General features: G+C 38.5%; 48 protein-coding genes, 1 tRNA gene, 1 other RNA gene and 1 pseudogene (1 of these 51 running past the window's edge). 31 read left to right on the top strand and 20 right to left on the bottom strand.

The window, feature by feature from the left end:
* The 4 genes in view from ruvC to PKC55_RS11605 are tightly spaced (at most 36 nt apart) and all read left to right on the top strand, a layout consistent with a single transcriptional unit that may run on beyond the window.
* On the top strand, positions 1-523 hold the 3' portion of the coding sequence (gene ruvC, locus PKC55_RS11620) for a crossover junction endodeoxyribonuclease RuvC (protein ID WP_283686901.1). 38 nt of this gene lie to the left of the window's left edge; the window shows 523 of its 561 coding nt (coding positions 39-561); the start codon falls outside the window, past its left edge; it ends in the stop codon at positions 521-523.
* 13 nt (positions 524-536) lie between these two features.
* A complete protein-coding gene (lipB, locus tag PKC55_RS11615) occupies positions 537-1199 on the top strand; it encodes a lipoyl(octanoyl) transferase LipB (RefSeq protein ID WP_291126051.1) in 663 nt (220 codons plus the stop codon).
* Between the two features lie 11 nt (positions 1200-1210).
* Positions 1211-1966 (top strand): SDR family NAD(P)-dependent oxidoreductase, encoded by a 756-nt coding sequence (locus PKC55_RS11610; protein WP_135103456.1) that lies wholly within the window; start codon positions 1211-1213, stop codon positions 1964-1966.
* Positions 1967-2002: 36 nt separating this feature from the next.
* Complete coding sequence (locus tag PKC55_RS11605; RefSeq protein WP_324373115.1) at positions 2003-3226, top strand: C45 family peptidase; 1224 nt, start codon at positions 2003-2005, stop codon at positions 3224-3226.
* Here the strand turns inward: PKC55_RS11605 and PKC55_RS11600 are convergent.
* Positions 3177-4343, bottom strand: coding sequence for a PepSY-associated TM helix domain-containing protein (locus PKC55_RS11600; protein ID WP_291126055.1), 1167 nt, complete (start codon positions 4341-4343; stop codon positions 3177-3179). The two genes, PKC55_RS11605 and PKC55_RS11600, sit on opposite strands and share 50 nt — an antisense overlap.
* Positions 4344-4436: 93 nt before the next feature.
* Positions 4437-6836 carry a TonB-dependent receptor gene (locus PKC55_RS11595; RefSeq protein ID WP_291126057.1) on the bottom strand — a complete coding sequence of 800 codons (2400 nt, stop codon included), beginning with the start codon at positions 6834-6836 and terminating at the stop codon, positions 4437-4439.
* Positions 6837-7493: 657 nt separating this feature from the next.
* Here PKC55_RS11595 and lpdA point away from each other — a divergent pair.
* A complete protein-coding gene (lpdA, locus tag PKC55_RS11590; RefSeq protein WP_291126059.1) occupies positions 7494-8849 on the top strand; it encodes a dihydrolipoyl dehydrogenase in 1356 nt (451 codons plus the stop codon).
* 15 nt (positions 8850-8864) lie between these two features.
* Here the strand turns inward: lpdA and PKC55_RS11585 are convergent, their stop codons facing one another.
* Positions 8865-9734 carry an NAD kinase gene (locus PKC55_RS11585; protein WP_283686909.1) on the bottom strand — a complete coding sequence of 290 codons (870 nt, stop codon included), beginning with the start codon at positions 9732-9734 and terminating at the stop codon, positions 8865-8867.
* Positions 9735-9937: 203 nt separating this feature from the next.
* On the opposite strand from PKC55_RS11585, the gene PKC55_RS11580 reads away from it, so the two are divergent.
* The 6 genes from PKC55_RS11580 (at position 9938) to rnpB (ending at position 14688) form a co-directional block, all read left to right on the top strand.
* Entirely contained in the window at positions 9938-10669 is a 732-nt protein-coding gene (locus tag PKC55_RS11580) for a pyridoxine 5'-phosphate synthase (RefSeq protein ID WP_135103447.1), read from the top strand.
* 2 nt (positions 10670-10671) lie between these two features.
* Entirely contained in the window at positions 10672-11535 is an 864-nt protein-coding gene (locus PKC55_RS11575; protein WP_135103446.1) for an energy transducer TonB family protein, read from the top strand.
* A 6-nt stretch (positions 11536-11541) separates the two neighbouring features.
* A complete protein-coding gene (locus PKC55_RS11570; protein WP_291028946.1) occupies positions 11542-12084 on the top strand; it encodes a DJ-1 family glyoxalase III in 543 nt (180 codons plus the stop codon).
* 79 nt (positions 12085-12163) lie between these two features.
* Positions 12164-12856 carry a DedA family protein gene (locus tag PKC55_RS11565; protein WP_135103443.1) on the top strand — a complete coding sequence of 231 codons (693 nt, stop codon included), beginning with the start codon at positions 12164-12166 and terminating at the stop codon, positions 12854-12856.
* A 97-nt stretch (positions 12857-12953) separates the two neighbouring features.
* Entirely contained in the window at positions 12954-14270 is a 1317-nt protein-coding gene (locus PKC55_RS11560; RefSeq protein ID WP_291126063.1) for an NAD(P)/FAD-dependent oxidoreductase, read from the top strand.
* A gap of 59 nt (positions 14271-14329) precedes the next feature.
* Positions 14330-14688: RNase P RNA component class A (gene rnpB, locus PKC55_RS11555), an RNA gene on the top strand.
* A 149-nt stretch (positions 14689-14837) separates the two neighbouring features.
* On the opposite strand, the gene PKC55_RS11550 is transcribed toward rnpB, so the two are convergent.
* The 3 genes from PKC55_RS11550 to PKC55_RS11540 form a co-directional block, all read right to left on the bottom strand.
* On the bottom strand, positions 14838-16160 hold the full coding sequence (locus PKC55_RS11550; RefSeq protein WP_291126065.1) for an ABC transporter permease: 1323 nt from the start codon (positions 16158-16160) through the stop codon (positions 14838-14840).
* Positions 16157-17068 (bottom strand): ABC transporter ATP-binding protein, encoded by a 912-nt coding sequence (locus PKC55_RS11545; protein WP_291028949.1) that lies wholly within the window; start codon positions 17066-17068, stop codon positions 16157-16159. Before PKC55_RS11545 ends, PKC55_RS11550 begins: the two co-directional genes overlap by 4 nt.
* Before the next feature lie 82 nt (positions 17069-17150).
* A complete protein-coding gene (locus PKC55_RS11540; protein ID WP_291126071.1) occupies positions 17151-18830 on the bottom strand; it encodes a PNGase F N-terminal domain-containing protein in 1680 nt (559 codons plus the stop codon).
* Positions 18831-19051: 221 nt separating this feature from the next.
* Between PKC55_RS11540 and miaB the strand changes: the two genes are divergently transcribed.
* From miaB to PKC55_RS11500, 8 genes are all read left to right on the top strand, one after another.
* Positions 19052-20422 carry a tRNA (N6-isopentenyl adenosine(37)-C2)-methylthiotransferase MiaB gene (gene miaB / locus PKC55_RS11535; RefSeq protein ID WP_135103435.1) on the top strand — a complete coding sequence of 457 codons (1371 nt, stop codon included), beginning with the start codon at positions 19052-19054 and terminating at the stop codon, positions 20420-20422.
* 221 nt (positions 20423-20643) lie between these two features.
* Entirely contained in the window at positions 20644-20847 is a 204-nt protein-coding gene (locus PKC55_RS11530) for a hypothetical protein (protein WP_006844524.1), read from the top strand.
* Complete coding sequence (locus PKC55_RS11525) at positions 20837-21217, top strand: phage holin family protein (RefSeq protein ID WP_135103434.1); 381 nt, start codon at positions 20837-20839, stop codon at positions 21215-21217. The genes PKC55_RS11530 and PKC55_RS11525 overlap by 11 nt, the downstream gene beginning before the upstream one ends.
* Positions 21204-21572: a hypothetical protein gene (locus PKC55_RS11520; RefSeq protein WP_324373103.1), complete on the top strand. Its 369-nt coding sequence runs from the start codon at positions 21204-21206 to the stop codon at positions 21570-21572. The genes PKC55_RS11525 and PKC55_RS11520 overlap by 14 nt, the downstream gene beginning before the upstream one ends.
* Before the next feature lie 114 nt (positions 21573-21686).
* On the top strand, positions 21687-22838 hold the full coding sequence (locus tag PKC55_RS11515; protein WP_291126073.1) for a DUF362 domain-containing protein: 1152 nt from the start codon (positions 21687-21689) through the stop codon (positions 22836-22838).
* Positions 22839-23591 carry a DUF6599 family protein gene (locus PKC55_RS11510; RefSeq protein ID WP_291126075.1) on the top strand — a complete coding sequence of 251 codons (753 nt, stop codon included), beginning with the start codon at positions 22839-22841 and terminating at the stop codon, positions 23589-23591. It begins immediately after the preceding gene.
* Between the two features lie 124 nt (positions 23592-23715).
* Positions 23716-24693 (top strand): aminodeoxychorismate synthase component I, encoded by a 978-nt coding sequence (locus PKC55_RS11505; protein ID WP_291126077.1) that lies wholly within the window; start codon positions 23716-23718, stop codon positions 24691-24693.
* A complete protein-coding gene (locus PKC55_RS11500) occupies positions 24690-25298 on the top strand; it encodes an aminotransferase class IV (RefSeq protein ID WP_291126079.1) in 609 nt (202 codons plus the stop codon). The genes PKC55_RS11505 and PKC55_RS11500 overlap by 4 nt, the downstream gene beginning before the upstream one ends.
* 1 nt (position 25299) lies before the next feature.
* On the opposite strand, the gene PKC55_RS11495 is transcribed toward PKC55_RS11500, so the two are convergent.
* The 3 genes and pseudogenes from PKC55_RS11495 to PKC55_RS11485 all read right to left on the bottom strand — a co-directional run bounded on the left by PKC55_RS11495 (position 25300) and on the right by PKC55_RS11485 (position 28307).
* A complete protein-coding gene (locus PKC55_RS11495; protein WP_283686918.1) occupies positions 25300-25575 on the bottom strand; it encodes a DUF4884 domain-containing protein in 276 nt (91 codons plus the stop codon).
* Between the two features lie 44 nt (positions 25576-25619).
* A pseudogene (locus tag PKC55_RS11490) lies at positions 25620-26732 on the bottom strand (THUMP domain-containing protein); the annotation flags it as partial.
* A 24-nt stretch (positions 26733-26756) separates the two neighbouring features.
* Complete coding sequence (locus tag PKC55_RS11485) at positions 26757-28307, bottom strand: glycoside hydrolase family 10-like protein (RefSeq protein WP_291126081.1); 1551 nt, start codon at positions 28305-28307, stop codon at positions 26757-26759.
* 88 nt (positions 28308-28395) lie between these two features.
* On the opposite strand from PKC55_RS11485, the gene PKC55_RS11480 reads away from it, so the two are divergent.
* Both PKC55_RS11480 and rnhB read left to right on the top strand, forming a co-directional pair.
* Entirely contained in the window at positions 28396-29637 is a 1242-nt protein-coding gene (locus PKC55_RS11480; protein WP_324373099.1) for a metallophosphoesterase family protein, read from the top strand.
* Between the two features lie 2 nt (positions 29638-29639).
* Positions 29640-30239, top strand: coding sequence for a ribonuclease HII (gene rnhB, locus PKC55_RS11475; RefSeq protein ID WP_283686922.1), 600 nt, complete (start codon positions 29640-29642; stop codon positions 30237-30239).
* Positions 30240-30242: 3 nt separating this feature from the next.
* On the opposite strand, the gene gldH is transcribed toward rnhB, so the two are convergent.
* The 7 genes from gldH to PKC55_RS11440 all read right to left on the bottom strand — a co-directional run bounded on the left by gldH (position 30243) and on the right by PKC55_RS11440 (position 37976).
* Positions 30243-30743: a gliding motility lipoprotein GldH gene (gene gldH / locus PKC55_RS11470; RefSeq protein WP_291126083.1), complete on the bottom strand. Its 501-nt coding sequence runs from the start codon at positions 30741-30743 to the stop codon at positions 30243-30245.
* Positions 30709-32256, bottom strand: a complete 1548-nt coding sequence (locus PKC55_RS11465) for a PSP1 domain-containing protein (RefSeq protein ID WP_291126085.1) — start codon at positions 32254-32256, stop codon at positions 30709-30711. Before PKC55_RS11465 ends, gldH begins: the two co-directional genes overlap by 35 nt.
* Before the next feature lie 58 nt (positions 32257-32314).
* Entirely contained in the window at positions 32315-33442 is a 1128-nt protein-coding gene (gene holB, locus PKC55_RS11460) for a DNA polymerase III subunit delta' (protein WP_324373096.1), read from the bottom strand.
* A 172-nt stretch (positions 33443-33614) separates the two neighbouring features.
* Positions 33615-34565, bottom strand: coding sequence for a methylenetetrahydrofolate reductase (locus PKC55_RS11455; protein ID WP_291126087.1), 951 nt, complete (start codon positions 34563-34565; stop codon positions 33615-33617).
* A 5-nt stretch (positions 34566-34570) separates the two neighbouring features.
* Positions 34571-35908 (bottom strand): RIP metalloprotease RseP, encoded by a 1338-nt coding sequence (gene rseP / locus PKC55_RS11450; protein ID WP_135103413.1) that lies wholly within the window; start codon positions 35906-35908, stop codon positions 34571-34573.
* A 17-nt stretch (positions 35909-35925) separates the two neighbouring features.
* Positions 35926-37074: a 1-deoxy-D-xylulose-5-phosphate reductoisomerase gene (locus PKC55_RS11445; protein ID WP_291126090.1), complete on the bottom strand. Its 1149-nt coding sequence runs from the start codon at positions 37072-37074 to the stop codon at positions 35926-35928.
* A 29-nt stretch (positions 37075-37103) separates the two neighbouring features.
* Positions 37104-37976, bottom strand: coding sequence for a murein hydrolase activator EnvC family protein (locus PKC55_RS11440; RefSeq protein ID WP_135103411.1), 873 nt, complete (start codon positions 37974-37976; stop codon positions 37104-37106).
* Between the two features lie 270 nt (positions 37977-38246).
* Between PKC55_RS11440 and spt the strand changes: the two genes are divergently transcribed.
* The 3 genes from spt to PKC55_RS11425 all read left to right on the top strand — a co-directional run bounded on the left by spt (position 38247) and on the right by PKC55_RS11425 (position 42089).
* Positions 38247-39452 (top strand): serine palmitoyltransferase, encoded by a 1206-nt coding sequence (gene spt / locus PKC55_RS11435; RefSeq protein ID WP_252638314.1) that lies wholly within the window; start codon positions 38247-38249, stop codon positions 39450-39452.
* Between the two features lie 96 nt (positions 39453-39548).
* On the top strand, positions 39549-40853 hold the full coding sequence (locus tag PKC55_RS11430) for a T9SS type B sorting domain-containing protein (RefSeq protein ID WP_291126092.1): 1305 nt from the start codon (positions 39549-39551) through the stop codon (positions 40851-40853).
* A gap of 417 nt (positions 40854-41270) precedes the next feature.
* Complete coding sequence (locus PKC55_RS11425) at positions 41271-42089, top strand: alpha/beta hydrolase (protein WP_291126094.1); 819 nt, start codon at positions 41271-41273, stop codon at positions 42087-42089.
* Positions 42090-42237: 148 nt separating this feature from the next.
* On the opposite strand, the gene PKC55_RS11420 is transcribed toward PKC55_RS11425, so the two are convergent.
* Positions 42238-44679, bottom strand: coding sequence for a glycoside hydrolase family 95 protein (locus PKC55_RS11420; RefSeq protein ID WP_291126096.1), 2442 nt, complete (start codon positions 44677-44679; stop codon positions 42238-42240).
* A gap of 422 nt (positions 44680-45101) precedes the next feature.
* Here PKC55_RS11420 and PKC55_RS11415 point away from each other — a divergent pair, with 422 nt between their 5' ends.
* From PKC55_RS11415 to bsh, 5 genes are all read left to right on the top strand, one after another.
* The gene (locus tag PKC55_RS11415) at positions 45102-47363 is read left to right on the top strand and encodes a GH92 family glycosyl hydrolase (RefSeq protein WP_291126098.1); all 2262 of its coding nucleotides are present in this window, start codon (positions 45102-45104) and stop codon (positions 47361-47363) included.
* Between the two features lie 70 nt (positions 47364-47433).
* Positions 47434-49797 (top strand): glycoside hydrolase family 31 protein, encoded by a 2364-nt coding sequence (locus tag PKC55_RS11410; RefSeq protein ID WP_291126100.1) that lies wholly within the window; start codon positions 47434-47436, stop codon positions 49795-49797.
* 73 nt (positions 49798-49870) lie between these two features.
* Positions 49871-51265: a GDSL-type esterase/lipase family protein gene (locus tag PKC55_RS11405; protein WP_291126102.1), complete on the top strand. Its 1395-nt coding sequence runs from the start codon at positions 49871-49873 to the stop codon at positions 51263-51265.
* Positions 51266-51298: 33 nt separating this feature from the next.
* A complete protein-coding gene (locus PKC55_RS11400; RefSeq protein WP_291126104.1) occupies positions 51299-52252 on the top strand; it encodes a family 43 glycosylhydrolase in 954 nt (317 codons plus the stop codon).
* A gap of 179 nt (positions 52253-52431) precedes the next feature.
* The gene (gene bsh / locus PKC55_RS11395; protein ID WP_291126106.1) at positions 52432-53514 is read left to right on the top strand and encodes a bile salt hydrolase; all 1083 of its coding nucleotides are present in this window, start codon (positions 52432-52434) and stop codon (positions 53512-53514) included.
* A gap of 238 nt (positions 53515-53752) precedes the next feature.
* Here bsh and PKC55_RS11390 read toward each other — a convergent pair.
* From PKC55_RS11390 to purD, 3 genes are all read right to left on the bottom strand, one after another.
* Positions 53753-53826, bottom strand: a tRNA-Ile gene (locus PKC55_RS11390).
* A gap of 179 nt (positions 53827-54005) precedes the next feature.
* Positions 54006-54929 carry a hypothetical protein gene (locus tag PKC55_RS11385; protein WP_291126108.1) on the bottom strand — a complete coding sequence of 308 codons (924 nt, stop codon included), beginning with the start codon at positions 54927-54929 and terminating at the stop codon, positions 54006-54008.
* A gap of 85 nt (positions 54930-55014) precedes the next feature.
* A complete protein-coding gene (gene purD, locus PKC55_RS11380; RefSeq protein ID WP_324373083.1) occupies positions 55015-56286 on the bottom strand; it encodes a phosphoribosylamine--glycine ligase in 1272 nt (423 codons plus the stop codon).
* 170 nt (positions 56287-56456) lie between these two features.
* Between purD and PKC55_RS11375 the strand changes: the two genes are divergently transcribed.
* Positions 56457-57236, top strand: a complete 780-nt coding sequence (locus PKC55_RS11375) for a tRNA threonylcarbamoyladenosine dehydratase (protein ID WP_291126112.1) — start codon at positions 56457-56459, stop codon at positions 57234-57236.
* Between the two features lie 68 nt (positions 57237-57304).
* Positions 57305-57671 (top strand): hypothetical protein (locus PKC55_RS11370; protein WP_324373080.1); only part of this gene is annotated, 367 nt, incomplete at its 3' end.

The raw sequence follows: 57671 nt of genomic DNA, 5'->3' as shown, positions 1-57671 counted from the left end.
CGGCACACAAGTAATGGGATACGGTATCTTGCGTGTAGTGAATAACAAGCCCGAACTATTAGCAATGGGGGTACTACAACTCAGTAAGTATGACGACCATTATCTGAAACTCCGACGGATTTTTGAACGGATAATTGGGCTGATTGATGAATTCCTACCCGATGAACTAGCCATCGAAGCTCCTTTTTTTGGAAAGAATGTGCAAAGTATGCTCAAGCTGGGTAGAGCTCAGGGGGTAGCTATGGCTGCTGCATTATCGCGGGACATTCCCATTTTTGAATACGCCCCATTGAAAATAAAAATGTCAATTACCGGAAATGGACGTGCAGCTAAAGAACAAGTTGCCTATATGTTACAACATTTCCTCCATATACCCGACAGTAATATGCCAACTCAGATGGATGCTACTGATGGTTTAGCCGCTGCAGTTTGCCATTATTTCCAAACAAACAACCCTACACAAGAAAAGAAATTTACAAGTTGGAAAGATTTTATAAATAAAAATCCGGGAAAAGTTAAATAAATAAGTAAATACAATGATATACAAAGATCTAGAAAATATAGAATACGGGCATGCATGGAAATACCAGCAAGAGTTATTCGCAGAAGCCCTATCCCTTAAGGAGAAAGGGGAACAGCCCGAAAACTACCTCTTGTTTTGCGAGCACCCACATGTTATAACAATTGGCAAACATGGTAAACATGAAAACCTTCTGTTTCAGGAAAATTTTCTAAAAGAAAAAGGAGTATCACTTTTCCAAATAGATCGTGGAGGAGATATTACATATCACGGCCCGGGACAACTTGTAGGTTATCCTATCTTCGATTTAGAATCATACGACATCGGACTGAGACAATACATCTTTAACCTAGAAGAAATTATAATTCGTTTTTTGGCGTCTTACAATATCAAAGCTGAAAGACTCGAAGGTGCAGCAGGTGTATGGATAGATACAACAGTCTCTGCTCGCACACGAAAGATTGCGGCGATAGGTGTGCGTAGTAGCCGCTTTGTGACAATGCACGGATTTGCATTCAACATAAATACAGATTTATCTTATTTCTCACTTATCAATCCTTGTGGCTTTGTTGACAAAGGCGTAACATCGCTTGAAAAAGAGCTTGGGCATAAGGTAGATATGGAAGAAGTAAAAAGCAGAATGAAAGTATTATTTGAAGAGGTATTCATCCCCAAATAAGCACAATAATTATGGAGAGTTTGCAAAACAAGATAGTATTTGTCACAGGCGGAGCCAATGGTATTGGCAGAAGCATAGTAAAAGCTTTTTGCGAAGAAGGAGCAGATGTTACTTTTTGCGATATGGATGAAGAGGCAGGAAAGCGACTAAGCGAAGAGATGAAAAGCTATAAATGCTCATTCGCCCAACTTGATGTTTCCGATGCAAGAGCTTTGAGTGACCTTATTCATACTATTATCTCCCAGAAAGGAAATATAGATATCATTATCAATAATGTAGGAGTTAGCAATTTCGGATCGATACTCGATGTGTCAGTAGAAGACTTCGACAAAGTTCTGAACATCAACCTACGTCCTATATTCATATTAGCCAAATCATTAGCAAAACACCGCTCACTAAATAAAGAATTAAACACCTACGGGCGAATAATCAACATGGCATCTACCCGCTACCTGATGAGCGAACCGAATTCCGAAGCCTATGCGGCATCTAAAGGAGCAATCGTATCGCTTACTCACGCTTTAGCTATTTCCCTTAGTGAATATAATATAACGGTGAACTGTATCAGTCCGGGCTGGATAGACACAGGGCATTATGGCGATTTACGTCCCGAAGACCATAAGCAGCACCCTTCGGGCAGAGTGGGCAAACCCGAAGATATAGCTCGCACTTGCCTGTTCCTTTGCGATCCGGCGAATGATTTTATTAATGGACAAAATATTGTAGTTGACGGAGGTATGACAAAAAAGATGATATATATAGAATAAAATATATTACTTTTATCTGTCTTAAAATCAGTTACTATGAAACGCCTATATTTTATTTATCTTTTGCTATTCGTACTTTCCGGTCACGCCATAGCATGCACCACTGCTATTATATCAGGTAAAGGAACTATCGACGGACGCCCCTTGCTCTACAAACACAGGGATACAAGTGCCTTACAGAATAAGCTAATGGCTTTTAGCGATGGTAAGTATCAGTACATTGGCATTGTAAACAGTACAGATAAGACAGGCAAAGAAGTATGGGGAGGCTACAACTCTACAGGCTTTGCCATAATGAATTCAGCATCGTACAACCTGAATGAGAACGAAGTAGGACCTGAGGAACGTGAAGGGATTGTCATAAAAATGGCTCTGCAACAATGTGCAACGCTTGCCGATTTCGAAAAAATGCTGGAAACATTACCGAAGCCTCTTTATGTAAATGCAAACTTCGGGGTGATAGACGCACAAGGAGGAGCTGCCTATTACGAAACAGGCGATTATACTTTCAAGAAATACGATGCAAATGATCCTTCCGTAGCTCCTATGGGATATATTATACGCACCAATTATTCTTTTTCGGGAGATAGAGCCAGAGATAAGGGTTTGAGCCGCTATCAGGCTGCCGAACCGTTATTTTACAATGCTGCTTTATCAGGCTCACTTTCTTACCGCTTCTTGTTACAGGATGTTTCACGTCATCTCACACACGGACTGACCGGGACAAACTTATATGACATAATGCCTCAAGACACTTCAAAGACTGTTTTTGCAGCATTCAGAGACTATATACCCCGCTACTCTACCTCTTCGGTTATCGTTGTGCAAGGCGTGAAAAAGGCTGAACCCGCTTCGCTTACCACTATGTGGACGATATTAGGTTCACCACTTACCACAGTGGTTGTACCCGTATGGCTCAATAAAGACAATTGGTACCCATCCACAATGATTGCCGATGAAACAGGAAATGCAAAGCTATGCGATTGGTCTCTGAAACTAAAGAAACAACTCTTCCCCATAGACCGGGGAGAAGGCAATGACTATATCAATCTAGCGGCACTCATTACCGCTGATGGCAACGGCATTCTGCAAAAGATAAAACCCATAGAAAACCAGATATTAAACAAGTCCGATTCTCTATTAAACCATTGGCGAAAGGATGGCTATAATCCGGCTGAACTAAAAGTGTTTTGCAAGTGGGTAGATAATCTTATTCAGCAATATTACTCTTTTTCTCCTTCGTCTTTTTCCTCTTTCTGATGTAAAGATATAATCCTGTCAACGGCAGGCTCATACCAAATAGAGTAGAAAGAAATACCAATAATCTGCCCGCTGTACCGCCTATGGCTCCGATATGAATATCATAATTCATACGGCGTAGCTTGTCTGCAAAATCTTTGTTTTCATATTTGCCCTGATACGGATGGTCAACCTCAACCTGTTTAAAGCTATATTTGTCAAACGAGTACCTATCTACATTATAGTACAGTTTCTTGTCGGGGAATACGGTTATCATAATGGCTGAAGCCTTATCTTCTACATTGGGTAAATATATCGAAAAAGCCTGAGCTGTAGGAGCTTTTTGCGACAGATCCGAAAACAATGAATCAATTCCCAGATAAATATCTTTAGCAGGAGTATCAACATGCAATGTATCGGATTGTGCCATTCTCCATTCAGGCATTACCCTGCCACCCGAAGTAACCTTATATACACCCTGCGACCACCATTCCAATGCCCACACCATACCCGTAAGGCTTATGATAAGGAGTATAAAAGCGGCATAAAAACCAAGAATATTGTGCAAATCATACACTTTCTTATACATTTTGGTTTTCTTCTTCCATCTGAACCAGAGACTGTATTTAAGGGCTTTTTTACTTTTCGGAATCCAAAGAATAAGTCCTGTGATTATTACAACCACAAAAACCAATGTAGAATAGCCTACAATGGGTTGCCCTATACTATAAGGAAGCCAAAGTGAAAAGTGTCCCATCCCAATGAAATCCCAAAAGTCGTACCCCGAAGAACCTTCAGCTCCTTTTACCGATATCACTTTGCCCGTATAAGGATCCATTTGTAGCGAATAATTATACCCTTGCCCACGAAAAGTTGCTTTAATTGGGGCATCTTCCGAATACTCTATATAATCAGGCGTTTTATCTTTAAATTCTTTCTTGGCAATTTCTATTACCGATGAGGGCGAAACAACCGTCGTATGTTTGCCTTGCGATACTTCGGGCAGTTTCTCCTGATCTACCCATCCATTCAGCTTTAATGCCCAAATAGCTCCCGTCAGGCATACAATAAAAAAAATAAGCCCGGAGATAAGCCCCAGGTAAAGATGCAGTTGATAAGCTATCTTTTTGAATGTCATGAGAGTTTTTTTTTAATTAGAAAATTTAAAGAGGATATCCCAAAAGTAATCTTCATTATTTAAATATTACTTTTGGGACAACCTCATTATTTCTTAGAATCTATAATTCAATGCAAGAGATATGGTACGCAATTTCTGCGGCGTAACTGTACTCCATCCTCCGTAATATTTTTTATTGGCGAGGTTATCCCCTTTCAAACTGATGGTATAGTTATCTCCATTATAAGAGATCAATGCATTGAAAATAGTATAACTTGGCAAAGTGAAACTACCGGTTGAGTGTCTGTTGAGTGTTTTATATTCTGATGCGTAGTTAGCTCCTGCGCCTACTCCCCACCCTTTCAATGAACCTGTAGTCAATTTGTAGCTTACCCATGCATTAAACAAATTTGCCGGACCTGACTCTTCCGATCTTAGACCGATATAATCACCATCGGCAGCATCCTTTGTTATCTTATTGTAATTGTGGCTATAACCAGCAATCATATTCAACCCTACAACAGGATTGGCAATAAGGCTAACCTCTACCCCTCTGCTCTTTACCACTCCGCCTTGAATTACATTCAACACATTCGCCGGATCAGCCATCGTCTTGTTAGAAACTTTGATGTCATAGTAGCTCACAGTCAACGAAACTCTATCATTATACAGGTTGCTTTTCACACCCACTTCCCATTGATTCGCTTTCTCAGGTTTCAAGATCTTCATAGAAGTATTACCAGAACCATCGTGCTGCGTTACAGGTTCAAGATTTTGAAAGCCATTCATATAATTAGCAAACAAAGAAAGATGTTGCAATATTGGCTGGTAAACAAGACCTAATTTTTGAGAGAAAGTCACCTGATTTTTCACCTCTTTAGCATTCCACGAAGTTGATGCTGAATAGTTATCCAAGCGAAGTCCTACCAATGCTGACAATTGAGGAGTAAAATTTACAACATCAGACAAATAGGTACTCCAAATTTTAACGGTAGAATTGGATACACTCCCCGGATCAGCAGATAAAAGAGCATCCACACCTGTAGCGGTAAGCACGCCTGTATCTGTCTGATTGGCAAGCGACACAACTCCGTTTCCAACCCAAGCATAACCATTGTCCTGATATTCTTTCTGTAAATAATCTACACCGAAAACAACTCTGTTACGCATGTTACCAAACTTATGATCTCCTGTAAAGTTTTGCTGAACATTTATAGCATCGGTAGAAGAATTTAATCTGGAAATATAGCGTGTAAAATCGCTACCATTTACATTGTCCCATAAATATTGATAATATCCGTCAGATTTTGTATTGCTGGCGGCCACAATAGTCTGCGAGTTCCAGTTTTCATTGATTTTATATAAAGCCTGAGCTTGCATACCGTAGGTAGGATTATTGACAGCAAGGCGATTACTTGTATATGATTTCTTATAGTTCTTTTCAAACAAATCAATATTTGAGAAAGTAACGGGAGCAGAACGGTATAAGAAAATCATAGGAGCTGTTGTTCTCTCCAACGATTTATATTCCGTATTAATAAAGAAAGTTAAGCGATCTGAAGCCTTAAACTTAAAGCTAGGAGCTATAAAAAATGATTTTGAATAACCATTATCCTGAAATGTATTTTCATAATGGTAAGCTCCATTGATCCTCATACTGGCTTTGTCGCTCAACGGTGTGTTTACATCCGCTGTTACTCTGTTTAACCCATAACTACCTGTAATGTAACCAAACTCTCCGCCAAAAGTATCATACGGTTTCTTGGTAACAACATTGATCAGACCACCATAATAAATAAGATTTCCACCGTAAAGCGTTCCCGAAGGACCTTTTACCACTTCTATATTTTCTACATTCGCCGGATCTAAAGCTCCGTTGCTGATGTTAGCCACACCATTCACAATGGTAGGTTGCAAAGAAAATCCACGCATGGTGTAATATTCCGCACCATCGCCTGCACGTCCGGTACTTTCCCACAAACGAGTTATACCTGTCGCATTTTTCAATGCTGTATTGAGGCTTGTAACGACTTGTTCTTTAATAACCGTCTTGTTGATTGTATTATATACCTGCGGATTTTCCAAGTCGGCAAGTGGGAGTTTAGCAACCGATGCACTTATTTTCTCAGCAAAAGGGTTTTTCTTGGTTGCTATAATTTCTATCTCTTGCAGATTTTCGGTCGTTTCGTTTAAGAAAACATCCTGAACCTGTAGGTCTTTACCTGACTCTACAGCGACTTCTACTTTAGACAATTGCAGTCCCACAGATGAGAACAAGAGCGTGTAACGTCCGGCATGAACGCCTGATATCTTATAGAATCCTTGAGAATTCGACATATCGCTCCTATGTAATTCTTCGATCGTTATACTAACGTTAGAAGCTGGTTTTCCATCAGAAGTAAATACCCGACCACTTATAACAGCCGATTTTTGCTGTGCAGACAATGATATGACAATGCCCATAAGCAAAAACATTATACCGAACAGGCGTAAAGAAATACGTTGTTGTTGCATTTGTAAGTAATTTTATGATAATAATTTTGTATGTTAATCAGCTTAACACACGTATGTTTCAGATATACGTAAACAAAGTCTATTTCTACTATCAAAAGATTATAGATATTTTAGTTATCCTTTGGGATGAGCCCGGCATTTTTTGTCTACTTAATTTGCTTACTCGTTTATATAAAAATAAACAGTGCTTTTTCGGCACAAAAATATAAATCAGTACAAAAAGCTACAATCACCATAAATAATGATTTTGAATAGAAAAAACACCTACTTTCAGGTATATAAAGATTAATTATAATTACAGGGGAAAGGATAACATTGAAAGAGTAAACTTCTTTCACACAAATAAGCTGAGACGATGTATTTAAGGAATGTAAAGCAAAAAACAATAGCAAGTCGAATAATCTAACTTCTATTGGGAGGAACAAATCACTAAATTCCCTATCTTTACCATGTTGCTATATCTTATAATATGACAAACTCGTCTTGTATAAAAACAATAAGATTTTATCTTTATCAGAGTAGGCACAGAGGATAAAAGGTAACAGATAAAAACAGCGATAAAACTGTCACTTTTGTCACCTTTTGCTCATAAGATACTGAAAATGAATATCAATTATTTTTGTAACCTTGTTACTTTTTTTACTATATAATTAGAATATGACTTTATACGATGTTGCTATTATTGGAGGAGGGCCCGCAGGTTATACCGCAGCCGAAAGAGCTTCTGCCAACGGATTAAAAACTGTATTATTCGAAAGGAATGCATTGGGTGGCGTATGCCTCAATGAAGGTTGCATCCCAACCAAAACCCTTCTATACTCGGCAAAGACCCTAGATAATGTAAAAAACTCTGCGAAGTATGGAGTCGGCGTAGAAGGAAGCCCAACTTTCGATCTGCCTAAAATAATTGCCCGCAAACAAAAAACAGTGCGTAAGCTGGTAGCCGGCATCAAACAGAAAATGGCTGCTCATGATGTAACAGTAATCATAGGCGAAGCAACTATCGAAGGTGAAGACGGAGAGCGTAATATCGTCATATCATGCAACGGTGAAACGATTACCGCAGCGAAGGTATTGTTATCTACAGGCTCTGAAACAATTATTCCTCCTATCAAGGGACTCAGCGAATCAGGGTACTGGACATCGAAAGAAGCATTAGACAACAAGGACGTACCGGAATCTTTAGCCGTTATCGGAGGGGGAGTTATCGGTGTCGAATTTGCTTCATTCTTTAATAGTCTGGGAGTAAAAGTGACAGTGATAGAAATGTTACCCGAAATACTCGGCGCAATGGACAAAGAACTATCAGCGATGCTTCGTGCAGAATATACCAAGAAAGGTATCGACTTTCACATGAACACCAAGATCGTTGAAATAAAAGGCGGTCAGATTATTATCGAAAAAGACGGGGAACAATCGACAATCGAAGCCTCTCAGATATTACTGAGCACAGGACGACGCCCTGTTACAGCAAACCTGAATCTGGATAAGCTAAATATCGAGTTGTTCAGAAACGGCGTGAAGGTGAATGAGAATATGCAGACGTCTCATCCCAATGTATATGCATGCGGAGATATTACAGGATATTCACTTCTGGCACATACTGCGGTACGTGAAGGAGAAGTAGCCATCAATCATATTCTAGGTAAGACCGACAGCATGAGCTACAAGGCAATACCGGGAGTGGTATACACCAACCCTGAGATTGCAGGAGTAGGACAAACAGAAGAAGAGCTTACGGCTAAAGGTATAAAATACACTGCTCACAAACTCCCAATGGCATATTCGGGACGTTTTGTAGCTGAAAATGAACTTGGAAATGGTGTTTGCAAACTGATCATCGACGAAGATTCAAAAATCATAGGTTGCCACATGTTAGGTAATCCCGCCTCGGAACTGGTGGTTATAGCGGGCATTGCCATCGAAAAAGGATTTACTGTAGAAGAATTTCAGAAAATTGTATTCCCTCATCCTACAGTAGGAGAGATTATACATGAATCGCTGTTCCTATAATCTTACGGGAAGGTCTTAGCTTTGGCGGGGATCAACGCCCCACATCAGTTTACTTCTCAACGTTTTGTAGAAGGTATTATCTTTCCGTTTTAATACCTGAAGGGTAAAGTCTGCCTTTTTTACAGTCAGCTTCGTTCCTGCCTGAAATACATTAGACCTTCCGTCCAATGAGATGAGAAAACTATTGTTACGGCTTTCTACATCAAAGGTGATGATACTATCATCTGTTATAACCAAAGGTCTGTCTCCCAGGCTATGAGGGGCTATGGCAGCAATAACGAAGTTGTGAGCATCGGGCGCTATTATCGGCCCTCCCACACTGAGTGAATATGCTGTAGAGCCTGTAGGTGTAGCCATAACGAGTCCGTCAGCTTCATACGAAGTCAGGTATTCGTCGTTGATATATGCATGCACGGTGATCATCGAAGCCGTATCCTGCTTCATAATAGCCACTTCGTTGAGAGCATAGTTGAAGCCATGATATATCTTATGTTCGGTAGTCAGATGCAGTTGGCTACGATGTTCGATACGATAGTTACCCGAAAAGACATCTTCGAAGGTAGCTTCCAGATCTTCTTCGCCTACATCTGCAAGAAAGCCTAATCGTCCGGCATTTATACCGAGTATCGGAATATTCTTTTTGCCTATTACCGATGCCGTACGCAGGAATGTTCCGTCTCCTCCGATTGTTACCACTAGGTCAACATCGAACTCATCGTTCTTTATAATACCTGCGACATTATATTGCAAGTGATGACAATCTCTTAGGTAGTAATAGAATTTCTCCTGAAGATAGATTTCTACGTTGTTATCGTTTAAGATTCCAAATAACTTTTCGACCTGTTCTTTCTTCTGATGTTTGCTACCGAATATGGCTATTTTCATCGCATTTACTTTTAACGGAACCTATTTATATACAAACAAATGATTTTCTAAGCTGTTAATAAAACGGAACTGATACGCGCATTCTCATCAAATCATATTACATTTGTAGTTTGATATCGTTCCACAAAGGTGCTAAAAAAGTTTTATCTATTAACATCTATCTCTGGCAATTTGTGAAGAACGGCGGTTTTTAATGGTTTGACATGACAAAGTTAAGTGTAAATATTAATAAGATTGCAACACTACGCAATGCTCGAGGAGGTAATGTTCCGGATGTTGTACAAGTTGCTCTCGATTGCGAAAAATTTGGTGCAGAAGGTATAACAGTTCATCCTCGTCCCGACGAAAGACATATTCGATTCAAAGACGTGTATGACTTAAAGGCAAAGATCAGAACTGAATTTAATATCGAAGGTTATCCTTCACAAAAGTTTATAGACCTTGTTACAACGATACGTCCCACACAAGTAACACTTGTTCCGGACAAGCCAGATGCTATTACATCCAATGCAGGTTGGAACACTGTTGAACATCAACAATTCCTATCCGATTTGGTTGATACATTCAGGGCTGTAGGTGTACGCACATCTATCTTTGTTGGCACAGAACTCGAAATAATAGAAGCAGCAGCAAAAACGGGAACAGACAGGATTGAGCTATATACAGAGCCTTATGCCTCCAATTATGTCAAAAACAAAGAGGCTGCCATAGAGCCTTTTGTTGCTGCGTCTAAATTAGCGAAGAAACTTGGACTAGGATTAAATGCAGGTCATGACCTCAGTCTCGAAAATTTGAATTATCTATATGAAAATATACCCACAATAGATGAAGTCTCTATTGGGCATGCCCTTATCAGCGACGCATTGTATTTGGGTCTTGAAAATACAATAAAGGCATACAAGGATTGCCTGAAACCAAAAACTGAAGTAGACTAAAAATGGAAGCTCAGAAGGATAAAATAATAGGTCTAGGTGCAACAATCGGATTTCACTTGCTAATTATCTTAGCTCTTATTTTTTATACCCTCGATTTGACACCAATGGCAAGGACTGCCGAAGATTTGGGAGGAGTTCCTGTTATGTTTGGCAACGTACCCGATGCATTTGGAGACGATGAGCCCTTTGGTAGAGGCAATGGAGACGTTGGTGCTGAAGAAGCCACTTCACCCAATGTGGTTGAAGATCCTATCCCGATGGTAGAAAATACTGCAACCAAAACAAAACCGGCAGTATCGAACACAAAGGAAGCTCCCGTTACTCAAAATCTGGAAGAAACAGTAGCTATAAAAGAAGCTAAGAAAAAAGCGGAAGAAAAGAAACAGCAAGAAGCAGACGAAAGGCGAAAGAAAGCTGAAGCTGACCGTGTAGCACAACAAGAAGCGGCTAAGAAAGGACAAATCAACAACCAAATGGCGGGGCTGTTTGGCAATGGGACAGGTAGCGGTAGCAGAGGCAATACTGAAGGAACAGGCACACAAGGTGTACCAACAGGAAATGCCAGTTATGGTAAAACGTCAGGAGTTGGCGGCTGGGGATCGTTCGATCTTGGTGGACGCAGCCTTGGCAGTGGCGGACTAATCAAACCGAACTATTCGGTAGACGATTACGGTACTGTTGTTGTCGATATATTGGTAAATGCTAAAGGTGATGTAGTAGAAGCCACTATCGGAAAAGGTACAAATACGCCAAACACAAATCTACGGAACGAAGCTCTAAGAGCGGCAAAAAGAACAAAATTCAATACAGTGTCATCTGTCACCAATCAAAAAGGAACAATCACATATAAGTTTAATTTAAATTAAATGGATATGAAAACTATATTTTTATTTCTGACCACAGGATTTGAAGAGATCGAAGCTCTTGGAACAGTCGATGTTCTTCGCCGTGGAGGTTTGGATGTGAAAACAGTTTCGTTGACTGACAGCAAACAAGTGGTTGCCAGTCATCAAATACCTGTAATAGCCGATCTGATGTTCGACGAAGTTGACTTCTCTAAAGCAGAAATGCTTGTTTTGCCCGGAGGTACAACAAAATTCAACGAACACGAGGGCTTGAAAAAAGAACTACTCGCTTTTGCCAACAAAGGTGAAAAGGTTGCTGCAATATGCGCTTCACCGATGGTCTTAGGAGGCTTAGGTCTTTTGGAAGGGAAGAGCGCAACAGCCTATCCCGGATATGAACAATACCTGAAAGGAGCTACATTGCAAACAGAAAAAGCTGTTGTAATAGACGGAAATATAACTACCGGAAGAGGTCCCGGACTGACTATCGATTTTGCGCTAAGCCTTGTTGAACAATTGGCAGGAAAGGCAAAGAGAGATGAAGTCGCAGCCGGCTTGTTGGTTCAGTGAAAAATTTAATGGGAAATGATGAGGTGCGAATCTCATCATTTCTCGTATTACCATAAAAATTAAGTAACACAACATTAAAATGGAATTCTTACACGAAGTTTGGAACTTCTTTCTTAACCTGTTAAGAGATACAGGCGGAACATTAGACATGCTGGTAACTGAATATGGCTTATGGGTATATGCCATTTTGTTTTTGATCATTTTCTGCGAAACAGGTTTGGTTGTAACACCATTTTTACCGGGTGACTCTTTATTGTTTTTAGCGGGAGCTATCGCTGTACGTCCCGACAATCCGCTACATATCTATTACCTTGTGGGTATACTGATTGTAGCAGCTGTTATAGGAGATGCAGTAAATTATTCGATAGGTCGTCTCTTTGGAGAAAAGCTCTTCAGCAATCCCAAGTCGAAGATATTCAAGCAAGAATATCTCGAAAAAACAAACAAGTTTTACGAAAAACATGGAGGCAAAACCATCATCCTTGCCCGCTTTGTGCCTATTGTTCGCACCTTCGCTCCTTTTGTTGCAGGTATGGGCAAAATGAGCTATAAACATTTCTTCTCTTACAATGTTATAGGAGGTATAGCATGGGTGGTTATCTTTTGTGCTTTAGGTGCTATTATAGGAAGTAACGAATGGGTAGAAAAAAATCTCGACAAAGTAGTCATTATTATTGTTGTCGTATCTATTCTTCCGGGTGTTTACGAAGTAGCTAAGGCTAAGTGGGAATCAAAAAAGGAAGCGAAAGCTAAAGCCAAAATAGGAAATTAAGAAAGATAATTAAATTTATCTTTATATATAAATAAAACCACCTTACTGATCAACTCTTATCAGTAAGATGGTTTTTTAATTTAAATATATCTATAATATGATTATAAAAGCAAACTTGCCCGACTCCGGAAAGAAGAAACGATTGGTTATTATCGGAGGAGGCTTTGCCGGACTCGAACTTGCAAAAAGAGCGGATAAGAATCAATATCAGGTAGTACTGATAGACAAGAACAATTACTATCAGTTTCAACCTCTATTCTATCAGGTAGCTATCGGAGGATTAGAACCTAGTTCGATATCTTATCCATATAGAAAGAACTTTCAGAAAAATAAAGACTTTCATTTCAGAATGTGTGAGGCTTTAAGTGTGAATACATCTGATAAGAAGATTGAAACAAATATCGGCATCATTACATACGATCTTTTAGTTATCGCCACAGGATGTGATACAAATTATTTCGGGAATACAGATCTAATAGAAAACACATTCTCTCTAAAATCTGTATCTGAATCACTCTTGATGAGAAACAGGATATTACTAAGCTTCGAGGAATCTTTGATCACAACAGACGAAGAAAAACGAAAAGAACTGTTGACGTTTGTTATCGTCGGAGGAGGTGCAACAGGAGTTGAATTAGCCGGAGCATTGGCCGATATGAGAAGAACTGTTTTGCCGAGAGACTACCCGGAAATAGACTTTACTAAAATGGAAATCCACTTGGTAAATGCAGGCTCTCGCCTATTGGCAGGCATGTCGGAACAAGCATCCGAAACAGCATTAAAAACATTACTAGACAGAGGTGTTATCGTATATCAGGAGAAATCGGTAAAATCGGTAGAAAGCCCTTATGTGAATATTGCTGACGGCACTCAAATACGTTCACGTAATGTATTTTGGGTGGCAGGGGTTAAGCCAAATAGCTTAGCAGGTCTTGACGAAACGGCATACAACCGAGGACGTTTGGTTGTAAACGAATACAATCAGGTAAATGGCTATAAAGATATTTTCTCAATTGGCGATACCTCTTTACAAACATCCGAAAGTTATCCGATCGGTCATCCTCAGGTAGCCCAAGTAGCCCTACAGATGGCAAAGCAACTAGCCAAAAATATCAATAAGGGAGAATCTGACAATTGGGATAAATTTGTATATGTAGACAAAGGCTCATTGGCTACCATTGGACGTAATGCTGCTGTTGCCGACCTAGGGAAACTCCGCTTTGGAGGCTGGGTTGCGTGGTGGTTGTGGCTATTGGTACATATCCTTTCTATTGTGGGAATGAGAAATAAGGTTTCTGTATTCATCGACTGGGTATGGAGTTATCTGAATTATGATGTTTCGCTACGTCTACTAATTCGTCCTAAGTTCAATGAAATGTATAAGGATAAGAGAACTAAACAAAGCAACGAATAAACCCAAACTTACAGCAGTAAGATATATTCCAAGAAAATGAACTATCTTTGCATCAAATTGCAGTAGGTCGGTTTGCCGCTGGCTGCCGCAAGGCAGAAAGAGGAAAGTCCGGGCAACACAGAGCATCGTATTTCTTAATGGGAAGCTGTTCGCGAGGGCAGAGTTAAGGTAACAGAGAACAACCGCCCCTATCAGGGGTAAGGGTGAAAAGGTGAGGTAAGAGCTCACCGGTCTGTATAGCAATATACAGAGCCGTACCACTTGCGAGTTGTAAGACCATGTATACCGGCGCATGTAGGGCTGCTCGTCCGATGCCGGGGGGTAGGTCGCTAGAGCCTGTTGGTGACATCAGGCGTAGATAAATGGCAAGCACTCTTCTTGAAGAGTACAGAACCCGGCTTATAGACTTACTGTATTTTTATTTATTCTAAGTAAAGGGCGATTCTTGTCCGGCTTTTGCTTTGTTATATCTTGGGAAAAACAGTCTAAGGAAAGTATTAGCAATAATAAAAAAACAATCCTGCCAAAATAAATATGACAGGATTGCTTCACTAAACTTATCTTAAATTACTTATATCTCAACCATTTAAACATTTCGGCAAAGGTTACTTTCTTACCATACATCAGAATACCGACACGATAGACCTTTGCAGCCAACTTAACCATTAATATGGCGGTTACATACAGCACAACAACTGACAAGACTAACTCCCATATAGATATTTCGAACGGAGCACGTACCATCATCACGACAGGTGCGGTAAATGGTATGATCGAACACCAAAAGGCCATCGCGCCTTCAGGATTTTGAGATGCTGCAATACCTGTATAAAAGGCTAATAATAATATAATAGTCAATGGCATCATCAACTGCTGAGCCTCTTGCGAATCGTTAGCAGCAGACCCAAACATGGCATACAAAGAGGAGAAAAGAAGATACCCTCCGACAAAATATAATATAAGGCAGATTCCGACCTGCAGCCAGTTGACGCCCAATATACCATTAACAGCAGAAGTAATCTCCGAGTTATTCTGTGCCATTGCATTTATTGCCTGTTGAGCCTCCATTGTAGCAGTGGTATCTACACTTGTCCCGAGGAATATTTGCATAGCAACAAGTGCGCCGCCTCCTATAACAAGCCAGATAACCAATTGTAGCAAACCAACTAATCCAACTCCGACTATTTTGCCCATCATCAGATCTAAAGGTCTAACGGATGAAATAATCACTTCAATGATGCGGTTTGTTTTCTCTTCTACAACACTTTGCACCACCATTTGCCCATACATCATGATAAAGAAGAACATACACAATGTAAGTCCCATCCCTACAAAAGATGCCGCCTGACCAAGTGTCTCGGTCTTCTGTCCGGCTTCGTCGAGACGGATAGTGGAAACATTAATATGATCTTTCGATTTCAATATTTGTTGCAGATCTGTAACAAGTTGTGGTTCGATATTACTTCTTTGGGTAAAATCGTCTATCTTTTTATTTCTAACAGCATCCGTAAGTATGTTGTTGATATAAACAGTCAATTCACGAGGAGGCTGCTGCTTTTCGGAATAGAAAGTTGCTGCATTCGGATTTACACTCAGATCTTCCGATATCTCCAATATGGCTGTCCGCTTATCACTCGGCTTACTATCGCTATCCGATAATTTAACAAACTCATAGTTCTTCGACGACTGAAACAAACCAAAGTAAGAACCTGTATGATCGATTACATACACTTTGTTTATGTCATCATTGCTACTCAACATCATCAGCAACCCAGGAATAATAGACACTCCCAAGAATAAGAACGGGGTTAGCAACGTTGTCAAGATAAACGCTTTGGTTTTTACTCTCGAGGTAAATTCCCTATGTATAATTAGCTTTAATCCTCTCATTGTTTTGTCTCTGATACGATTTGTATAAAAATATCATTCATCGAAGGCAATACTTCTTCAAAAGTCATCACTTCATAGCGTTTGGCTATCTCTTGTATCAACTCTGAGTTGGAAGCCTCATCATTACGCTGAATGAGTAATTCCGTAATATTACTGTCCGTTGATTGCGATAATATCGAAAAGTGAGAAGATTCCAGATCAAAAGTTTCACCCACAACCTGAAGTTTGAAGATATGCTTTCTGTATCTTGCGCGTATTTCTTTCACATTCCCATTCAATACAACCCTAGATTTATTTATCAGAGATATTTCGTCACACAATTCCTCCACCGATTCCATATTATGAGTCGAAAGAATTATTGTTTTGCCTTTGGCTTTCAGATCTAACAGCTCTTTCTTTAACAATTCTGTATTCACAGGATCAAATCCGCTGAAAGGTTCATCAAGAATATACAAATCGGGCTCATGTATGACGGTAGCAATAAATTGTATCTTTTGCTGCATACCTTTCGACAGCTCCTCTACTTTCTTTCCTTGCCAGGATAGTATATCAAACTTCTTTAGCCAATATTGAGTTTTTTGTACTGCGTCTTCTTTCGAGAGGCCTCTCAATTGTGCCAGAAAAATAATATGCTCTCCAACTTTCATTTTCTTGTACAAGCCTCTTTCTTCGGGGAGATAACCGATATTGAAAACATCATCGGCTACCGACACCCTTCCATTTATAAAGACTTGTCCTTCATCGGGAGCAGTTATCCTGTTTATTATGCGGATTAGCGAAGATTTGCCTGCACCATTAGGCCCCAGTAATCCATAGATACAACCTTTTGGCACTTGTACGCTTACGCCATCGAGAGCTCTATGACTACCATATTGTTTCACCACATCGTGGGCTTCGAGATAATACATATTCTATAGTATGGTTTATATTCTTTTTATATTAGTCGCACCAAAAACATAAAAGTCACAGAGCTCCGAAAATATTATAGTCTTATTTCTTATCGCCCACTAATACTCCAGAGATACACCAATAGCTAAGAGCGCTACCTTCAGGGTCTCCCACAGGTATAGCCACCTTCAGTTGGTGTTCACCTGCCTTCACATCCCCAATGTGTATAAACACAGGGTAACTCACTGTACCCGGACACCAACCCGAACGACTCAGGTCGGATGACGATAAGCCATTTGCGAAATTACCCGAAGCCGGATTTAACTCTCTATAGCTACCGCAATCTTCGCGCCAAGGGGTATAAGCGATCAAGCGAGAGCCATCCATAAATATCTCGTTAAGCTTCGGATTAAATTCGTCTCCTCCACCCCAGCCGCCATGGCCTGTAGATATATAGCGGATATAAGCATCTTTGAGGTCTACATCTGTTTTGAAGTTCACAGTCAGAGAATCGTTGCGGAACAATCCGTCAGGATAAGCCTGTCCTGCCATCTCCATAATATTTGTAGTTGTAAACAGAGGATATACTTCTTTCTCTGCCCGCTTATCATTGGGATAATACTTAATCTTTAAAGAAACATTGTGTCCGTTTTTCGCATAATTTCCTATCCATGCACCTACCCATACTTCATTTTTCAGATACTTGGCATAGTCTGTAATTTCTTGTTTAAACACCACAGAGTCTGGCCAATTATATTCAGCTACCTCAATATGGTTATATCCTTTTACTCCGAATGAAGTATAAAAACGCATCAACTCGAGAGGCGGCAAATAATCTTCTGTAGCAACCATTCCCTCATACGATTTTCCATGTTTATCAGTATACTGAGGTAATGCCTCTCTTCCTTTTAGCAATCCATCCATAAATGATTGCTTCTTATCGGCAGGCACGATAAAGACGCTTCCTGTACGGTCATAAGCGTCCCCTTCAGAGTGTTGGGCTAGCTCAGCAAAAATAGAATAGCTACTATTATCCGCAGGAAGTTTCACTTTTTTCAGAACAATAGAACCATTGGCAAATTGCATTATTTCTGTATCGTTCAACTGCTCCGGCTTAGGAATATCCCTAAAGTATATACTCTGATTGTTAAACACATCGGCTACAATAACCTGGCTTTGCTGTATACGGTAATTATAGGCAGGAGCTGTTAGTTTATCCCCTTTAAGTACAGGTTTTACATTCACTATTTCTTTTAGCAAATCAATCTTTGTTGCTTTTTCTTCATATTGTCCGTTTCTTACTACCTTTAGCACAACACCATCCGGAAAACCAACACCGGGTTGCATAGATCCTTTGACTCCTAATTGAGTTGTATACCATATTTCTATCGTATTAGAATTAATAACAGTCTTTGCTTTTTTGCAGAGGTAGCCGGCAATAGTTTCTGTTTCGGGCAAAAATTCCAGTTTATCATTTAATGTAAATGATCGGGTTGTATAAAACTCATTTCCATTTGCCAACTTTGCGGTTTTCGTTTCTTCATTTGTTGCATAATCAAGATAGGTGTATTGTACCGGAGTACCCTCTTGCACTTCGGCATATTTACGACTTATTTGCACATCAGTTCCGCATATCTCTACGATGGTATTTGATCCTTCGTAGGCTTTACCATTCATACTTGTCTGATAGGTGATACGCACTGTTTTAAAATCTTTCTTAGGTTGAGCATTCATTACAAATGCGAGAAGTAATAATTGGAATAAAAATAGGTTCCTTTTCATAAAATATATTTTAGATAAAAGAGTTTTTAGGTCAACGGACAAAGATAAAGATAATCGCGGATTGATTAAAAAACATTCAAATATTTAACGACCATTCTTTAGACATTCCCTTAAAAAGCACAAAACAAATAAACAATTCCATTTTTCTTCGTATTTTTGCCAGCCAAAGATGTTTTGAGACTAAATCATCGAAGCTTAATTACATACTAAAATATATTTCTATGAACAACGAGAAAGGACTGGACTTTAAATCCACGATTTCAACCGAAGACAAAAAACTGTTCATCGAAACCTACGGCTGTCAAATGAATGTAGCAGACAGCGAGGTTGTTGCATCCGTAATGCAAATGGATGGTTATATCATGACAGATAAGCTGGAAGAAGCTGATGCTGTTTTTGTAAATACATGCTCGATACGTGACAACGCCGAGCAAAGAGTTATTCAACGTCTCGACTACTTCAACGCCCTTAAGAGAAAGAAGAAGCCAAATATGATTATTGGTGTTCTGGGTTGTATGGCCGAACGAGTAAAAGAAGAGCTACACGACAAGCATCATGTAGATGTTGTAGTAGGCCCCGATGCCTACCTCGACCTGCCTAATCTGGTAGGAGCTGCCGAAAATGGCAACAAAGCAATCAATGTTCAACTATCCAAAACCGAAACGTATAAAGATGTGATCCCTCTACGTATTGGAGGAAACCACATTTCGGGCTTTATATCCATCATGCGAGGATGCGATAAGGTATGTTCGTATTGTATAGTGCCTTATACAAGAGGTCGTGAACGAAGCCGTTCGCCACAGAGTATCCTTAACGAATTGGAAAATCTGCGAGACAAAGGATTTAAGGAAGCCACATTATTGGGACAGAATGTCAACTCATACCGCTTTACAAACGAAGACGGTAGCATTGTAGATTTCCCCGCACTATTGGAAATGACAGCGAAAGCTGCACCCAAAATGCGTATCCGATTTACGACTTCTTATCCGACAGATATGACGGATGAAACACTAGAAGTGATAGCAAAATATGATAACCTGTGTAAGTTTATCCATCTACCTGTGCAATCGGGAAGTAGCAAGATGCTAAACGTGATGAAGAGAAAATATGATAGAGAGTGGTATCTGAACCGTATCGAAGCGATTAAACGCATCATACCGGGATGCGGCATATCTACTGATATCATGTGCGGTTTTCACTCCGAAACGGAAGAAGATCAGCAAGAGACTCTATCACTGATGCGTGAGGTATGTTTCGACTCAGCGTTTATGTTCAAGTATTCGGAACGTCCGGGAACATACGCTTCAAAAAAATTAGAAGACGATATACCTGAAGATGTTAAAATAAAACGTTTACAGGAAATTATAGATTTGCAAAACGAATGCTCTCTTGAAAGCAACAAGCGAGATGTAGGCAAAGTATTTGAAGTACTTGTTGAAGGATTCTCTAAACGTTCGAGAGAACAACTTTTTGGACGAACATCCCAAAACAAAGTTGTTATTTTTGACAAAGGAAACCATCGTATAGGAGACTTTGTTACCGTAAAAGTAACAGGAAATACTTCGGCTACACTATTCGGCGAAGCGATATAAGAATGGAGCTAATAGTTATTTTTACTGAAAAATATTTTCGATATTTCAAAAAATAGCTATATTAGCTGTCCTTTTAGGGAAAGCAAGAAGATTATTAGCGGTTTAGCCCGTATTATTTAGTGATCAATCCAATTTATAATAAAGTGTTGAGTTGATGAAATTTATTGATACTCTCACACGTTATTATATTAATGTAGAATTAATTTATAAAATAAATAATTATGAATAAAACAGGTTCGAACTTATTGTTCTTGGCTATAGGTGCTGCGCTAGGTGCAGCTGTTGGCTATGTTGCTGCTTCTGACAAAAAGGAAGAATGGCTGAAAGATATAAACAGCCTGGTAGACAAAGTAAAAGGAAATGTAAGAAACGCAGCCGGCAGAGGCAAACATAAACTGGAAGAATTAAGAGACGATGTTGAATAACTCCGAAGAAGAAAAAAGCTTAGGAATCTTAATTGAAGAAATTAAATTAGATTTATTAAGCTATATCAACAGACGTATCCGTTTGTTTAAACTGGATAGTTTTGAGAAGATAGGTTTATCTGCCTCCGGTCTGGGATATGGCTTAATAATAATAGCTATTGTGGCTGTTATTTTATTCTTCGGGCTTATTGGTATGGCTTTTTTTCTTGGAGAATTATTCAACAGCTTGGCTGTAGGCTTTGGAATCATGACTCTGTTTTCATTATTTGTTTTATTGCTTGTAGTTCTTTTTCGAAAAAAGATACAACAATCGATATTACAGAATACTATAAGATTTATGCGTAAAATAGATACAAATGATGAAGAGTAGATTGACACCATTAGAAGAACTGCGTCAAGAAAAAGAATTAGTAAGGCTTGAATGCAAGGAAGGTGAAGAACGTCTATCCGAACATTGGGCGTATCTTTCAGACAATGCAGGTTCATTGATTTTTCAAAGTACTATAAACTCTGTAATGAGCGTATTCGGTTTTGGAGGACCATCCAAAAGTAAAAAACGACAAGACGAAACTTCAACTTCAAGCGGTCTGCTTAGCGGATTAACCGCTTATTACCCCGTAATATGGGAAATTGTGCAGCCAATAATATGGCGGTTTGTAATAAAGAAACTAAAATCGATCTTCTCGGGAAAGAAAAAAAAGGAGAAGGATAAAGATAACGACTAAAATAAAACAGAAACAAGAAAGGAAATTCACCTTTCTTGTTTTTGTTTTTAGACTATTATTGGATATTAAATTATTTATTTACTTTTGATAATCAGTTAATTTAACCTTCGCACTATGGAAAGACGTAAATTCTTTAAGTCATTAGTTATGGGTGGTCTGGGTGCAACAGTTTCTCCTATCCTTAAAGCTGCCCCAACCCTCACCTCAACAGATATAAAGCCTGAGACAAATATAAAGGATGCCCTATCTATTCCCAGAACCGAATCTTCTATGCCGGGGAAATATCCGGGTAAAGTAGTCAGAGTCAATCATAGTTTAGCCGTTGCTGAAGGAAAGCCTTCGGAAGAAACCGTTTTTGAGATGCTTAAAGAATCGATGCTGAAACTTACAGGAGAAAGCGATCTCAACAAGGCTTGGCTACAGTTTGTCGGCAAAGATGACGTAATAGGACTAAAGGTTAATCCTGTAGCCGGAAAACTATTGACGACTTCGCATGCCGTTACACAAGCCGTAATAAAACAACTGGAAGATGCAGGCATATCCCGTAGCAATATGGTAATATGGGACAGGCGCGAAATGCAACTGCATGAAACAGGCTATACAGAAGAAAATTATCCCGGCATAACCATCACCGGTACTGAGTGTGAAGATGCTTCGGGCAGCTACTATAATAGCGAAGGTAAACTATACAGCGAAGAGCGTATCGATAAAGATCATTATTTCTACGCTGATGTAGAAGGTGAGTATGACGCTTATACAATGCCTTTCATGGTAAATGGAGGAAAATATTCTTATTTTACGAAGATCTGCACCCAAAAGGTAACAAAAATCATCAATCTGCCTGTATTGAAAAATGCAGGATCATCAGTTACACTTTGTCTGAAAAATCTTGCGTTCGGTTCTATTTCAAATACCGCAAGGCTCCACAAGGATTTGTGGCACGAAACTTCTGCCTATGTATGTGCCTTCCCGCCACTGCGAGACAAAGTTGTTTTGAATATTGTGGATGGGTTGATAGGTTGTTTCGAAGGAGGACCTGCAGCGAATCCTCAATTTATATGCAATTACAACACTATTCTGGTGGGAACCGATCCTGTCGCCGTTGACCGTATAGGACATGACATTGTGATAGCAAAAAGGATAGAAGAAGGCATCCAATCGGAAGATAAACCGGCTGCTCTCAAATTCATGCATCTGGCAGAAGAACTAAAGCTCGGGGTGGCAAACAGAAATAAAATAGACCTAACAGAAGTAAATCTAGCCTAGATGAAATACTTTTTCTTAACGCTTTTATCATTACTCCCACTTTTTGCAGTAGGGCAGTCGTTGTGGGATATCACGATTGAAAAGGAACGTACTTTTGTAGGGACAGGTCTCTATGGTTTTATGAATGGGGGTTCCGACTTATACCTCGAATATGGATTCGAAAAACTAACAACGAGAGATATAAAATACAAGGATGAGAAATATACAATAGATATTTATGAAATGTCGTCTCCCGAAAATGCTTTTGGTATATATTCCTTACATACATTCAAATGTATGAGAGCTGACACCCTCCGTTTTTTCAATTGCCTATCCGCATACCAATATCAAGCAGCAATTGGGAATAAATATGTTTCAATCGTTTTTCAGTCGGGCTCGAACAAAGCTAAAAGGAATGCCGATGAACTCTTGTATCTGCACGTAGATACGCTGAATATGAAAAGAATAGCTTTACCGTTAGAAATGACTAAAGAGATTCCTTATTCATCGTCTATAAAATACTTAAAAGGAAATCTGTCTATATCAAATGCCCAACCATCACTTCTGAAATGGATAGAAGGCATATCTTTCTCCGATATATGGCTCGCCTCGAAAAGCAATACTGTACTCATTTATCCAACTGATAATAAAAATATGGCGAAGCTAATAGAAAGAGTCCCAAAAGAAAATATACTCAAAATAGAAGATCAGTACGTTTACTTAAAATGTCCGAAGAAAGAGGATAGTAATGACACGGGGGTATTCGGTTTTTAAAATCACAAAAACCTCAAAACTTTATCTATATAGAAAGGGTTTATAATCTGGATACAGAGAAAGTGACAGATAAAAACAGGGTAAAAAGTGTTACTTTTGTTACTTTTTCATCAAAACCTGTTCTATGACAACGACAGTTATAAATGAGATAAGACATAAAATGAATATATATGGCAGAGAAGGGAAGCCATTCTTCTTTGCTATTAACTTTGAACAAACAGAAGGTTTATTTATCGATAATCCTTTGCAACAAACTGATGTTTTATTTCAGTTCTGCGGAAAAGGGAATGCTCCTGAACAAGAGGTTATAAAAAAAGTATCTTCATTCAATTACATCCCTATCCCCTATTCCGAGTACAAAAAGAAATTTGATATTGTACATAAAGGATTAAAAGAAGGATATTCTTATTTGACCAACCTGACAATAAAAACACCTGTTTCTTTTAATCTTAATCTTGAAGATATTTTCTTTCAAAGTAATGCTTGTTACAAAGTTTTATATCCAAATAAGTTTGTATGTTTTTCGCCCGAACGTTTCGTTAAAATAGCGGGGAAGACAATCTCAACCAATCCCATGAAAGGAACTATAGATGCAAACATCCCCGATGCCGAACAGATAATACTGAATGACCATAAAGAAACAGCTGAACATAATACAATAGTAGACCTTCTGCGTAACGATCTCAGCATCATAGCTGATAATGTAAGGGTAAACAGATTCAGATATATCGATCGTATCAGAACAAATAAAAACGATATATTACAGGTCAGCTCAGAGATAACAGGCACGCTACGCGAAGAGAATTATCTTAATTATGGAGATATTATCTTTGGCATGCTTCCTGCCGGGTCTATTTCGGGTGCACCGAAAGAGGCGACAAGAAGAATTATACAAGATGCAGAAAAAGAACCTCGAGGCTATTATACAGGAGTATGCGGATATTATGATGGAAACGAATTGGATTCGGCTGTTATAATACGTTATATAGAAAATGACGACAACCAATATCATTTTCGCAGTGGAGGAGGTATCACAGCCTATAGCGATTGTGAGGAGGAATATAAAGAAGTTTTAGAAAAAATTTATCTACCAATAGTATGAAGCCATCATTCTCTGAAGTAATAAAAATTTGTAATGGTAAAATTTTCAATCTTCCTGCACATATAGAAAGAATGAACTTTACGCTACAATCTTTTTTCGGTTCTACTATTCCATTTAGTTTGAATGATGAGCATATTCCTTTAGAATTCCGTGAAGGATTGGTAAAATGCCGTATTGTATACTCTCTTGAGAATCTGGAGATAGAATATTCTCATTATATATTCAGAGAAATAAACAGTTTGAAAATCATTCATGATAACTCGATCGATTACTCTTTCAAGTATGCGGATAGAACAGCCTTTGAGAAATTGATGGCACAGAAAGAAAATTGTGATGATATACTTATTGTCAAAAATGGATTTGTGACCGATACGTCATTCACGAATGTAGTATTCGAAAGTGATGAAGGTTTATTTACGCCTTCTACATACCTGCTACCGGGAACAAAAAGACAAACCCTTCTAAAAGAAAGAGTTATTAAAGAAAAGGTAATTCGGATCGAGGATATTGAAGACTATAGAAAACTGTACTTAATAAACGCAATGATGGGTATTGAAGATAATATCAGCATACCCATATCAAGTTTAAAGATAGATAGCCTGTAAATTACTTTAAAGTCAAATCTGCATCAATAACAGTTTGAACCGTATTCTTTGTTGAGTCGGTATTTATAGCCGTAATATTACCTTTACAGTTTGTAAAATAGACACAATTTCCTCTGTCATAGAAACGATAGACTTTACATCCATCATGTTCGAACAGATATGACACCTCATACGTCTTATTATTCTGAGAAGGGGCTTCTACTAACGGACGACCAGAATAACAAGATTGAAAACTAAACGCAAGTATCAAACCAAATAGACCGAGTAATGCTTTCATAATATTTCTATATTAAGTTAATCTTCTTTCTTCGGATACTTCTTTCCTGCAAATATATCATATTTACGGAACTCACATTGTAAAGAGCCATTTACCAGTTGGATTTTCTTAGAAGGCTTCAATCCTATTTTGTCAAAACACTCTTTCTTATAGCTGAGTATCCATGCCGAATAGCCCATAAAGACATGCTTCAACCGTTCACCTATATTTTCATACAAGCCGAACAAATCTTCGGGCTTTATCCTTTCTCCATAAGGAGGATTCGTAACCAAAATAGCATTCTCGGATGGAGCCTCTGTATAGCTCTCAAAAGGCATCACTTTCAGATCAATACTTTTATCTAATCCGGCATTCTTTACATTCTTCGCAGCAATAGCAATAGCCTCGGATGAGATATCCGAACCATATATTTTATACTTAAACTCCCGCTCTCCTGAGTCATCGTTATATATCGTTTCAAACAAGTCTGCATTAAAGTTTTTCCACTTCTCAAAAGCAAAATTCTGACGATAGATTCCCGGTGGCACATTCATGGCTATCATCGCAGCCTCTATCAGCAAAGTACCCGAACCACACATCGGATCTATAAAGTCAGACCCTCCGCGCCAGCCTGTTTTAAGTATCATACCCGCAGCCAGCACCTCGTTCAAAGGAGCTTCTGTTTGAGCAACACGGTAACCTCTTTTGTGTAAAGACTCTCCCGAACTATCGAACGAAAGGGTACACTTATCATGAGCTATATGAAAGTTAATTAACAAGTCGGGGTTTTCTACATTTACCGAAGGACGTTTCTCCGTCCTCTGCATAAAGTAGTCGGCAATAGCATCCTTTACGCGATATGCAACAAATTTGGAGTGTGTAAAGTAGTCCGAAAAGGTTATGGCATCTATAGCAAAAGTACTATCCTCTGTAAGATGTTCAAACCAGTTCATGGCTTTTACCTTCTTGTATATATCATCAGTCGTCTTTGCTTTAAATTCATAGACAGGACGAAGTATACGGAGAGCAGTCCGGCACTGTATGTTAGCCTTATACATTAAAGCAAGGTCGCCTTCGAAGGAAACCATACGCTTGCCTATCTCAAGATTGTTTGCACCTAAGCCTATTAATTCTTCGGCCAACACATCTTCTAGTCCCGCCATTGTTTTGGCGATCATTTTAAACTCTCTTTTTATCATCCTTTATAATTTCAACTTCTTAGATTTTCCTTTCGACTCATTATGGAAAGCATCTACAGCCGTTACAACATATTTATATTCTTTAGCTCCTCCTTCATAGGGGAGTACTATACTTTTCTGCCTTGTGATAGAAACAATATTCTGAGCATTCTCCAGGTTTTCCTTTTCTCCTTTTGCAAAACGATAGACAACAAAATATTGAGCTGTCTCCGGATCGTATTTATCTGACTTTGCATCCCATTGCAATGTATGAGTAGTTGCAGTAAACGACTCTTTCAAGTTACTCACCTTTTTGGGCTGCTTCTTGTACATATGCGTATATGCAGGGATAAGAGCGGGATATTTGTGATAATTAGATTGCAAACGGCTAGCTATTCCCTTATAGTTGTCCAATAGTTCATAAGCAGGCCAGAAACAATTTCCATGCACTGTGGTAAAACTGCGAGACAAAAGCATTTTCTCTGCCAACTGATTGTCTCCCGAAGGCTGAGTTGTAGCATCCATTGTTCTCTTTATATCCTGACCAATATATAGAGGTTGTCCGAAATTATTATTCGCCCACCATTCTATCAATGTTTTATAATCTGCAGCAGTATGTCCTATCTCCCAATATATTTGAGGCATATTATAATCTATCCACCCATTTTTCACCCATAGCTTAACGTCAGCATACAAGTCGTCATAGTTTTGTAATCCACTCGTATTACTTCCCGAGCCATCAGGTGTACTTCTCTTATTCCTATATATTCCAAAAGGGCTGATACCAAATCTCACCCATGGCTTTGTAGTCTGTATGGTATGCTTCACGTCTTGTATCAACAGATTCACATTGTTGCGACGCCAGTCTGCTCGCTGATTCTGAGAGAAGCCTTGCTGCCTACCGTATGTATTGAAGCTGTTATCATCAGGGAAAGATTGCCCTGCGACAGGATAAGGGTAGAAATAATCGTCCATGTGAATAGCATCTACCTCATAGCGCATGACTATATCTTTAACGACATCACAAATAAATTGTCGGTTGGCAGGAATACCCGGATCAAAATATATCTTATTGTCATATTTCACAAAACGTTCAGGATATTTATGATAAATATGATTTTTGGAAAACACATCGCTAGTTCCCGACGATACCCGGTAAGGATTCAACCAGGCATGTAATTCCATATTTCGCTTATGACACTCTTCTACAAGAAAGGCCAAAGGATCGAAGCCTCCATCGGGCGCTTTCCCTTGTATCCCTGTAAGGAAAGCACTCCACGGTTCAAGATCTGATTTGTAAAAAGCATCGGCATAAGGACGAGCCTGAAATATAACAGCGTTGATGCCATCCGCCTGCATTTGGTCTAATATATTTGTAAAGTATGCCTTCATCTGAGATGAATTCATAGTCTTATATCTCGATTGCCAAGCAGTGCTCAACCATGCGCCCCTAAACTCCCTTTTGGGATGGGATATATCGGAGAATTTCACACGTTGTTTCTGAGAACCGCAAGATGATAATAAAATTATAGTAATTGTTAGTATAGAAAAAAGAAGGGCTTTGTTCTTGTACATTGTAACATTATTTAATTATGCATCTACAAAAATAGGAATAATAACTAGAATAAATACTTTACTTTTGTCTATATCAAACGAAATTACAGTGAAATATCTATTATTTTATGTGCTTCTTTTTATTTCATCCTGTTCTATTGCCAAGGAGCCGTTAAGAATCGGAGTAATTACAGATACCCACTATCTGTCGGAACAATTGATGGAAGAAGGGCAAGCCTTAAATGATTATATAGCTTCCAGTGGCAAGAATATCAAGGATGTACCACAAGTTCTGGATCAAGTGCTAAATGAGTATCTTAACAGTGATATAGAAGTACTGCTTATTTGCGGCGATATCACCAAAGACGGAGAAAAATTAAGCCATCTTGACTTCCTGAAAAAGCTAAAACCGCTACAAGATAAAGGAATAAAAGTATATGTTATCCCCGGCAACCATGATATTAATATGCCAAATGCTTCGGAATATAAGGGAGACAAAAAGTTACCTGTAGCAAACATTTCTCCCGATGACTTTGCGTCGATCTACAAAGATTGTGGCTATAGCAATGCGCTGAAAAGAGATGATAATTCATTAAGTTATGTCGCTTCTCTCGATGATCAAACATGGCTTCTCGCCATAGACGCAGCCAGATATAAAGAGTATACAACAGGCAGCATAACAGCCGGAAAAATCTCTCCCGATACAGAAAGATGGATACTTGAGATTTTAAGAGAAGCTAAACAAAAGAATAAACAAGTAATAGGCATGATGCACTGGGGCTTTGCAGAGCATATCATGTATCAGTCTTCATTCTTTAAAGACTACCTTGTAGACGATTATCAAAGATTAGCAAACCTGTTTGCAGACAATGGTGTAAAAGCTATCTTCACAGGGCACTTTCATTCGAATGACATCACAGCCTTTACCTCCGACAAAGGCAATGTGATATATGATATAGAAACCGGCACTTTATCAGCCTATCCATTCTCTTATCGTTTTGTGGAACTAGATGCTAACGGTATGAAAATAAGAACTGAAAATGTGATATCAATCCCCGGCAACTCCAATCTGGCGGAAGAGGATAAACAGCGAATGCTTAAACTATCTACTGCCCTTGCTAAAAGTAAGATCAACAAACTAGGATATAATCTTTCGGAAGAAATATCCGGTCTCTTTGCCGATATAATAGGACAAATATTTATCAAACATGCTTATGGAGACGAAAAGGTTGACAAATCCTTAAAAGAGTATCTTGAAAAACTATCTGAAGCAACGGATATCCCAATCAATATGAATGAAATAGAGTTGGATTTCCCACCAGAAGATAATAACCTATATATTAAGTTTTAGAAATGTTGGAACTATCATTATATCCCGACCTAGTAGAAGCAGGATGTGACGAAGCCGGAAGAGGCTGTCTGGCGGGAGCTGTATTTGCAGCGGCTGTTATATTACCCAAAGGCTTTATCTGTGAAAAGCTGAATGACTCAAAACAACTGACCGAAAAAGAAAGGTATGCATTACGTCCACTTATCGAAGAGCAGGCTCTGGCTTGGGCTATAGGCATTGTGGATCAAAAGGAAATAGATGAGATCAACATACTGAATGCTTCGTTTCTTGCTATGCAACGAGCTGTAGCAAACCTAAAGACACGTCCACAACATTTATTAATTGACGGTAATCGCTTCCGCAAATACGAAGATATTCCACACACGTGTGTTGTAAAAGGAGATGGCAAGCTATTGCCTATTGCTGCGGCATCGGTATTAGCTAAAACATATAGGGACGACTACATGCTTAATTTACACAGAGAGTATCCGCTATATGATTGGGATCACAACAAAGGATATCCGACAAAAAAGCATCGTGAGGCAATAGACAAACATGGTGTCACACCTTATCACAGGCTAACATTCAATTTAACAGACAAGCAGTTGAAGTTAGACTTCTGATTATTAAGGCTTAGATATCTTAATGCCTACTTTCTCTATACCGGTCAAGGTCTGATCTCGCATACCGTGCTCTATCTTGATACGGTAGTTTCGCTTTTCCTTAAAGGTAATTTCTCCGAAAGGGAGAGAAGATTGATACAATGTGCCAAACCCAGATCCCTGCCATTTACCAAGTTTATCAGCCAGCAGAAATTCTTTAGATGTATCAACGAATACAGAGTCAGCATCGATATTTGACTGAACAAAAAACCAGATATTCTGATAAGGATAACTCACGCTATTGGTAACCTCTATTGTAAGATCATAAGGCTTATTCAGTTCAAAAAGCGTAGAATCTATATCAAACACAAGCGTATCGTTTTGTGCCCATGCCTCATCCTTCAGTTCATGAAAATGATAATATATCTCCTGCTTGTCACAGGAGATATTTATAAAGGTTAGCAACATAACACATAACGCAAAAAAAACTTTATGCTTCAGGCTTCTTCTGTTCCGAGTTTCCATTGCGGTTTGATCTGTTTCTGTTGTGTCTGTTTTTATTTTTATTCCGATTCGGGTTCGGATTTGAATTTTGATTCGGATTGGGATTACCCTGAGAATTGGTTTCAGCCTGTTGTTGCGGCCTGTTATTATTTCCTCCCTGAACTTTATTTATTTGAGGCTTACTATTCGGCTGATTATTGGCCGGCTGCGCATTTCCAGGTTTAGGATTCTCCCCTTTATTGTTTTTTACAAACTTCTTTTTCTTATTATTACGGTTATTGCCATTTCCATTATCATCAAAGCGATTGATATTTTCTTGCAATATATCATGTGAGGTTGGTTTCTCGGTTTGCTCTTGAGATTCCATAGCCAGATGCAGAGGTCTGTCTCCCCTCTTATTCATCCTTATAACATCAAAAACCCTGTCTTTAGGTAAAGAGATAAGGTTCGCCGCAAAATTCTTATCTGTGGAATAGGTCATTGTCCCTGAAAGTATGTCGGTCTTGAAATGATAATAAGACGAATCTTTTGTCTCAAGGATTACTTCGCGTGATGGCAATTTTCGTTGAGCCTCCACGTAAGTGTCTACCTCAAAATTGAGACAACATTTGAGTTTACCACATTGCCCCGCCAATTTCTGAGGATTTAGCGGAATATCTTGCAATCGAGCGGCAGATGTAGACACCGAGATAAAGTTAGACATAGAGCTAGAACAACAAAGTTCTCGCCCACAAGGGCCAATGCCACCCACTCTACCGGCTTCCTGACGTGCTCCAATCTGCTTCATTTCTATTTTCACACGAAACTCAGAAGCATATACTTTTATCAATTGACGAAAGTCGACACGCTCGTCTGCTATATAATAAAAAATAGCCTTGTTCCCATCTCCTTGATATTCGACATCACTGATCTTCATCGCAAGATTAAGCTCTTCGGCTATCTCTCTCGAACGAAGCATCGTTTTATGTTCTTTCGATTTAGCGTCTTCCCATTTCTCAATATCGTTTTGTTTAGCTATACGATAAATGCGCTTAGTCTCTCCACGATAGTTATTCTTTAGCATTTGAAGTTTCACCAGTTTGCCTGTAAGCGTTACTTCTCCAATATCGTGTCCCGGTGTGGCTTCTACAGCAACGATATCTCCTCTGAATAGTTCTATATTATTACTGTTGAGATAATAGCCTTTACGTGTATTTTTAAATTGAACCTCAACCATCTGCGATTCGCCCGGTATCTCCGGAAGATCTTCAAGCCAATTGTAAACTTCCAATTTGTTAGTACCGCTGCAACATCCGCCTTTTTTAGACTGACAACCGCCTCCCGATTGGCAACCACAGCCGCCTCCCGACTGACAGCCGCAACCTCCACCGGATTGACAACCACACGTTTTAGTTACCGCCTGCTTCTGCGATTCGCTAGTAGCGACTGTAACAAGTGCCTTTCGGTTTGCCCTGGCACAAGTACACCCTATCGGTGTTTTGCAAGTGCCCTGACAGTCCATGGCAGGATTAAATGTATTTTGATTTGAATCCATTGTTATTCATTTTAATTAATTAAGACAAAGCCCCTTTTCTAGCTTTGTGGGTTTATATTTATTGTTTAATCAGCATTGTTATTTTCAGACAAAGATCGAAAAACACCATCTTGGCGTTTACATTTTGTTCTATATGTCTTTCTGCCAGAGCCAGTTCATCCATAAAACCTACAATATTACGTTCATTGATAAACGGCGCAAAGCGTATTCCGAAATTAGCCTCATCCTGAGCTAAATAGGTAATTTCGGGCTGATGCAAGTTACTTACAAAATATTCGCGAACCATGCGCTGACTATATATCAGGAAGCTTTTTTGATTCTCCCGTCCTATTGCTGCCAATTCATTACCGATGGTTTTTATTTCCTTTATGTTACGAGCATAAGAAGCTCTCATCATCTGCACAAACAGATTGAAAAAAAACTTATGTTCTTCGTTCAGGCTGATCGTTTCCACAGCCTTCAGGTAACTACCTTTCGATAAATGTGCAACAGTAGTTGCATCATCAGGCAAGATATTGTATTCAGATTCGAGAGCCTGCACAATATCACTTTCGGCTACGCCATGCACATTGATACGCTGACAACGAGACTGAATAGTTGTTATAATATTATCCGGCGTATCGGATACAAGCAGAAATATAGTATTATCTGTCGGTTCTTCTATAATCTTCAGCAACTTATTTGCACAAGACTCATGCATCTTTTCGGGAAGCCAGATAATCATTATCTTATATTTAGCTTCATATATACGAAGGCTCAGCTTACGCAGAATCTCCTCGCTTTCCTTAGCATAAATAAGCCCTTGAGAGTTTTCGGCATCTATATGATCTAACCACTGGGTAAGGTTAAAATAATAGTTGTGTTGCTTTACAAATTCTCTCCAATCGGCTATATAATCATCACAAACCTCTTTTTTCTTCGCTGCTTTCTTTACGATAGGGAAAACAAAGTGAAGATCGGGATGAGTCAAATGAGCATATTTGACACAAGATGCACATTTTCCGCACGAATCGTTATCCGTCGGATTTTCACAGTTAAGATATTGGGCGTAAGCCAATGCTAAAGGGAATTTACCGACTCCCTCTGGCCCGCAAAAAAGCTGAGCATGGGGTATAAGCCCCTTCCTTGCCGATGTAACAAGCCTCTCTTTTACTTCACTCTGCCCTACAATATCTTTAAAAAACATTCTTTTTCAGTTATCTGTCACACATCAAAAGTAACAAACCTTTAGAAACATAAAAAATTAATATTCAAATATTTATTTTCAAAAGATGACAAAAGTGACAGAATAAACGTCTATTTTGTTGTTACTTTATTGTTACCTTTTTTATAAGAACTCTCTTATATAGAGATAAATTCTAGTAAATCTCTTTAGCAATACGTCTTACACTCTCCGTTGCAAGCAAAGAATAAAAGTGTATACTAGGAACTCCATATTCAATAAGCTCCTTAGACTGCTTAATACCCCACTCTATTCCAACTTCTTTTGCGTCGTCATCGGTCTTACATTTTCTTAGTTCAACGGATAACTCCTCTGGTATGCTCGAACGAAATATTCTTGGCAATACTTCCAACTGGCTCATCAAAACAATAGGCTTTACACCAGGTATGATAGGTTGCGTAATTCCTGCTTCTCTACACTTTTCTACAAATGAGAAATATTTCTGATTGTCAAAAAACATTTGAGTTACAAAATATTCTGCACCATTATCTGCTTTTTGCTTCATATAGAAAATATCGGATTCTGCGCTGACCGCATCTTCATGAACCTCCGGGTAGCATGCCATCCCGTAAGAAAAAGGAGTCGCATTTTTTTCGAATAAGCTTCCATCTGCCGCAATACCTTCATTGAAGTTATTCACCTGTAATTGAAGATCTGTAGCATATTCATTTCGGTTAGGATATATCTGCTCAGGCGCAAGTCGTTTTGTATCTCCTCTAAGCAACAGCAAATTTTGAACATGCAAAAAGTTGAGATCGATAAGCGCATATTCGGTTTCCTCCTGAGAGAACCCTTTGCATATCATGTGCGGAACAGCTGTCACATTGTATTTGTGCTGAATAGAAGCCGCAATAGCCACAGAACCGGGACGCTTGCGTATATTCACCCTTTTTACTGTACCATCGGGCATTTGTTGATCGAGGTACTCGCTATGGTGAGTTGTTATATTTATATACTGAGGATCAAACTCAATTAGCTTATCTATTATATTATATACTTTCTCTACATTGTTCCCCTTCAACGGAGGAAGAATTTCGAAAGAGAAAGCCGTTTTATCACTTTTATTGATTAATTCTGTAATAGTCATATTTTTTACTTGAAAAAGATTCTGATTATATCATTTCCATTTGCCACCACAAGCAAGAGCAATAAGAAAATCATACCTACCATCTGGGCTCTTTCCATAAACTTTTCGTTCGGTTGCCGTCTTGTAATGACTTCGTACAACAAGAACATGATATGGCCGCCATCCAGAGCAGGAATAGGCAATATATTCATAAATGCAAGAACGATAGATAGAAACGCAGTCATCGACCAAAAAGCATGCCAGTCCCAAGCGGGTGGGAAAAGGTTACCAATTCCGGCAAAGCCACTCAGATTTTGTACCCCTTTAGAAGAAAACACAAAACGCATCTGAGCTACGTAGCCTTTCAGCGTTTCCACACCAAGAACCGCACCTGATGGTATCGCTTTCAAGAAACTAAACTTATCTGTCTTAACTTCGTATATAGGACTTACACCACCTATCCCTATTTTATTTTCATCGTTTACCAAGACTTTCACTGTTGCGGTTAGTGAGTCTCGCATATAAGTGATTGCTATATGTTTTCCTTTATTTTCTTTTTTAGAGATTTCTCCCGAAAGCTGCATCCAAGATGTCACATTATTTCCGTTTACAGACAGGATACTATCCCCTTTTTGTAAACCGGCCGCTTTAGCAGCATCGGACACTGTATCCAGACGTGTTGATGTCCAATAATAATATGGAGGTTGCAGGTCTTCAGCACCAATAACATTTTCTGCAAATTTTTCGGGCATGGTCAAAGTCACCTGTTTGCCTTCGCGTTCTACAACAACCTGCTTCGCATCAAGGAATTGCATAAAGGTATTCATGTTCAACACGCCACTGCGGTTATTCATATCCTTGCCATCTATGCTAAGAATGATATCACGTTCTTGGTATCCGCCCAATTCTTTTGCCGTCTGAGAAAATGTCATGCCATTTTTCACCGACTTTACAGGGATATACGAGTCTCCCCACGAAAACAGGATTATTCCATATATGATTATTGCTAATATAAAGTTAAACAGCACTCCGCCAACCATCACCAATAGTCTCTGCCATGCCGGTTTGGAACGAAATTCCCAAGGCTGTGCAGGTTGCGCCATCTGTTCCTTGTCCATAGACTCATCTATCATTCCCGATATCTTCACATAGCCACCTAGGGGCAACCAACCGATACCATACTCTGTATCGCTGTTTTTGGGTTTAAATTTAAACAGCGAGAACCATGGATTGAAGAAAAGATAGAACTTTTCGACTCTTATTTTGAAAAGGCGGGCAAAAAGGAAGTGCCCGAACTCGTGTATAACAACAAGTATAGATAAACTTAATATTAGTTGTAACGCCTTAATTAAAATAGTTTCCATTAAAAATTATTATAGTGTTATTTGATAAACTCTTTTGCTATATAGCGAGCCTCTGTGTCTGTCTGTACATAGTCGTCATACGTTGGTGTATCTACAAAGCATACCTTCTGCATTGTTTTTTCTATCACGTCGCTCATTTCCAAAAAGCCGACTTTGTCGTGTAAAAATGCCTCAACAGCGATCTCATTCGCAGCATTCATTATACATGCCATATTTCCTTTGAGCCTTGCCGCCTCAAAAGCAAAAGCCAGATTACGGAATCTGTCTGTGTCGGGTTTTTCGAAAGTCATTGTTTGCAGCTTAAAGAAATCAAGCCTTTCAAAATTCGATTTTAAACGTTTGGGATAAGCAAGTGCATATTGTATAGGAAGGTGCATATCCGGCAAGCCCAGCTGAGCAATAATAGACGCATCTTCGAACTGCACCATAGAATGGATGATTGATTGGGGATGCACCACTACTTCAATCTGGTCGGGTTCGACACCGAATAGCCATTTGGCTTCTATCATCTCCAAGCCTTTGTTCATCAACGAGGCTGAATCGATAGTTACCTTTGCACCCATATCCCAGTTGGGATGCTTTAGGGCTTCTTTTTTAGTAACGCTTTGCAGCTGCTCTTTCGAATGTTTACGAAATGGCCCACCCGAAGCAGTTAATAATATTTTTTCTATTTGAGAATTCTCCCCATTCAGGCACTGAAATATCGCAGAATGCTCCGAATCGACAGGGAGAATAGGCACTTTATTTTCGATAGCCAGATTTGTTATTAATTCTCCGGCTACAACAAGAGTCTCTTTATTTGCAAGCGCAATCGCCTTTTTTGCTTTGATTGCATTTATCGTAGGTTTCAAGCCCGAATAGCCCACCATAGCCGTCAAAACCATATTGATAGGTTCGCTCTCCACCACTTGTGCGATAGCATCACATCCACACCAAACCTTTAGAGGAAGATCTGATAAAGCATCTTTTACATACGCATACTTTTTTTCATTGGCAATCACTACTACCTCGGGCATAAACTCCCGAGCCTGCGCGATTAGTAAATCTGCATTATTATTGGCTGTAAGTGCATATATCTCAAACTCGTCTTTGTGTTCCCTGATCACATCAAGAGCCTGTGTTCCTATAGAGCCGGTAGAGCCAAGTATTGCAATATTTCGTTTCATGTATATTCTATTTCTTGTCTGGGCTTTTATTAAAAAGCTATATAATCTTCAGGGTTTACAGGATTTCCTTTATACCAAAGCTCAAAGCCGAGAACTAAATCAGCATTGTCTTTAGCCTTGCCATCACCGATAACGGCAATCGCTTCTCCGGTACGAACTTTATCCCCTACTTTTTTTAGAAGTAACGTATTGTTCTTATAAATTGAGACAAACCCATTTTTATGTTGAATTTGCATAGTATATCCTGTTGTAAAATCATAACCCGAGAAAACAACTGTACCTTCAAGTACTGCCAAAACAGTTTCCTGAGATGCTACTTTCAGATTAATACCATATCGGTCGTTTGACGGATTAAATTTACTAATTACCAATCCTTTCAATGGCTTAAAGAAAACGACTCCTTCCATCGGTCCCGAAGCAGTAGGAGAGATAACGGATAAATTATACCGCTCTTTATCTTCATAGCGATCTACAAAGACTTTCTCTTTCTCTGTCCTTTTCAACAACGGATCATTTTCCGAAACGGATATCGTATCGGTTATTTTCACAGAATCAACATCCAGAACGCCGGTAAAAACATTCTTCAGGTTATTGATATATGCCTCCTGATAGTTGAGTTGTTGCTGTAGCGAATCAACCCTGATTGCAGCTCTCAGAGCCTTTTCTCTGACTTCAGCATCGAGATATCCGGGCAGATAATATCGTATAGGTGTAGCGATAATGAGAAACGAGGTAATAGTAACGAGAGATATAGCAAATAACAGAAACAACACACCTCCTGAAAACATGGATGCCTTTATGCTCCATACTTCCTCAAGTGTATTTTCGTTCATTACAGAAAGACGGTACTTGAAATGTAACCGCTTCCATATATCATGTTTGTTCTTTTTCTTCTTAACCATTCATTTTTTTGATCACGCTACTACTGATGGTGTGCCTATACACTTTGTACACAAGACACACTATAGACCAAGCTACAAATTTAAGAAAAAAAGCGATATACCTTTACCTGAAGCCACACAAGATTAGGTCAAATTGTCCTTTTTTTAAATATTTAATTCAAAATGATTACAATCTTATTTTTTTTAGCTATTTTTGCAGCCTGCATTTTAGTGAAACAACGTGATTTTATTACATGCAGCTATAATAATTACATTTGTTATAAGTTTAATATGAGTCTATTAACTGATAAGTTGTATCGGTATGACGCAGCACGAAATACACGAGCTGCAGGTATTTACCCTTATTTTAGAGAAATCCAAAGCGACCAGGATACAGAAGTTGTTATCAACGGAAAAAAAGTATTGATGTTCGGGTCAAATGCCTATCTGGGGCTTACTAATCATCCAAAAGTAAAAGAAGCAGCAATTAATGCTACTAAAAAATACGGAACGGGCATGGCCGGTTCCCGTTTTTTGAATGGGACATTAGATATCCACGTAGAACTAGAAAAAAAGCTGGCTAAATTTGTTGGAAAAGAAGATGCTATCGTTTACTCCACAGGATTTAACGTAAACCAAGGTGTTATTTCATGTATCACCGGACGTGAAGATTATATCTTATGGGATGAATTGGATCACGCTTCTATCATAGAAGGAGCACGAGTATCTTATTCTACCAAACTCAAGTTCCGTCACAACGATATGGATTCTTTGGAAAAGCAACTTCAAAGATGTGAACCGGATAAGGTTAAACTAATCGTTATTGATGGTGTGTTCAGTATGGAAGGGGATGTGGCACATCTTCCTGAAATAATTGAATTAGCAAAAAAATACAATGCAAGTGTAATGGTTGACGAAGCACACAGTCTAGGTGTGTTAGGAAGCAATTATAGTGGAAAAGGACTTGTCGATCAATGTGGACTTGTCGATGATGTCGAGCTCATTATGGGAACTTTCAGTAAATCACTAGCTTCCATTGGCGGCTTCATTGCAGGTAACGAAATAATACTTGATTATCTACGTCACAATTCCCGTCCATATATCTTTACCGCGAGTGCTACTCCTGCTGCAACAGCTGCAGCCAGCGCAGCATTGGATATCATAATATCTGAGCCGGAAAGAATAAAAGCATTGTGGGATATTACGCATTATGCATTAGATGGCTTCCGTGAGCGCGGATTTGAAATAGGGCACACATCTACCCCTATTATACCTCTATTTATCAGAGATAATGAGAAAACATTCCTGATTACAAAACTTCTTTTCGAAGAAGGCATATTTGTAAATCCTGTAGTATCTCCGGCTGTTGCGCCAAGCGATACATTGATTCGTTTCTCTCTTATGGCTACACACACAAAAGAACAAGTAGACATTGCTTTTGAGAAAATAGAATCAATATTCAAAAAAATGGGAGTATTATTACATGCAAAAGCCTAAAAAAGGGTAGAGCAAAAGAATATACTTCAAATATAAAATAAGAAAACCCTCTGTCCGTTAAAAGATAGAGGGTTTTTCCTTTCTTTGAATATACTTATGAGAAAGTCTATCTTTTTAATAACCTTATTGGTTTTTACGACCTCAATATTTGCACAAACCTATACAGTTTCGGGAGGGTTAGAAACACCTTACGCTTATAAAAAAGAATCAGGTCAAAGCCTTACCGGTACAGGCATAGAGGAAGTATATCTATTCAACACTTTTGCAGGCGCTACAATAAAGTATAACTCATCGGCTATTTCGGTCAGATTTTACAAATACAAACAATCGATTGGCGATAAAAAACAGATAGAGGAGCCTGATCTCCACATAAAATCGATCAACGGAAACTCTACATACACTGTATCGAATCTAGAAGATGGCTACGGCTACTTTGTAGAAGAAAACAATGTTGCCAAAAGTGCTGTGTGGATTATTGATTATAACCAACATAAATCAATATTAAGATCCATCGAAGCCCGAGAAAATGATGACAAATGCCAATTTCTTAAATTACTAGTTGGAAAAACAGACGATAAACTATTCTTCTATACAACAAATGGAAGTAGAAGAGAAATCCCCCGAAGATATACTGTCAGCTACGACATTCAAGAATGGGACGAAAACAACAAGGCTTTTGTAGAAAACATAAGAACCTTAAATATAGATACTGAAGAAACGATAGATGCTCCTTTAATGAATACCGTTTTCAAACTGAAGGGGGATCAATTTGCAGAATACTTCAAGATGCCACATGAGAAGAGTTCGGAAGAGTACAATGCTATTGCTGTAGAAGGACATATTGTAGCAGAGCAAGAAGGGAAAAATAATGGGGAAATAGGAAGTTCTGCACCTGTCACAGTCAACTTATACGGACGGGGAAGTGATGCAGCTTATTTTTATACATGGAGTATATATAACAAGGAAGATACCGCAAACTATATTGTACGCTATACAGATAGTGATGTAAAAAAATACACCTTCGAAAAAGATGGTAATTACGTCATAAAACTCGAAGTGGCTAATAATGCAGATCAATCTGCAACTTGTGCTAATATAAGCACTTTAGAACTTAACATAGAAGAATCTGACATTAAAGCCCCTAACTTTTTTTCTCCCGGAGGAACTACAAATGCAGAGTTTAAGGTTTATTACAAATCCATCGTGAAGTTTAAGTGTACAATTTTCAACCGTTGGGGAGTAAAAATATATCAATGGAACGACCCATCGAAAGGTTGGGACGGAAGACACAACGGAAAGTATGTATCCACCGGTGTTTACTATTACGTGATAGAGTATACCAACTCGAAAGGAAGACGTAAAAGTATGGGTGGAGATATAAATGTTTTACGGAGAAACTAGAATAGATCGTTATCCATCCAAAGCCGATAGATACCAAGACTTTTTAGAATATACATACTACTTACTATCAGCTTTCACAAGAAATATCTCATCCTTTTGTCGAGAGTTCGGCCCTTTCTATCGATTATTATTTTCCGCGAAATAATTTGTATATAATTTTGTTTCGAAAGATAAAAAACTATATATACAAAAGCCAGAAAACCTGAAAATAAGAATAATACTAACAAAAGATAGGAATAAGTTAATAAGTTAAGTTCAGTAAGATTGAGGAATCAATCTAAAGATAAAAGTGGTCAGGGATGCCCGCTTTTATTTTTTATACTCTTATTAACTCTGTGTTTATTCCCATTTATTTTATCAAAAAACTAAAAATCTATACCTTTATCACAAATTCTTCTACTTAATATAATTCATGTCATGAAAAAAGGTATTTTTTTGATCTTTTGGTTATGTGCAATATCAACCTTTGCACAAAATTCTGTTAGTAACGAGTATAAAACGGATAAAGATATATCCTATATCAGTCTGAACGAAAAAGATAATTATCGCAAGGAGCGTTGCAAGCTTGACGTATATTATCCCGTAAATAAGAAAGATTTCCCTGTTATTGTATGGTTTCACGGCGGAGGACTCGAAGGTGGAGAAAAAGGAATACCTAACGAACTAAAGAATAAAGGTATTGCTGTAGTAGCTGTTAACTACCGTCTGAGCCCGAAAGCAACAAATCCGGCTTATATCGAAGATGCTGCGGCATCCATTGCCTGGGTATTCAACAATATAGCATCTTACGGAGGCAGCACCAAAGATATTTATGTATCGGGACATTCGGCAGGAGGATATCTGACCCTGATGGTCGGTTTAGATAAAAGTTATCTTGAAAAATATGGAGTAGATGCCGATAAGATAAAAGGACTTATACCTATTAGTGGACAAACAAATACACATTTCACCATCCGAAAAGAAAGAGGCATACCATATAATATCCCAATTATTGACGAATACGCTCCTCTGAATAAGGCAAGAACCGGTATCCCTCCCACTTTACTAATTACAGGTGATCGTAAACTCGAGTTAACAGCCAGATACGAAGAAAATGCGCATTTAGAAGCTATTCTAAAATCGCTGAATAACAAAGATGTTGTATTATATGAGCTACAAGGATTCGATCATGGCAACGTATATGCTCCGGGATGTTATTTGATGCTGGACTGGATAAAGAAACACAGTAAATTATAGTATAGTAAGTAAGCGATTAAAAGTGTTTTTCATTATTTCCTTGTCAGTTTTTAATATACTCAGGAAGAGGAGATTCTTCATTGCATTCAGAATGACAAAGAGAATAATATTGATAGCGAAAAACACTTTTAATCTACTACAGGAAAACTTACTTTCCTCTCTTAAAGGTATAAGACTGTCCTTGTTGAGTCATTATATCATATTCGTAAACTTTATACAACAGAGGGTATTGAGGATTTATTTCCTTCGATACCAACGGCTCTTTTATATCTGCCGTTTTATATAGCGGATTAGTATTCACGTCCCTTGCCTCCTGCAATCCATCACCTCTTAATGGCACATAAGAGCGAAGTCGCATATTTCCGCCTAGTTTAGATGTAATTGTTACAGAAGATATCTCACCATCACTCCAATCCATCGATGAAATTTCGAAACCACCACGAGCTACTAGCCCTTTAACACTTCCGTTCTTCCACTTATCAGGTAAAGCCGGTAGTAAATGTATTGCTCCATCATGACTTTGCAGAAGCATCTCTGCTACCCCCGCAGTGAATCCAAAATTTCCATCTATTTGAAATGGCGGATGGGCATCAAACAGGTTCGGATAAGTACGCTCATCGTTATTACCCGGCTCTACCAAAGATAGCATATTCGAAATAATTTTATAGGCATGATTACCATCGAGCAGACGTGCCCAAAAATTAATTTTCCAACCTATCGACCAGCCTGTGGCCATATCTCCACGATAGAGAAGTGAGTTTTTTGCCGCCTGAAAAAGCGTTGGATGTGAATATGGTGAAATCTGATTGCTTGGATATAACCCATACAAGTGAGAGACATGACGATGATCATTCTTCGGATCGTCCCAATCTCCCAACCATTCCTGCAATTGATTGTACTTTCCTATCTGCATAGGTGCAAGGCGAGAAATCATATTCTCGAGTTTTTGATTATATGCTTCATCACCTACGCCTAAGGTTTTGGATGCCTCCAGAGCATTGTTAAGCACATCAAAAACAATTTGATTATCCATTGTAGATCCTGCCGTTATACTCGTGTTTTTTCCAGGAGGGCCTTGTTCGGGAGAGGTAGACGGTGATGTTACCATCCATTTATATGTAGGATGTTCCACCAAAAAGTCGAGAAAGAAATCTGCTGCACCTTTCAGCACAGGGTATGCTTCTTTTAAGAAGTTCTTGTCTCCTGTATATAAGTAATGTTGCCACATGTGCTGACTCAGCCATGCCCCTCCATTAGGCCACATACCATGAAATGCTCCATCTACAGGACCTGTAGTACGCCAAAGATCCGTATTATGATGCGCAACCCAGCCATTGGCATTATACATTACCTTTGCAGTCTCCTGCCCTGTCACCGCCAACTCCTTTAACATCTGGAAAAGAGGTTGATGTGTTTCGCTTAGATTGGTAATCTCCGCAGGCCAATAGTTCATCTCCGTATTGATGTTAATGGTGTATTTGCTATCCCAAGGCGGCACTAATTGGTCGTTCCATATTCCTTGCAGATTTGCAGGCTGCCCTCCCGGTTGGGATGAACTAATAAGTAGATAACGCCCAAACTGGAAAAGTAGGGTAGCCAGACTTTGATCTTTTCCTTCTTTAAAGTTTCTAACTCTTACATCTGTTTCTTCAAGAATACTGTCCGATTTTCCCAAATCTAATGATACCCGATCGAATTGTTTTTTATAGTATTTTATATGATCTGCTAATGCTTTATCATAGGACTTCGATATTGCGGTTTTCAAAAAATGAGTAGCCCTTGTTGATTCATTAGCACTCACATCCTGGTAATTCACAAAATTAGTGGCTATAGAAATATAGATAACAACCGAGTTGGCAGCTTTTACTGAGAGTTTGTTACCCTCAACTTTTACACTCCCTCCTACAGTTTTTATTTGAGTTTGGTTTTCGAACCGAATCACGCCTTTTATTCCTTCGTGTTCTGCTCCCATACCTTTGAGAATAAGCTTATCACCCTTAGCTTGAACTTTATAATCTTTTACAGGAGAGTCATATCCTGCTGTGAAGCTAATACTATTCGCCTTATCAGCTGTGATTTTCATAACAATGACATTATCTGTAAAAGAAGAGAATATCTCACGAGTATAATTAATGTCATCTACAGTATATTTTGTCGTAGCTACTGCTGTAGCCAAATCAAGTTGTCTTGAATAATTAGAATATTTATTATGTCCTGCAAAATCTAAATATAAGCTTCCTATTGTTTGATAGGGCATACCATTATGCGGAGTTCTCATATTTTTTTCCAACAAAGCCTCTGCTTCTTTTTCTTTTCCGGCAAAGATAAGAGAGCGCACCTCATCCAACACTTTTAACATATTGGGGCTATCATTTCTGTGAGGCCCTCCTCCCCACATCGTTTCCTCATTGAGTTGGAGCTGTTCTCTTGCAGGATTTCCAAAAACCATTGCACCCAACCGTGAATTTCCTAAAGGCAATGCTTCTACCCACTCCTTAGCCGGGCGTTTATAGAAAAGCTTAGTGTCTTGAGCTTTACAAAAAATAGTACTTAAAGTAAAAATTGATAAAAACAAAAGGTATTTCTTCATGATATTTACAAGTATTCATTTGATAACAAAGAAAAAGCTTATATATTAAAAATCAAATTAATGCAGACTTAATATCTTATTAAAAAAAGGAGATTACCCAAATTTTACTGTTTTTGCATCAAAAAAGACTCAATTTTAATGTAATCATCGGTTAATATCGCATTTTAATTACATTTTAATACTCCTATTAACACCTAGCGACGTATTTTTTTAATTGCCCTCACATTACTTTGTGATATAAAAATATCATAATCATTAATACCAATGAAAAATATCATAAATCCGGAGATAAAATTATTTCGACATATATGTTAATAAACATTCTTTGAATAGAAAATACAAATCTTAATTCTTTATACGAATGGTATATGTTTACTTTGTACTCGAAATTAAATAAATGCCAACTTAAATTAAAACTTATCATGAAGCTTAGAAATGCATTCACCATTGTTTTTATTTCTATTTTATCAGCTTGCACAGCAAGTAACAACAGCGGTGTCAACAAGCAGCCGGTAGATTATGTAAACCCTTATATGGGAAACATCAGTCACCTATTGGTACCCACGTATCCGACCATCCATCTGCCTAACAGTATGCTTCGGGTTTACCCCGAACGTGCCGATTTCACGAGCGATATGATCAAGGGGCTACCTCTGATCATCACGAGTCACAGAGGTAGTTCGGCCTTCAACCTGAGTCCTTATCAGGGTGATAAAGCCAAAATAAAACCTGTTATATCCTACAGCTACGATCGTGAAAAGATCACGCCGTACAGCTATGAGGTTGACTTGGACGATCAACAAACGCATATCCAATATGCACTTGCTCACCAATCCGCTATTTATCAGATAGACTATACTTTGCCCAACACTCCTGCTTACCTGATACTCAATTCGCGTAACGGAGCTATAAGGACAGACGGAAATACAGTAAGCGGATACCAAAAACTGGCGAATAATACGAATGTCTATATATATCTGGAAACAGAACAGACTCCAGTCCTGACAGGAGTATTGAAAGATAATGTAATCAACGACAAAGAAAAAAGTGCCGAAGGCAACAATGCCTGTGTCGTATTATATTATGGAGATAATGCACAAACTTTGCGCTTACGCTACGGAGTATCTTTTATCAGCGAAGAACAGGCAAAAGAGAATCTACGCAGAGAGCAAAAAGACTATGAAGTGAAACAACTGGCTGATAAAGGTCGCAAAATATGGAATGACGCTTTAGGCAAAATCAAGGTTAGTGGAGACAATGATACTGACAAAACGGTATTCTATACTTCTCTCTACCGTTGTTATGAACGTCCGGTATGCATCAGCGAAGGCGGTCGTTACTTTAGTGCTTTCGACGGAAAAGTACATGAAGATGCAGGTAAACCATTCTTTACAGACGACTGGATCTGGGACACCTATCGTGCGACTCATCCTTTGCGTGTAATGATCGATGCTGAGGAAGAAGTGAATATCATTAATTCATACTTGTTGATGGCCGAACAAATGGGCAACAACTGGATGCCTACCTTCCCTGAGATTACAGGCGATTCTCGCCGGATGAACTCCAACCATGCCGTAGCAACAGTTATCGACGGCTATGCAAAAGGGTTAAAAGGTTTTGACTTGGAAAAGGCATATATCGCATGTAAAAAAGGAATAGAAGAAAAAACGCTTATTCCATGGTCGGGAGCTCCTGCCGGATGGCTAGATGAGTTTTATAAAGAAAAAGGATATATTCCGGCGTTATATCCGGGCGAAAAAGAAACGGTAGCAAATGTTAGCCCTTTCGAAAAAAGACAACCGATAGCCGTAACCCTTGGCACTGCATACGATCAATGGTGCTTGTCGCAAATAGCCAAAGCCTTGGGAAAAGAAGATGAAGCAAAGTATTATCTGAAGAGTTCTTACAACTATAGAAATGTCTACAATGCAGAAACAGGCTTTTTCCACCCGAAAGATAAAGAAGGGAAATTTATAGAACCGTTCGATTACCGCTTCTCGGGAGGCATGGGTGCACGGGACTATTACGGAGAAAATAACGGCTGGATTTATCGTTGGGATGTACCTCATAATGTGGATGACCTTGTAAATCTGATGGGAGGAAATGAACAATTCATAAAGAATCTGGATCAAACTTTTAACGAACCTCTTGGACGTGGCAAATACGAATTTTATGCACAATTGCCCGATCATACAGGCAATGTAGGACAATTCTCTATGGCAAACGAACCAAGCCTTCATATTCCTTATCTCTACAACTACGCCGGACAGCCGTGGAAAACGCAGAAACGTATTCATACTTTATTGAAGCAGTGGTTTAGAAACGACCTGATGGGCGTTCCCGGCGATGAAGACGGAGGAGGAACATCTGCTTTTGTGGTATTCTCTATGATGGGATTCTATCCTGTTACTCCGGGTATGCCTGTTTATAATATTGGAAGCCCCATGTTTTCTCAAGCTAGTATGATATTGAGCAATGGTAAAGTATTTGAAGTAGTAGCTCAAAACTATTCCGAAGACAACAAGTATATCCAATCGGCTACATTGAATGGAAAAGAGTGGAACAAACCTTGGTTCAATCATTCGGATATAGAAAATGGCGGCAAACTTGTATTAATAATGGGTAATAAGGCGAATAAAGCATGGGGAGCAAACCAAGCTCCACCTTCAGCCGAAAAACTATAAAAAGTCATTTCTCTCTGTGATGCTAAATAATATAAAACATCACAGGGAGAATATAAAAATCGATACAATCATGAAAAAAGCACTCATTACACTTTTCATTCTCACCCTTTGCAGTCAGCTTGCTGCACAAAATTATCAGCGTACATCTCAAGGCATCAAGGCTAATATAAATTCAACAAGCATTGAAATTCAATTTTTTAATTCTAAAATTATAAGGATTTTAAAATATCCACAGGGAGAGATCCCAAACAAAAAAAGCCTCTCGGTGATCAAAGAACCTGAAAGCACAAATTTTCAAATACAAGAATATAACAATGTGATAACATTAACTTCATCAGAGGTCATTATTACACTAAATCTCAAGACGGGAGATGTATTATTTAACGGTACTGACACGAGACCTTTTATAGCAGAGAAGAATAGTTCTTCCATCTTTACACCAAAAAACTACGAGAGCGGTAAGTCTTACGAAGTACAACAAACATTTCTATTGGATAAACAAGAGGCCATTTACGGGCTGGGACAGCATCAACAAGGACATATGAATCAACGCGGACAAGAGATAGAGCTTCGCCAGAGAAATACGGAAATAGCAATACCAATTATTCATTCGGTAAAAGGATATGCTATTTTCTGGGATAATTACTCGCCTACAGTTTATAAAGATTCGGCAGAAGGATTGTCTTTTACTTCAGCTTCGGGTAAATGTATTGATTATTATTTTATGTATGGACAAAATGCTGATGGTGTCATTGCACAGATACGAGAACTAACAGGGCAGGCTCCAATGTTTCCGTTATGGACATACGGATTTTGGCAAAGCCGCGAACGATATACATCGCAAGATGAACTATTGGATGTAGTAAAAAAATACCGTAGTCTAAACATACCTCTTGACGGCATTGTGCAGGACTGGCAATACTGGAGCACTGACAACAAGCAGTGGAACGCTGTAGAATTTGGAAATCCGACTTTCCCTAATCCTCAGAAAATGATAGACGATGTGCACAAAATGAATGCACATATAGCCATCTCCGTTTGGCCATCCTTTGGTCCGAATACAAATATTTATAAAGAACTAAAAAATAAAAAACTCTTATTCAATTTCGATACATTTCCTCAAGATAATGGAGTAAAAGTATATGACGCTTTTAATCCCGAAGGTCGCCGAGTGTATTGGGATTTCATGAATAAAAATATATTATCTATCGGTATGGACGGTTGGTGGCTGGATGCCACAGAGCCAGAATACAATGTGAGTGAAAAATCTTTTAATGAGACTACACATCTTGGATCATACAGAGACGTAGCAAATGCTTATCCACTGGCATCTGTTGGTGGTGTGTACGACAACCAACGCAAGACGATGTCAGAAAAGCGCGTATATATACTTACCCGCTCAGCCTTTGCAGGACAGCAACGCTATGGAGCAAACTCCTGGTCGGGAGATATCGATTCACGTTGGCATGTGCTTCGCAATCAAATTTCGGCAGGCCTAAATTTCTCTCTTTGCGGAATTCCTTACTGGAACACAGATATAGGAGGTTTCTGGGCAGGGCGTGTCTATCCTAAAGGGGTTGAAGATAGAGCATTCCATGAATTATATGTGCGTTGGATGCAGTTTGCTACATTTACGCCGATGATGCGTTCGCATGGAACAAATACTCCCCGAGAGATATATCTGTTCGGCAAAAAAGGAGATTGGGCTTATGATACTCAGGAGAAATATATCAATCTTCGGTATAGCCTCTTGCCATATATGTATTCTATTGGTCATGACATTACAGCAAATGCAGGCTCTATGATGAGAGCTTTAAGCATGGATTTTGCTAAAGACAAAAAAGTACATAATATAGATAATCAGTTTATGTTTGGTAAGTCAATACTAGTTGCACCTGTAACAGATTCTATGTATGTGGATCGTATAAATGGCAATGTTGTAGAAAATTTCAATGTGGTAAAATCTCGAAAAGTATATTTGCCGGAAGGAGCCGACTGGTATGATTTCTGGACAGGAGAAAAGCTTAACGGAGGACAGGAAGTCAGCAAAGCAGCACCAATAGATATTATTCCACTATATATAAAAGCGGGCACTATACTCCCATGGGGTCCCAAAGTGCAATATGCAGAGGAAAGAAAATGGGATAATCTTAAGCTATTTGTTTATCCCGGAAAAGATGCTGAATTTGTATTATATGAGGATGAGAACAACAACTATAATTACGAAAAAGGGATCTATTCAACAATTACAATCAAATGGAATGACAGAACGGGGGTATTGACTATAGGAAAGAGAGCAGGAGAATTTCCGGGCATGTTGAAAACCAGATCTTTTAATATTACAGTAATAGAGGAAGGAAAAAGCATAAATATTACTTCACAACCCGATAAAGAAATTCTATATCAAGGTGAAGAAATGAACATTAAGCTCTAGTATTAAGAAAGTGTGACTTACTCTTTTGATTTTCATCCCACCATGCTAATATAAAAGGAAATAAACGCACAGCATGAAATATATACTTATTCTCTGTATTTTCATCTCTCAGATAATAGCTAGTGCTCAGACAAAAGTAGTCTGCGTAGGAGCGAGTATTACGGAAGGGGCGTTAACAACTGATCCGAAAAGAGATTCGTATCCGGCACAGCTCACACACTTTTTAGGGAGTGATTACGAAGTGATCAATTGTGGAGTAAGTAGTTGTACGATGCTTCGTAAAGGAGATCATCCCTATTGGAATACCGAAGCCTATAAGAAAGCTTTAGATAGCAATCCCGATATCGTGTTTATAGACTTAGGAGGAAATGATGCAAAGGCTATTAATCGGGTTTACATGAATGAGTTTGTAAAGGATTGCAGCGATATGGTAAAATCCTTTAAAAGCCTGCCATCAAAACCACGAATTATCCTGATGCTTCCCTTTGTTTCCTTCGAAACAGACTCGAACCAAATATGGGATCCCATTATTGTGAACAATATTATTCCAATTATGCAACAAGTGGCATATAATGAAGAAGTAGAAGTATTGGATATGCACTCGTTATTAATAAACAGACCCGATCTATTTCCGGACAAGATACATCCGAATGACGAAGGCTCAAGAATTATTGCTAGCAGGCTATATGATCAGATTATATTGAAAACAGATAAGTCTTTTGATGTCCTAAAAAAAACAAAAACAGCTTATAATATAAGCAATTTCAAAGGATACACATGCGCCGATTTCAAATTGAGGGATCGTGACTGTAAAGTTGTTAAACCTAAATTTACAGCTTTGGGAAAACCGTGGATATGGCGTGCCCGATTTTGGGCGCATGAACCACAAACCGATATAGCTCTACTCGAAAGAGGCTATCATCTGGTATATTGCGATGTTGCCGAACTGATGGGAAATAAGGAGGCCATTTCTATATGGAGTGAATTCTACAAACTGTTAACCAATGCAGATTTATCGAAAAAGAGTACAATGGAAGGTATGAGCCGCGGTGCAATGTATTCATTTTGCTGGGCAGCAGCCAATCCGGATAAAGTTAGTTGCATATACGTAGATAATCCTTTGCTCGACTGCCGCTATTTAGCAGATAGAAATGGAGATTTAGATGAAATGACGGAAAACTTCATACAAGCATACAATCTGAAAACGAAAGCGGATATACGTACATTTAAAGGAAGCCCAACAGACAAGATAAAAGAAATAGTAAAAGGAAAATACCCTATTCTTATACTGTGCGCCGATCAGGATGAAGCTGTACCTCCAAGTCAAACGATCGAGTTTGAAAGAAAAATAAAAGAAGCAGGCGGAGATATCACCGTAATGATGAAACATGGACTTAAACATCATCCGCATAGTCTTTCTAATCCTGCACCCATTGTTGACTTCATACTAAAAGCAAATAGAAAATAAATAAGTCGTAAATAATTTATAACACTAACCTCAATGAAAAAAGGTATCTTCACCGTATACATCGCTGTATTTTCTCTGTTATCCTGCAATAGCTATAGTCAGAAAAATCCGTTTATAAAACACATGTATACTGCTGATCCTTCGGCTCGGGTATGGAATGATGGACGTCTGTATGTATATGCATCGCATGATATCGCCCCGCCTCAAGGGTGCGACCTGATGGATCAATATCATGTATTCTCTACAGATGATATGGTAAACTGGGTAGATCATGGCGAAATACTTCGCTCGACTCAAGTATCCTGGGGTAGACCTGAAGGGGGGTTTATGTGGGCGACCGATTGTGTTTACAAAAACGGCACGTATTATTTTTATTTTCCGCATCCTAGTGGATCAGATTGGGACAAAAGTTGGAAAATTGGAGTGGCAACAAGTAAATTTCCTGCAAAAGACTTTGTGGTACAAGGATACGTAAAAGGAATGGAGGCTCATATCGACCCGAATGTATTTATCGATGATGATGGGCAAGCATACATATATCAAGGTGGTGGTGGTATATGCCTTGGAGGTAAGCTCAAAGACAATATGATGGAAGTAGATGGTAGCCTTCAGAAGATGGAAGGTCTTTATGATTTCCATGAAGCGGCATGGGTACACAAGCGTAATGGTATTTATTATCTATCTTATTCAGACAATCATGATAACAATTGGAATGATGGAGTAAAAGGAGACAATCGCATGCGATATGCAACGAGCAATAGTCCACTAGGACCTTGGAAGTCTCAGGGCATTTATATGGAACCAACAAATAGCTATACGAACCATGGATCGATAGTAGAATACAAAGGTCAGTGGTACTCTTTCTACCATGACAGTTCTTTATCTGAAAAAAATGGAGAATTTAATGATTGGCTACGATCGGTATGTGTAGATAAGCTTTATTATAATGCTGATGGTACAATACAAATGGTAAATCAAACAAAGTAATTGATACGAAGTACAACAAACATTTCTATTGGATATATAAAACAAGAATATATTCTCTATCAATATTAGCCGTGGGCGACTGAACACTATAGCGTTTGATTACACGGTAATTATAATTTCACATTAAACAGTTTTTGTCTTTCAATTGTTTTATTATTGAAACACTAAAATTGTTAACTATGAACTCAAAACAATCATTAATTTTACTGGCTATACTTGTTTTGCAATTACAAGCGTCAATAAATGCTTGTACAGGTATCACATTAAAAAGTAGTGATGGAAGTGTCGTTGCCGCACGTACTATTGAATGGGCTGAAAGTGTTATGAATACAATGTATGTGGTTGTTCCTCGCCATCAGCAGCTTCAGTCGCTTACACCTTCCGGAATGGATGGAATGAAATTTACGAGCAAATACGGATTTATAGGTTTGTCGGTAGAGCAAAAGGAATTTATGGTGGAAGGTGTCAATGAAAAAGGTCTGTCTGCCGGACTTTTTTATTTCCCTAATTATGGGAAATACCCCTCTTATGATCCATCCCAAAAAGAAAGAAGCTTAGCGGATTTCCAATTAGTATCTTATGTACTAGGTGAGTGTAAAACCGTAGATGAAGTTAAAGAAAAACTTAAAAATATACGTGTTACGAATATTGATCCTCGGTCTTCCACTGTACATTGGCGATTCACTGAACCATCGGGACGTCAGATCGTACTTGAGATAGTAGATGAAATCATGCATTTTTATGATAATCCTTTGGGAGTATTGACCAATTCACCAGACTTAGAATGGCACTGGACAAACTTGAATAATTATATAAATTTACAACCCGGCACACCTCCAGGACATAATTTTGGCCCTTTGCAAACGAAGTCGCTCGGGCATGGAACCGGCTTGTTAGGACTTCCGGGAGATTTTACTCCTCCATCTCGATTTGTTCGTGCTACGTTTTTCCAATTGACAGCTCCACAACAACAGTCTGCACAGGAAAGTGTTTTCCAAGCATTCCATATTTTGAATAATTTCGATATTCCAACAGGTACAGAACAACTATGGGGAAAAGCATCAGCTGATGTACCAAGTGCTACTCAGTTTACAGTGGCCACAGATACACAAAACTGTATCATCTATTATCGAACTATGTATAATAGTAATATCCGTTGCATCAACCTAAAGACTATTGATTTTGAAAATGTAAAATATCACAGTATGCCTTTGGATAGCATAAAGAAGCAACCTGTGGAATCGGTCAATATAAAATCATAAATATTCATTAAGGATAATGATAGTTACACTTATTCAAATAAGCAAAAATGCTTGTAAAATTGAAATCTTAACTTCTATGTTCTGATAAAGAGAAAGTTTAGAATTATTTATTTCCCTCTCTACAAAATTGTTTTGTGGTTTTACTATTGGTTTACAAAACCCATTGAAACACTACTAAAACAAGGGCATTAAAACAAGAAAAGAGTTACAGTTTCTACTGTAACTCTTTCATTTTAAGTGGTCCCACCTGGGCTTGAACCAGGGACCCCCTGATTATGAGTCAGATGCTCTAACCAACTGAGCTATAGGACCTGATTTTCGGAGGTTATCCCGAAATCGGATGCAATATTACTGCTTTTTAGCGAGACTAGCAAGTTTTTGAGTAAAAAAACTACCAGAAGATTTATCACTCAAACCACGATAGAAACTAAGAAACTTTGTATCAACGTGATAAAATTGAGCTACAAAAATATTTGTTTGTAATTTTTTTACTACCGGAGAAAAGATAAGCCGCTAAACAACAAACAAGCCACTATAAATATATAAAATAGTACTACTGTCCCCTTTGTTTCTCCTAGTGCAAAGAAATGAGATAATAGGAATGATCCCACTCCCATAAAAATATACAGACTCACTTGCGGTGTTATATTTATAAAGATAGAGAACAATAAAGATAAGACTGTGAAAAATATCAATAACGATAAATATGCCCTTATTTTTATTTTATCCTTATGCCTGTTAAGAAAATTATCTCCAATGATAATACTCAAAAAAAGAATTATAAAAATAAGAGAAGCCCATATAGCAATATCAAAACGGAGAAAAGGAAACATGACTAACTGTTGAGAACTGCTATAATGTAGAAAAGGAGAAAGAAATTCGTTTAGATTGTCCGTAAGAAGATAAAAAGAGGATGTAGGGAAATATACTATAAAGACTCCCAAAAAGGATGCTAACAAGGATCTAAAACTAAAACACCTCATTATTACAAGAGCAATCCATGTTAATGGGACAAAGAGTAATAAAAGAGGCGTAAACAGGCTTCCTAAAGAAAGCATAAACGCTATTTTAAATGCAGCGACAGATCTTTCAGAGTGATTATAAGAGGCAAACAATATAGATACTGTAAAAAGCATGAATAATACCCCAATATACGCCGGAGATATCCACACCAACGAAGGATGACAGCTAAACAATAAAATTATAATAGCGGGAGGCAACAGAGTCCTCCGCCTTATCAGTACAAAATCAGTATTGATATGAGCAGTCAATACAGCCATTGCAGATACAATAATACTACTACCTGCCAATGAATATAATGGATTACCCGAAAAGAAATCGAGCAGTTGCCAAAGATACCCTCCTTCCATATTTGAAGGCATAGCATTTGATGATATTACAAATGCGATCCTCATACATACTGCAAAAATAATAGAGATTATAAGAAACCCCTTCCCTTCCGCAATATGACTTTTATAAAATCTAGGAATAGCTGCCATTTTATTTGAGATCGAAACCTATATCTTTCCTATAGTATTTTTTATCATAAGATATTACATCTGCATTCTTGAAGGATAGAGATAGGGCTTCATTCTTGGTTTCTCCATATGAGCTTATTGCAATAACACGTCCTCCGTTTGTCAACACCTTATTATTTTCAAGCTTTGTTCCGGCATGAAATAAGATACTATCTTTTACCTTATCCAAACCCGACATTTCTTTATTCTTCTCATAGTCTCCCGGATAACCGCCCGATACAAGCATCACGGTAACAGCATAACGACTATCTATTTCCAGCAATTTACTTTCCAATGTACCTGTTGCAACCCCTTCTAACAAAGAAACAAAATCAGACTTTATCCGCAACATGACAACTTCAGTTTCAGGATCACCCATACGTACATTATATTCAATTACCATAGGTTCCCCTTTGACCTCTATTAAGCCTAAGAATATAAATCCTTTATATACAATTTTATCCTTTTTCAGCCCCTCTATTGTTGGAATAACAATACGGTCTTCTACTTTTTTCATGAATACATCGTCAGCAAACGATACCGGCGACACAGCACCCATTCCTCCGGTATTCAGCCCCGTATCTCCTTCGCCAATTCGTTTATAATCTTTGGCTACAGGTAGTATTTTATAAGAATCTCCATCCGTTAACACAAATACAGAACATTCTATTCCCGACAAAAACTCTTCTATAACAACAGTTTTACTAGCATCGCCAAACATCCCCGAAAGCATTTCTTTTAGCTCTTGTTTCGCTTCCTCTATATCACTTATTATAAGTACGCCTTTTCCGGCAGCTAATCCATCTGCCTTCAACACATATGGAGCCTCTAGCTCTTCTAAAAATAAATAAGCTTCGTCCAACTCATCTAATGTAAAGCTTTTATATCTGGCTGTAGGAATATTATGACGCATCATGAATTGCTTAGCAAAATCCTTGCTACCTTCAAGCTGTGCTCCTATCTTAGAGGGGCCTATAACCGGAATATCTTTAATATCATCATCATTGACGAAGAAATCGTATATTCCTCTTACAAGTGGCTCTTCGGGACCTACAACAACCATATCTATTTTATTCTTTAATACGAATTGTTTTATCTCAGGGAAATCAGTGGGCAATAAGTTTACGTTTACAGCTATTTCATGAGTTCCTGCATTGCCGGGAGCCACATAAAGCTTCTGAACCTTATCGCTTTGCTTAATCTTCCATGCTAATGCATTTTCACGACCTCCGTTTCCTAATAATAATATATTCATAATTAAAAAGATAATATTTTGTTGTATTCTTAGCTAGATTCACTTAATAATAGGTGTCTCAACACAAGAAGAGTACCATGACACGTTAATTATTTGAGCAGCAAAGATACATGATTATTTTCTTAACATGAAATCAGAAATATTTATTGTAAGTTTGTACCCCTAAAAAAATGAAAATAGAAAGAATGCAAGAGGAAAAAGGAATCTTTAAGAGAGCAGAGCTACTACTGGGTGACAAATTGATGAACAAGATCTCTTCGGTAAGAGTTATTTTATTCGGTGTAGGAGGAGTTGGTAGTTGGTGTGCCGAAAGCCTGATTCGATCAGGAATAAGACATCTTACTATCGTTGACTCTGATAAAGTTTGCGAGACAAATATAAACAGACAACTTATGGCTACAACAAAAACTATTGGACAGCGTAAGGTGGAAGTATTAAAGTCTCGATTACTCGACATCAACCCCAATGCAGAAATAGAAATTATTGCTCAGGTATATAGCGAAGAAACTTCTGATTCTTTCAACCTTCAATCTTACGACTATATAATTGATGCGATAGATAGTCTGAAACATAAGGTACATTTAATTCGCACAGCAACACGGACTAAAGCTAAATTATTTTCTTCGATGGGTGCTGCCTTAAAAATGGATCCAACGCGAATTAAAGTTGCCGAGTTTTGGAATGTAAAAGGCTGTCCGCTCGCTGCAGCACTTCGTCGAAAAATGAAACAAGGAGAAAAACCTTGGAAAAAATTTAAATGTGTATATAGTGACGAAGTATTAGAAAACAAAGGTCTGAAGTATGAACATGATGAGTCAAAGAGCTCAGAATTACTAAAACAAGACAATCCGAGTGTGAAAGCTCAGACCAATGGTACGCTGGTTCATATCACAGCTACATTTGGCTTCACCCTAGCAGGGCTTGTTATTCAAGATATCTGCAAAGAATAATTTCAGAGAACACTATAAAATCAGTATTATTTCTCATATTTGTAGTAATAAATTTAAATAAAACTACAATGAATGAATTAATTATTGATTACAATACGCTTTCTTCCACTAAGAAAACTATAAATATCATAACAGGTATTTATTTAACAGGATTTGCTCTTTATTTCTGTATTACAGAGGGGATTTCCGGTCGTTATGGTATATTATTTTTCAGTGCGCTTATAGCTTTTATTCTTGCTGCGATACTATTATTAAGCAACACCCTATGGGTTTCGGGAGCTATACTTTCAATCGATAATAATACAGTAAAACCGAATATCTCGGGACAGAGTAAATCTGCAATAGATTGGACAAATGTAAGTAGTTTAAATATTGGTATCAGCTACATTACTTTCTCTCTGAATGGAGGACAGAAACAAAGAAAAATAGATCTCG

The organism is Dysgonomonas sp. (assembly GCF_035323175.1).
GTDB lineage: Bacteria > Bacteroidota > Bacteroidia > Bacteroidales > Dysgonomonadaceae > Dysgonomonas.
The sequence above is the reverse complement of the archived record's forward strand: the minus strand, read 5'-3'. Positions and strand labels throughout refer to the sequence as shown.

What these genes read in the sequence shown, in the direction of transcription:
- lipB (WP_291126051.1), top strand. Translation starts at nt 537, where the DNA reads ATGATATACAAAGATCTAGAAAATATAGAATACGGGCATGCATGGAAA.
- PKC55_RS11610 (WP_135103456.1), top strand. Translation starts at nt 1,211, where the DNA reads ATGGAGAGTTTGCAAAACAAGATAGTATTTGTCACAGGCGGAGCCAAT.
- PKC55_RS11605 (WP_324373115.1), top strand. Translation starts at nt 2,003, where the DNA reads ATGAAACGCCTATATTTTATTTATCTTTTGCTATTCGTACTTTCCGGT.
- PKC55_RS11600 (WP_291126055.1), bottom strand. Translation starts at nt 4,343, where the DNA reads ATGACATTCAAAAAGATAGCTTATCAACTGCATCTTTACCTGGGGCTT.
- PKC55_RS11595 (WP_291126057.1), bottom strand. Translation starts at nt 6,836, where the DNA reads ATGCAACAACAACGTATTTCTTTACGCCTGTTCGGTATAATGTTTTTG.
- lpdA (WP_291126059.1), top strand. Translation starts at nt 7,494, where the DNA reads ATGACTTTATACGATGTTGCTATTATTGGAGGAGGGCCCGCAGGTTAT.
- PKC55_RS11585 (WP_283686909.1), bottom strand. Translation starts at nt 9,734, where the DNA reads ATGAAAATAGCCATATTCGGTAGCAAACATCAGAAGAAAGAACAGGTC.
- PKC55_RS11580 (WP_135103447.1), top strand. Translation starts at nt 9,938, where the DNA reads ATGACAAAGTTAAGTGTAAATATTAATAAGATTGCAACACTACGCAAT.
- PKC55_RS11575 (WP_135103446.1), top strand. Translation starts at nt 10,672, where the DNA reads ATGGAAGCTCAGAAGGATAAAATAATAGGTCTAGGTGCAACAATCGGA.
- PKC55_RS11570 (WP_291028946.1), top strand. Translation starts at nt 11,542, where the DNA reads ATGAAAACTATATTTTTATTTCTGACCACAGGATTTGAAGAGATCGAA.
- PKC55_RS11565 (WP_135103443.1), top strand. Translation starts at nt 12,164, where the DNA reads ATGGAATTCTTACACGAAGTTTGGAACTTCTTTCTTAACCTGTTAAGA.
- PKC55_RS11560 (WP_291126063.1), top strand. Translation starts at nt 12,954, where the DNA reads ATGATTATAAAAGCAAACTTGCCCGACTCCGGAAAGAAGAAACGATTG.
- PKC55_RS11550 (WP_291126065.1), bottom strand. Translation starts at nt 16,160, where the DNA reads ATGAGAGGATTAAAGCTAATTATACATAGGGAATTTACCTCGAGAGTA.
- PKC55_RS11545 (WP_291028949.1), bottom strand. Translation starts at nt 17,068, where the DNA reads ATGTATTATCTCGAAGCCCACGATGTGGTGAAACAATATGGTAGTCAT.
- PKC55_RS11540 (WP_291126071.1), bottom strand. Translation starts at nt 18,830, where the DNA reads ATGAAAAGGAACCTATTTTTATTCCAATTATTACTTCTCGCATTTGTA.
- miaB (WP_135103435.1), top strand. Translation starts at nt 19,052, where the DNA reads ATGAACAACGAGAAAGGACTGGACTTTAAATCCACGATTTCAACCGAA.
- PKC55_RS11530 (WP_006844524.1), top strand. Translation starts at nt 20,644, where the DNA reads ATGAATAAAACAGGTTCGAACTTATTGTTCTTGGCTATAGGTGCTGCG.
- PKC55_RS11525 (WP_135103434.1), top strand. Translation starts at nt 20,837, where the DNA reads ATGTTGAATAACTCCGAAGAAGAAAAAAGCTTAGGAATCTTAATTGAA.
- PKC55_RS11520 (WP_324373103.1), top strand. Translation starts at nt 21,204, where the DNA reads ATGATGAAGAGTAGATTGACACCATTAGAAGAACTGCGTCAAGAAAAA.
- PKC55_RS11515 (WP_291126073.1), top strand. Translation starts at nt 21,687, where the DNA reads ATGGAAAGACGTAAATTCTTTAAGTCATTAGTTATGGGTGGTCTGGGT.
- PKC55_RS11510 (WP_291126075.1), top strand. Translation starts at nt 22,839, where the DNA reads ATGAAATACTTTTTCTTAACGCTTTTATCATTACTCCCACTTTTTGCA.
- PKC55_RS11505 (WP_291126077.1), top strand. Translation starts at nt 23,716, where the DNA reads ATGACAACGACAGTTATAAATGAGATAAGACATAAAATGAATATATAT.
- PKC55_RS11500 (WP_291126079.1), top strand. Translation starts at nt 24,690, where the DNA reads ATGAAGCCATCATTCTCTGAAGTAATAAAAATTTGTAATGGTAAAATT.
- PKC55_RS11495 (WP_283686918.1), bottom strand. Translation starts at nt 25,575, where the DNA reads ATGAAAGCATTACTCGGTCTATTTGGTTTGATACTTGCGTTTAGTTTT.
- PKC55_RS11485 (WP_291126081.1), bottom strand. Translation starts at nt 28,307, where the DNA reads ATGTACAAGAACAAAGCCCTTCTTTTTTCTATACTAACAATTACTATA.
- rnhB (WP_283686922.1), top strand. Translation starts at nt 29,640, where the DNA reads ATGTTGGAACTATCATTATATCCCGACCTAGTAGAAGCAGGATGTGAC.
- gldH (WP_291126083.1), bottom strand. Translation starts at nt 30,743, where the DNA reads ATGGAAACTCGGAACAGAAGAAGCCTGAAGCATAAAGTTTTTTTTGCG.
- PKC55_RS11465 (WP_291126085.1), bottom strand. Translation starts at nt 32,256, where the DNA reads ATGGATTCAAATCAAAATACATTTAATCCTGCCATGGACTGTCAGGGC.
- holB (WP_324373096.1), bottom strand. Translation starts at nt 33,442, where the DNA reads ATGTTTTTTAAAGATATTGTAGGGCAGAGTGAAGTAAAAGAGAGGCTT.
- PKC55_RS11455 (WP_291126087.1), bottom strand. Translation starts at nt 34,565, where the DNA reads ATGACTATTACAGAATTAATCAATAAAAGTGATAAAACGGCTTTCTCT.
- rseP (WP_135103413.1), bottom strand. Translation starts at nt 35,908, where the DNA reads ATGGAAACTATTTTAATTAAGGCGTTACAACTAATATTAAGTTTATCT.
- PKC55_RS11445 (WP_291126090.1), bottom strand. Translation starts at nt 37,074, where the DNA reads ATGAAACGAAATATTGCAATACTTGGCTCTACCGGCTCTATAGGAACA.
- PKC55_RS11440 (WP_135103411.1), bottom strand. Translation starts at nt 37,976, where the DNA reads ATGGTTAAGAAGAAAAAGAACAAACATGATATATGGAAGCGGTTACAT.
- spt (WP_252638314.1), top strand. Translation starts at nt 38,247, where the DNA reads ATGAGTCTATTAACTGATAAGTTGTATCGGTATGACGCAGCACGAAAT.
- PKC55_RS11430 (WP_291126092.1), top strand. Translation starts at nt 39,549, where the DNA reads ATGAGAAAGTCTATCTTTTTAATAACCTTATTGGTTTTTACGACCTCA.
- PKC55_RS11425 (WP_291126094.1), top strand. Translation starts at nt 41,271, where the DNA reads ATGAAAAAAGGTATTTTTTTGATCTTTTGGTTATGTGCAATATCAACC.
- PKC55_RS11420 (WP_291126096.1), bottom strand. Translation starts at nt 44,679, where the DNA reads ATGAAGAAATACCTTTTGTTTTTATCAATTTTTACTTTAAGTACTATT.
- PKC55_RS11415 (WP_291126098.1), top strand. Translation starts at nt 45,102, where the DNA reads ATGAAGCTTAGAAATGCATTCACCATTGTTTTTATTTCTATTTTATCA.
- PKC55_RS11410 (WP_291126100.1), top strand. Translation starts at nt 47,434, where the DNA reads ATGAAAAAAGCACTCATTACACTTTTCATTCTCACCCTTTGCAGTCAG.
- PKC55_RS11405 (WP_291126102.1), top strand. Translation starts at nt 49,871, where the DNA reads ATGAAATATATACTTATTCTCTGTATTTTCATCTCTCAGATAATAGCT.
- PKC55_RS11400 (WP_291126104.1), top strand. Translation starts at nt 51,299, where the DNA reads ATGAAAAAAGGTATCTTCACCGTATACATCGCTGTATTTTCTCTGTTA.
- bsh (WP_291126106.1), top strand. Translation starts at nt 52,432, where the DNA reads ATGAACTCAAAACAATCATTAATTTTACTGGCTATACTTGTTTTGCAA.
- PKC55_RS11385 (WP_291126108.1), bottom strand. Translation starts at nt 54,929, where the DNA reads ATGAGGATCGCATTTGTAATATCATCAAATGCTATGCCTTCAAATATG.
- purD (WP_324373083.1), bottom strand. Translation starts at nt 56,286, where the DNA reads ATGAATATATTATTATTAGGAAACGGAGGTCGTGAAAATGCATTAGCA.
- PKC55_RS11375 (WP_291126112.1), top strand. Translation starts at nt 56,457, where the DNA reads ATGAAAATAGAAAGAATGCAAGAGGAAAAAGGAATCTTTAAGAGAGCA.